Origin of the sequence: Nocardiopsis codii (assembly GCF_036327455.1) — a bacterium.
GTDB classification, from domain to species: domain Bacteria; phylum Actinomycetota; class Actinomycetes; order Streptosporangiales; family Streptosporangiaceae; genus Nocardiopsis; species Nocardiopsis codii.
This window is the reverse complement of sequence record NZ_JAUZMY010000010.1, coordinates 1-57,671: the sequence shown is the minus strand read 5'-3', so window position 1 is coordinate 57,671 and position 57,671 is coordinate 1. Positions and strand designations below refer to the sequence as shown.

General features: G+C 72.7%; 47 protein-coding genes and 1 pseudogene (1 of these 48 running past the window's edge). 30 read left to right on the top strand and 18 right to left on the bottom strand.

The features are described 5' to 3' along the window. A protein-coding gene (locus Q8791_RS12090) for a radical SAM/SPASM domain-containing protein (RefSeq protein ID WP_330091751.1) crosses the window boundary here: on the bottom strand, window positions 1-625 show its 5' portion. Its footprint begins 254 nt before the window's first position; 625 of the gene's 879 nt are visible here — the first part of the coding sequence; the start codon lies at window positions 623-625; the stop codon falls past the left edge of the window. A gap of 598 nt (window positions 626-1,223) precedes the next feature. Between Q8791_RS12090 and mobA the strand changes: the two genes are divergently transcribed. Further along, a complete protein-coding gene (gene mobA, locus Q8791_RS12085; protein WP_330091750.1) occupies window positions 1,224-1,871 on the top strand; it encodes a molybdenum cofactor guanylyltransferase in 648 nt (215 codons plus the stop codon). 575 nt (window positions 1,872-2,446) lie between these two features. Further along, entirely contained in the window at window positions 2,447-6,091 is a 3,645-nt protein-coding gene (locus Q8791_RS12080) for a hypothetical protein (protein ID WP_330091749.1), read from the top strand. A 92-nt stretch (window positions 6,092-6,183) separates the two neighbouring features. Here the strand turns inward: Q8791_RS12080 and Q8791_RS12075 are convergent, their stop codons facing one another. Next, window positions 6,184-6,402: a hypothetical protein gene (locus Q8791_RS12075; protein WP_330091748.1), complete on the bottom strand. Its 219-nt coding sequence runs from the start codon at window positions 6,400-6,402 to the stop codon at window positions 6,184-6,186. Between the two features lie 539 nt (window positions 6,403-6,941). Here Q8791_RS12075 and Q8791_RS12070 point away from each other — a divergent pair. Beyond that, on the top strand, window positions 6,942-7,151 hold the full coding sequence (locus Q8791_RS12070) for a dodecin (RefSeq protein WP_330091747.1): 210 nt from the start codon (window positions 6,942-6,944) through the stop codon (window positions 7,149-7,151). 74 nt (window positions 7,152-7,225) lie between these two features. Here the strand turns inward: Q8791_RS12070 and Q8791_RS12065 are convergent, their stop codons facing one another. The 3 genes from Q8791_RS12065 to Q8791_RS12055 all read right to left on the bottom strand — a co-directional run bounded on the left by Q8791_RS12065 (window position 7,226) and on the right by Q8791_RS12055 (window position 10,735). Continuing rightward, window positions 7,226-8,008 carry a hypothetical protein gene (locus Q8791_RS12065; protein WP_330091746.1) on the bottom strand — a complete coding sequence of 261 codons (783 nt, stop codon included), beginning with the start codon at window positions 8,006-8,008 and terminating at the stop codon, window positions 7,226-7,228. A gap of 158 nt (window positions 8,009-8,166) precedes the next feature. Further along, window positions 8,167-8,895, bottom strand: a complete 729-nt coding sequence (locus Q8791_RS12060) for a cell wall anchor protein (protein WP_330091745.1) — start codon at window positions 8,893-8,895, stop codon at window positions 8,167-8,169. A 304-nt stretch (window positions 8,896-9,199) separates the two neighbouring features. After that, window positions 9,200-10,735, bottom strand: a complete 1,536-nt coding sequence (locus tag Q8791_RS12055) for an LCP family protein (protein ID WP_330091744.1) — start codon at window positions 10,733-10,735, stop codon at window positions 9,200-9,202. 500 nt (window positions 10,736-11,235) lie between these two features. Here Q8791_RS12055 and Q8791_RS12050 point away from each other — a divergent pair, with 500 nt between their 5' ends. Together Q8791_RS12050 and Q8791_RS12045 are read left to right on the top strand one after the other, a co-directional pair. Beyond that, window positions 11,236-12,144 carry an Lrp/AsnC family transcriptional regulator gene (locus Q8791_RS12050; protein ID WP_330091743.1) on the top strand — a complete coding sequence of 303 codons (909 nt, stop codon included), beginning with the start codon at window positions 11,236-11,238 and terminating at the stop codon, window positions 12,142-12,144. Window positions 12,145-12,400: 256 nt separating this feature from the next. Then, complete coding sequence (locus tag Q8791_RS12045) at window positions 12,401-13,168, top strand: RraA family protein (RefSeq protein WP_330091742.1); 768 nt, start codon at window positions 12,401-12,403, stop codon at window positions 13,166-13,168. Window positions 13,169-13,289: 121 nt separating this feature from the next. On the opposite strand, the gene Q8791_RS12040 is transcribed toward Q8791_RS12045, so the two are convergent. After that, complete coding sequence (locus Q8791_RS12040; protein ID WP_330091741.1) at window positions 13,290-13,991, bottom strand: FadR/GntR family transcriptional regulator; 702 nt, start codon at window positions 13,989-13,991, stop codon at window positions 13,290-13,292. A 198-nt stretch (window positions 13,992-14,189) separates the two neighbouring features. Here Q8791_RS12040 and Q8791_RS12035 point away from each other — a divergent pair, with 198 nt between their 5' ends. After that, window positions 14,190-15,446: a CynX/NimT family MFS transporter gene (locus Q8791_RS12035; RefSeq protein ID WP_330091740.1), complete on the top strand. Its 1,257-nt coding sequence runs from the start codon at window positions 14,190-14,192 to the stop codon at window positions 15,444-15,446. On the opposite strand, the gene Q8791_RS12030 is transcribed toward Q8791_RS12035, so the two are convergent. The 3 genes from Q8791_RS12030 to aceA all read right to left on the bottom strand — a co-directional run bounded on the left by Q8791_RS12030 (window position 15,415) and on the right by aceA (window position 18,082). Continuing rightward, a complete protein-coding gene (locus Q8791_RS12030) occupies window positions 15,415-16,233 on the bottom strand; it encodes a CPBP family intramembrane glutamic endopeptidase (protein WP_330091739.1) in 819 nt (272 codons plus the stop codon). The two genes, Q8791_RS12035 and Q8791_RS12030, sit on opposite strands and share 32 nt — an antisense overlap. A gap of 67 nt (window positions 16,234-16,300) precedes the next feature. Then, on the bottom strand, window positions 16,301-16,528 hold the full coding sequence (locus tag Q8791_RS12025; RefSeq protein WP_330091738.1) for a DNA primase: 228 nt from the start codon (window positions 16,526-16,528) through the stop codon (window positions 16,301-16,303). Window positions 16,529-16,783: 255 nt separating this feature from the next. Continuing rightward, entirely contained in the window at window positions 16,784-18,082 is a 1,299-nt protein-coding gene (gene aceA, locus Q8791_RS12020) for an isocitrate lyase (protein WP_330091737.1), read from the bottom strand. Between the two features lie 218 nt (window positions 18,083-18,300). Here aceA and Q8791_RS12015 point away from each other — a divergent pair, with 218 nt between their 5' ends. The 6 genes from Q8791_RS12015 (at window position 18,301) to Q8791_RS11990 (ending at window position 24,324) form a co-directional block, all read left to right on the top strand. Next, window positions 18,301-19,749 carry a helix-turn-helix domain-containing protein gene (locus Q8791_RS12015; RefSeq protein ID WP_330091736.1) on the top strand — a complete coding sequence of 483 codons (1,449 nt, stop codon included), beginning with the start codon at window positions 18,301-18,303 and terminating at the stop codon, window positions 19,747-19,749. 192 nt (window positions 19,750-19,941) lie between these two features. After that, the gene (locus Q8791_RS12010; RefSeq protein ID WP_330091735.1) at window positions 19,942-21,171 is read left to right on the top strand and encodes an acyl-CoA dehydrogenase family protein; all 1,230 of its coding nucleotides are present in this window, start codon (window positions 19,942-19,944) and stop codon (window positions 21,169-21,171) included. Between the two features lie 155 nt (window positions 21,172-21,326). Next, on the top strand, window positions 21,327-22,121 hold the full coding sequence (locus tag Q8791_RS12005) for a hypothetical protein (protein WP_330091734.1): 795 nt from the start codon (window positions 21,327-21,329) through the stop codon (window positions 22,119-22,121). Window positions 22,122-22,177: 56 nt separating this feature from the next. Continuing rightward, the gene (locus Q8791_RS12000; protein WP_330091733.1) at window positions 22,178-22,852 is read left to right on the top strand and encodes a TetR/AcrR family transcriptional regulator; all 675 of its coding nucleotides are present in this window, start codon (window positions 22,178-22,180) and stop codon (window positions 22,850-22,852) included. Window positions 22,853-22,948: 96 nt separating this feature from the next. Next, window positions 22,949-23,347: a MerR family transcriptional regulator gene (locus Q8791_RS11995; RefSeq protein ID WP_330091732.1), complete on the top strand. Its 399-nt coding sequence runs from the start codon at window positions 22,949-22,951 to the stop codon at window positions 23,345-23,347. Further along, the gene (locus Q8791_RS11990) at window positions 23,347-24,324 is read left to right on the top strand and encodes an aldo/keto reductase (RefSeq protein WP_330091731.1); all 978 of its coding nucleotides are present in this window, start codon (window positions 23,347-23,349) and stop codon (window positions 24,322-24,324) included. Before Q8791_RS11995 ends, Q8791_RS11990 begins: the two co-directional genes overlap by 1 nt. A 153-nt stretch (window positions 24,325-24,477) precedes the next feature. Here Q8791_RS11990 and Q8791_RS11985 read toward each other — a convergent pair whose 3' ends face one another. From Q8791_RS11985 to Q8791_RS11975, 3 genes are read right to left on the bottom strand one after another with little or no spacing between them, the layout of a single operon-like run. Beyond that, window positions 24,478-25,314 (bottom strand): hypothetical protein, encoded by an 837-nt coding sequence (locus tag Q8791_RS11985; protein ID WP_330091730.1) that lies wholly within the window; start codon window positions 25,312-25,314, stop codon window positions 24,478-24,480. A 9-nt stretch (window positions 25,315-25,323) separates the two neighbouring features. Beyond that, window positions 25,324-25,869: a hypothetical protein gene (locus Q8791_RS11980; RefSeq protein ID WP_330091729.1), complete on the bottom strand. Its 546-nt coding sequence runs from the start codon at window positions 25,867-25,869 to the stop codon at window positions 25,324-25,326. A 4-nt stretch (window positions 25,870-25,873) separates the two neighbouring features. Next, window positions 25,874-27,571 (bottom strand): CopD family protein, encoded by a 1,698-nt coding sequence (locus Q8791_RS11975; RefSeq protein ID WP_330091728.1) that lies wholly within the window; start codon window positions 27,569-27,571, stop codon window positions 25,874-25,876. An 844-nt stretch (window positions 27,572-28,415) separates the two neighbouring features. On the opposite strand from Q8791_RS11975, the gene Q8791_RS11970 reads away from it, so the two are divergent. From Q8791_RS11970 to Q8791_RS11955, 4 genes are all read left to right on the top strand, one after another. Then, window positions 28,416-31,307 carry a hypothetical protein gene (locus tag Q8791_RS11970; protein ID WP_330091727.1) on the top strand — a complete coding sequence of 964 codons (2,892 nt, stop codon included), beginning with the start codon at window positions 28,416-28,418 and terminating at the stop codon, window positions 31,305-31,307. A gap of 479 nt (window positions 31,308-31,786) precedes the next feature. Next, window positions 31,787-32,203 (top strand): spore-associated protein A, encoded by a 417-nt coding sequence (locus tag Q8791_RS11965; RefSeq protein ID WP_330091726.1) that lies wholly within the window; start codon window positions 31,787-31,789, stop codon window positions 32,201-32,203. Window positions 32,204-32,402: 199 nt separating this feature from the next. Next, window positions 32,403-33,785 carry a DUF5685 family protein gene (locus Q8791_RS11960; RefSeq protein WP_330091725.1) on the top strand — a complete coding sequence of 461 codons (1,383 nt, stop codon included), beginning with the start codon at window positions 32,403-32,405 and terminating at the stop codon, window positions 33,783-33,785. Window positions 33,786-34,075: 290 nt separating this feature from the next. Next, window positions 34,076-35,044, top strand: a complete 969-nt coding sequence (locus Q8791_RS11955) for an SEC-C domain-containing protein (protein ID WP_330091724.1) — start codon at window positions 34,076-34,078, stop codon at window positions 35,042-35,044. 88 nt (window positions 35,045-35,132) lie between these two features. Here the strand turns inward: Q8791_RS11955 and Q8791_RS11950 are convergent. Continuing rightward, window positions 35,133-35,279, bottom strand: a pseudogene (locus Q8791_RS11950) (substrate-binding domain-containing protein); the annotation flags it as partial. Window positions 35,280-35,369: 90 nt separating this feature from the next. After that, window positions 35,370-37,652, bottom strand: coding sequence for a HelD family protein (locus Q8791_RS11945; RefSeq protein WP_330091723.1), 2,283 nt, complete (start codon window positions 37,650-37,652; stop codon window positions 35,370-35,372). A 391-nt stretch (window positions 37,653-38,043) separates the two neighbouring features. Between Q8791_RS11945 and Q8791_RS11940 the strand changes: the two genes are divergently transcribed. The 3 genes from Q8791_RS11940 (at window position 38,044) to thyX (ending at window position 41,608) form a co-directional block, all read left to right on the top strand. Then, the gene (locus Q8791_RS11940; RefSeq protein WP_330091722.1) at window positions 38,044-40,278 is read left to right on the top strand and encodes an anthranilate synthase component I; all 2,235 of its coding nucleotides are present in this window, start codon (window positions 38,044-38,046) and stop codon (window positions 40,276-40,278) included. 138 nt (window positions 40,279-40,416) lie between these two features. Continuing rightward, window positions 40,417-40,557 carry a GPGG-motif small membrane protein gene (locus Q8791_RS11935; RefSeq protein ID WP_330091721.1) on the top strand — a complete coding sequence of 47 codons (141 nt, stop codon included), beginning with the start codon at window positions 40,417-40,419 and terminating at the stop codon, window positions 40,555-40,557. A gap of 253 nt (window positions 40,558-40,810) precedes the next feature. Beyond that, window positions 40,811-41,608: an FAD-dependent thymidylate synthase gene (gene thyX / locus Q8791_RS11930; RefSeq protein ID WP_330091720.1), complete on the top strand. Its 798-nt coding sequence runs from the start codon at window positions 40,811-40,813 to the stop codon at window positions 41,606-41,608. A gap of 176 nt (window positions 41,609-41,784) precedes the next feature. Here the strand turns inward: thyX and Q8791_RS11925 are convergent, their stop codons facing one another. Further along, window positions 41,785-42,660, bottom strand: coding sequence for a helix-turn-helix domain-containing protein (locus Q8791_RS11925; protein WP_330091719.1), 876 nt, complete (start codon window positions 42,658-42,660; stop codon window positions 41,785-41,787). Window positions 42,661-42,842: 182 nt separating this feature from the next. On the opposite strand from Q8791_RS11925, the gene Q8791_RS11920 reads away from it, so the two are divergent. Then, window positions 42,843-42,986 (top strand): hypothetical protein, encoded by a 144-nt coding sequence (locus tag Q8791_RS11920; RefSeq protein ID WP_330091718.1) that lies wholly within the window; start codon window positions 42,843-42,845, stop codon window positions 42,984-42,986. 24 nt (window positions 42,987-43,010) lie between these two features. Then, window positions 43,011-43,991: an aldo/keto reductase gene (locus tag Q8791_RS11915; RefSeq protein ID WP_330091717.1), complete on the top strand. Its 981-nt coding sequence runs from the start codon at window positions 43,011-43,013 to the stop codon at window positions 43,989-43,991. Between the two features lie 108 nt (window positions 43,992-44,099). Here the strand turns inward: Q8791_RS11915 and Q8791_RS11910 are convergent, their stop codons facing one another. Beyond that, window positions 44,100-45,122 carry an AraC family transcriptional regulator gene (locus tag Q8791_RS11910; RefSeq protein ID WP_330091716.1) on the bottom strand — a complete coding sequence of 341 codons (1,023 nt, stop codon included), beginning with the start codon at window positions 45,120-45,122 and terminating at the stop codon, window positions 44,100-44,102. 82 nt (window positions 45,123-45,204) lie between these two features. Here Q8791_RS11910 and Q8791_RS11905 point away from each other — a divergent pair, with 82 nt between their 5' ends. Together Q8791_RS11905 and Q8791_RS11900 are read left to right on the top strand one after the other, a co-directional pair. Then, on the top strand, window positions 45,205-46,047 hold the full coding sequence (locus Q8791_RS11905; RefSeq protein WP_330091715.1) for an NAD(P)H-binding protein: 843 nt from the start codon (window positions 45,205-45,207) through the stop codon (window positions 46,045-46,047). Window positions 46,048-46,150: 103 nt separating this feature from the next. After that, window positions 46,151-46,624 carry an SRPBCC domain-containing protein gene (locus tag Q8791_RS11900; RefSeq protein ID WP_330091714.1) on the top strand — a complete coding sequence of 158 codons (474 nt, stop codon included), beginning with the start codon at window positions 46,151-46,153 and terminating at the stop codon, window positions 46,622-46,624. Between the two features lie 33 nt (window positions 46,625-46,657). On the opposite strand, the gene Q8791_RS11895 is transcribed toward Q8791_RS11900, so the two are convergent. Next, window positions 46,658-46,876 (bottom strand): hypothetical protein, encoded by a 219-nt coding sequence (locus tag Q8791_RS11895; protein WP_330091713.1) that lies wholly within the window; start codon window positions 46,874-46,876, stop codon window positions 46,658-46,660. A gap of 210 nt (window positions 46,877-47,086) precedes the next feature. Between Q8791_RS11895 and Q8791_RS11890 the strand changes: the two genes are divergently transcribed. The 3 genes from Q8791_RS11890 to Q8791_RS11880 all read left to right on the top strand — a co-directional run bounded on the left by Q8791_RS11890 (window position 47,087) and on the right by Q8791_RS11880 (window position 50,437). Continuing rightward, entirely contained in the window at window positions 47,087-48,268 is a 1,182-nt protein-coding gene (locus Q8791_RS11890; protein WP_330091712.1) for an amidohydrolase, read from the top strand. 274 nt (window positions 48,269-48,542) lie between these two features. After that, complete coding sequence (locus Q8791_RS11885; protein ID WP_330091711.1) at window positions 48,543-49,784, top strand: right-handed parallel beta-helix repeat-containing protein; 1,242 nt, start codon at window positions 48,543-48,545, stop codon at window positions 49,782-49,784. 131 nt (window positions 49,785-49,915) lie between these two features. Next, entirely contained in the window at window positions 49,916-50,437 is a 522-nt protein-coding gene (locus Q8791_RS11880) for a DUF6309 family protein (RefSeq protein ID WP_330091710.1), read from the top strand. Here Q8791_RS11880 and Q8791_RS11875 read toward each other — a convergent pair. Beyond that, a complete protein-coding gene (locus Q8791_RS11875; RefSeq protein ID WP_330091709.1) occupies window positions 50,434-51,003 on the bottom strand; it encodes a chorismate mutase in 570 nt (189 codons plus the stop codon). The two genes, Q8791_RS11880 and Q8791_RS11875, sit on opposite strands and share 4 nt — an antisense overlap. Window positions 51,004-51,290: 287 nt before the next feature. On the opposite strand from Q8791_RS11875, the gene Q8791_RS11870 reads away from it, so the two are divergent. The 4 genes from Q8791_RS11870 (at window position 51,291) to Q8791_RS11855 (ending at window position 57,634) form a co-directional block, all read left to right on the top strand. Next, window positions 51,291-52,196 carry a PRC and DUF2382 domain-containing protein gene (locus tag Q8791_RS11870; RefSeq protein ID WP_330091708.1) on the top strand — a complete coding sequence of 302 codons (906 nt, stop codon included), beginning with the start codon at window positions 51,291-51,293 and terminating at the stop codon, window positions 52,194-52,196. Window positions 52,197-52,306: 110 nt separating this feature from the next. Continuing rightward, a complete protein-coding gene (locus Q8791_RS11865) occupies window positions 52,307-53,695 on the top strand; it encodes a flavin monoamine oxidase family protein (protein ID WP_330091707.1) in 1,389 nt (462 codons plus the stop codon). Window positions 53,696-54,169: 474 nt separating this feature from the next. Next, a complete protein-coding gene (locus tag Q8791_RS11860) occupies window positions 54,170-54,925 on the top strand; it encodes a CDP-alcohol phosphatidyltransferase family protein (RefSeq protein ID WP_330091901.1) in 756 nt (251 codons plus the stop codon). A 204-nt stretch (window positions 54,926-55,129) separates the two neighbouring features. Further along, on the top strand, window positions 55,130-57,634 hold the full coding sequence (locus tag Q8791_RS11855; RefSeq protein ID WP_330091900.1) for a mannose-1-phosphate guanyltransferase: 2,505 nt from the start codon (window positions 55,130-55,132) through the stop codon (window positions 57,632-57,634). Window positions 57,635-57,671 lie beyond the last annotated feature (37 nt).

Genomic DNA, 57,671 nt, shown 5'->3' with positions numbered 1-57,671 from the left:
TGTCTCTGCATGCTCCGCACAGCCCGGAGCAGTCCGGTTCGGTGTCTGGGTTGCCGCGCCCGTAGGGGCGGACGTGGTCGACGCTGATCCGCTGCACGCCGAGCTGGTGCAGTTCGGCCCGGGTTTCCTCCACCCCGTCCCCGGTGGTGGTGATGATGCTCGCCCGCGTCGGGATGCCCAGGCTCAGGGCTTTGACGAGGTTGCGGCGGGTGTGCCGGTGGGACGCCGGGCGGCCGGTCATGGCGTTGTGTCGGGCGGGGTCGTGCGAGTAGTACGAGGTCGCGAGGGACATGCCCGGCCGTTGGAGCAGTACCCACCAGGCCGGGGAGAGGTAGACCATGTTGCTGTAGGTCTCGACGTTCAACCCGTGGCCGAGGGCGTGTTCGGCGATGGCCGGTGCGTCGGGGTGCAGGGTGGGTTCTCCGCCGATGAGCTGGAGGTGGCGGACCCCGGTGTCGGCGGCCTGGTCGACGGTGCGCAACCAGTCGGCGCGGGTCATGGTGCCGTGGTCGCCGTCAGGCCCGGATGCGTTGTAGCAGTGGGCGCATTCGAGTTGGCAGGCGCGGGTGAGGTCGAGCCAGATCATGCCGGGGGCGGTGATCGGTCGTTCGGGGGTGATGGTCACGCTGCCTCGTCTCGGTGAGGTGGTGGTTGTTCCATCGGGCCCGGGAGCCCACCACGGACAGTAACCCGCCGTGGTGGGGGAGTCACCGGGTTGGCTGGAACCGGCCACCCCACACAAACGGCCGCCCCCACTCCCACCGCGTCCCCGGCCCCGTCGCCCTGGAGGATCCCGGCGGCGGAGCCCGGGTCGCCCGGTGTGCACATCGGATGCCCGGGCGGTGACCCCGGCGAGCAGCCCGCTTCCTTCGCTCCGTTGGGACTGTTGTCGATGCCGTCCATCAGGGCAACGGTGGTCCTCCGTCGACATGGGCCACAGCGTGGGCGTCGCGGGCGGGCGCCACGCCGCGCCACGGAACCGGTACGGCTCTGCCTCATCGGGGGGTACCTTCTCCGGAGATGTCGAACAGGACAGGGATTCGGTTCCGGCGGCCTGTGACTCCCTCGCCTCCCGCATCACGGACTGCCTCCACGACCCGTTGTTCCGGTTCACGCCATTGAGCTCGCACAGCTTCCGATCGGGCGGAGGCTCGCCCGTACGCTCGCTGTCCACCCGAGGGCCCCTCCGCCCAGGAGGCGCCGCCGTGGTCCATCCTGGTGACATGGACACCCCGAGCACACGGAGAAAGCCTCCCCGCCAGGAGGGCCCCCGGGCCCTGGACGCGGTGATCCTCGCCGGAGGCGGGGGCCGCCGCATGGGCGGCGTCGACAAGCCCGGGCTGGACGTGGCCGGACGCACCCTGCTGGAGCGCGTGGCCGACGCGGTCCGCGCCCACGGCGCCGCCGCGGACGGGCCGGGGACGGACGCGGACGCCCGCGTGATCGTGGTCGGCCCGCGCCGGGAGAGCCCCCGCGCGGTCTACGTCCGCGAGGACCCGCCCGGGGCGGGCCCGGTGCCCGCACTGCGAGCCGGACTCCCGCACGTGCGCTCCCGCTGGTTCGCCCTGCTCGCCGCCGACCTGCCGCACCTGGCCCCGGTCCACCTGGGCGCGCTGGCGGAGACTCCGGCCCCGGGCGACACGGGCGCCGTGTTCGTGGACTCCTCCGGTCGTGAGCAGTGGCTCACCGGTGTGTGGCGCACGGACGCCGTCCGCGACGCCCTCGCCGGATACACGGGCCGGTCCCTGTACGGGCTGCTCGGGCCCCTGGGGCCGCGGCTCGTCCCCGCCGACGACCTCGCCGTCGCCGACTGCGACACCCCCGACGACCTCGCACGGGCCCGCAGCCTCCTGGAACCGCCCACCGCCTAGTTCCGTGCTCCCGCGCGGGTCCACGACCACCGCTCACGCCCCGGTCGCTGACCCGTGCCCGCGAGTCGACCGTGCGCCGCCCAGACCGTGCCCCGAGTCGACCGTGTCTCGCCCGGTCCCGCTCCCCGCCTGTGTCCGTCGCCGTCCACAGGCGCGGACAGGGGCTGGTCCCCGCGGCCGAACGGCGGTTTCCTGCATACAGGGGGCCACCGGTACCGCCCGCACCGGCGCGCCCGCAGAAGGGTTCGAGCCCCGGGCCCTCCGCGGCTCCCCACCCCCATCGCAGCGCTCATCGCCCGCAGCGCCTTCCGCCGCCCCCTGTTCCCGCGTCTCCCACAGGGCTCCCGCCCGTCCCACCTGGCCCCAGAGATCCCTTCCGTCCCACCACTCCCCGCGCCCTCTGCCGCCCCGCCCACCAGCGACGCTTGCCGAACCCGGGCGCCGTGGTCCATCATGAGCGCCATGACGATCAGGAAGGGCGGAATCCGCCCGGGCCTTTGAGCCCCACCGCGCCGACGTACGGGTCGGCCGACCACCTCCTCCGGTCCCTCCGGGACGAATCCCCATCCCGGCGTATGCGCGGCCTCGCGCTCTACGCCCGCGACTACGCCGGCACGCCCCACCTCGCCGGAATCCTCCGGCAGCTCGAATCCGGCGGCCACGGCCGCCTCGCCGTGCACATGGCCACGGCCGCGCGCGACACCACCACCGTCGCCCGCCACCTCGCAGGCCCCGACCACGCACTCCGCCGCGCCGCGCTGCGCGCCGTCCGCGAGTACCCGCTCCCCGACGAGGCCGTCCCGCCCGTGCTGACGGACGCCCCCACGGGTCTGCGGCGTGCCCTCTACCTCACCCTGTTCCACGCCCGGCGCACCACCGTCGCCGACCGGCTCCTGCCCCGCGTCCGCACCGACCACGGCGACGCCGAAGCCGCCGCGCTCCTGCCCGCCTGCTCACCCGGACAGGTCGCCCGCCACCTGCCCGACCTGCGCCACGCGGTCCGCTCCTGGACCCGCCTGGCCCGGCGCCACCCGGACGTCCTCTTGGACCTCCTCGCCGACACCCGCGACCAACTCCGGGAACGAGGCGGTCGCCCGCACAGCCTGTTCCCCGACTGGACACGCGTCTGCCGGGCACTCGACCCCGTCCGCCCCGCCGAACTCGGCGCTCTCGTGAAGGATCTCGACCAGCGCGGCGGGTTCCGGGCCGCGTCCCTCCCGCACACGCTGCGCACACTGCCGCCGGGCCCCGGCCGCCGCTCGTATCCGCAGCGCTTCCCGGCCCTGCCCGACGGCAGCCGCGACATCCGGTCCCTGCACAGGGAGATGCGCTTCCGGCCCGCGACGGCCCTGAAGGTCCTGCGGACCATGCCGCCGTCCATGCGGAGCGAGCACCTCGACCTGTGCCTCGGGGGCCGGGTCGGCCACAGCGGGTTCGGGCTCCTGCCCTTCCTCGGTCTGCTGTCCCCCGGCCGCGCCGAGACGGAGGCGCGCGACCTCCTGGAGCGGCTCACCGCCTTCCATGCCCGCAGCACCCGGTACACCGACCCCGACGACGACCTGGACGCCATCGCCCACCTGCCCTACCGCGAGGCGGTCGGGCCGCTGGAGGAGGCGGCCGGCGCCGGGGACGCCGCCCGCCGGGCCCGCGGTCTGGCCCGGCTGGTGGAGGCCACCGCGCGCACCGGGGACCCGGCCCTCCTCGCACGGGTCCTCACCGAGCGGGTCGCCCGCTGCCACTCAGAACGCGACCCGGTCCGCCGCGCCCTGCTGAGCGCGCTGGCCACCGTCCCACCGCCGATGCTGGCCGGTGGGACCGGTCCTGCCGACACCGACACCGACACCGACACAGCCGACCGCACGGTCACGGCGCTTCCCCCGCTGCGCGGGCTGCTCACCGACACACTCCGGAGCCGCGACACCTCACCCGACACCCGTCGCGCGCTGCGGGACCTGGCCGCCCGCCTGTTGCGCCACCCCCGCACACGCGAGATCCCGGAGGCGGTCGGCTGGGCGCTGGACGCCTACACCGGTCTCGTCGCGCACTTCGGTGCGGAGGGCCTGGCCGCACCCGGGCGTCCCCGGTCCCGCCCGCCGTGGTGGTCCGCCGGCCCGCGTGACCGCGGCCTCCACGACCTCGAACCCTTCCTCGACCAGGTGCTTCCCCCGGGACTGGAACAGGACCTGTACCGCGGGCTCGCACCGGTGCTCGGAGCCGCCCGCGCACGGGGCGACTTCGCCCCCGCCGTCGCCCTCGCCCGTGAACTCGGCCGCCGCACCCGGCTGCTGCCCGAACTCGGGCAGCAGTTGCGGGCCGCGATCCTCTACGACCCGTCCGGCGGTGCCGCAGACGAGGCCGCGGTCCTGTACCTGGCCGGACCTGACTTCCGTGCCGACGCCCTGGGCCTGTTCCGGTCCGACCACGCCACCGCGCTGATCCCCCGGGTCTGGGACGTCCTCGCCCGCCACCACGCGCCGTGGGCCCTCCACGCCGTCCTCGGCGCGGCCGAGGCACGTCGCGCTGCGCCCGACGCCGGGCCGGGGGCGGCGGCGCCCGGCCCGGACACGGGTCCCGACCGGGCGGGCTCGCCCTCCGTCCGCGGGGCCCCTGGGGTTGCGCGAACGGTCCGGGTCCACGTACCCCACGGCACCGACCTCCCCCTGCCCGGAGCCGTCCGCGCGTCCGGAACCGGCACGTTCACGGACCGCGTGCCCGATACCCGTGATGCCTGGGTGCCCCGGATCGACGCCCGGACCGCCCGCGACTGGCCGCAGGACCTTCGGGAGCGGGCCGCCGCGTACCTGGAGGGGATCGTCGACGACCCCTTCCTCGCCTTCGACGAGCGCGAGGCGGCCCTGTCCGGCCTGGGCCGCCTTCCCGGTACGACCGACCGCGTCGCCCGCCACCTGGACGGCCCGGACACGGTTCTCCGGGAGGCGGCCGTCACAGCGCTCGGCGACAGCGACCGCCCCGACCACGCCCTGCGGCTGATCCTGGCCCACGCCGACGGTCCGCGGTCGCGGGCCGCCGCGCCCGCGCTGTCGCGCTGCGCTCTCGCCGTCGCGCCCTCCCTGCTGGGGCCCGCACTGGGCCGGACCCTGGGCGGTCCGGCGAAGGTCACAGTCCGGAGGATGGCGGCGCGGCTGCTGGAGCACCACCGCCCGCCCGGCGCCGTCGCACACCTCGCCCGCGTCCTGAGCACCGACGGGTTGCACCGGGACGTCCGCGCCGCGGTGGCGGGCGCGCTCATGCGCGCCCTCGACCACCCCGCCGCGCTCCCCGCCCTGGCCGCGCACGTCCACGGGTTCACCGAGGTGGAGGTCCAGTTCTCCCTGCTCGGGGTTGCCCCGACGCACTGTCCGCCCGCGAGTAGGGAGGCCGCCGCCGGTGTGGTCCTCGCGCTACCCGAGGCGGACCGCGCCCACTGGCGCATCGACGGGTGGACGAGTCGTTGGGCGCCCTGGGCCGGGCACGACCCGGACGCCGCCGTCGAGGCACTGTGCGATCTGGAGCGCCCGTTCGACAAGGCGTTCCGGGTCTTCCGCGAACTGCTGGCCGCGGGGCGGGGACATGACCGGATCCCGGTGGCGCTGTCCCGGCTCCTGGCCTCGGTCCCCGGCCCCGGGGAGGGTGTGCCCGTGCGAGGGAGGGACGACGCGAACCTCGGCGGGCCCCACCAGCGGGTACTCCGCATGGTGCGCCTCCTCGGCGAGGAGGCGCCGCGGTCCGCAGGGGACGACGGCGTCCTGCGCCGACAGGTGTCCCTGGCGCTCGACCTGCTCACGGACCGGGACGAGTACGGGCCGGAGGCGGTGCAGCTCGTGCGGACGATGATCACCGGGGAGATCGCGCGGGCTGACGGCGACCCCGATCCGCGCAAGATCGGCGACCTGCTCCTACGCGCCGCGAGGATCCAGTCGCGGTACGCACTCCGCTCCGGGAGGGGGGTGGAGGGACTGGTCGACACCGTGGTCCCGCGCTTCGACCGCGGCGAGCTCGCCCGGGAGACGCTGGTCCCGCTGACACGTCACGTATTCGGGGCCGCGGCACGGACGGAGGGCGCGGCCGGGGAGACGATGGGCCTGGTCGGCCTCGGCATCGTGGAGCGTGTCGGCCGTGCCCACGACTGGCCCGCCCCATGGCCCGAACTGCTCTCCCAAGCGGGCGGGCTCGGACACGCGCCGGTGCGACTGGCTGCCTGGCGACTGGCCGTGGACTGAGGTCAGGACGGGGCCGGAGGGCGTGCCTTCCCGCCCGGCGCCCGGGCAGGAGGACGGGGTCGGGCCCCGCCCAACGGCGGTCGGACCCCGTCTCAGCCCTCGAACTCCGCCATGGGCACGGTCTCCCGCAGGAATCCGCGCATGTCCAGGAAGTCGGTCAGGTACTGGCGGTGCTCGTCGCAGGCCAGCCACACCTTGCGGCGGTCGGGGGTGTGCAGCTTGGGGTTGTTCCACACGAGCGCCCACGTCGCGTCGGCGCGGCAGTCGCGCCGGGAACAACGCGTCTGGGCGGCGGAACCGGTATTACCCAATGGTGACCCCCGGGGAGCGAATCGGCTGCCACGGTCAAGCCGTGGCCATGATCGGGTCTGGGCGCCGATCATACGCGGACAAAAGGCGACGCCGGGTGGTTACGGGGGCAAACCACCCGGCGTCGCACGCGATGTTCCAACGGGGGCTCGGAACATCGCTCCCGCGCTTCGACGGGGGACCGAAGCGCTAGGTCCCAATGTACACCGAGGCCCCCCGGTGTACGTCAAGAGTCAGTTACGACGTTGTCTCGGGAGAGTCCCGCCGGGCGTGGGTCTTAAGTCCCAGGTCAGGACTTATCTGACACTTCGCCCACGGAAAAGGCCGCTTTCGGGTCGGGGAATCGAGTCCCTCGGGTCACGTGCGTCCCACTGGGGTGTAAAGCACGCCTTTTCCAGGGGTAAAGCGTCCTGATCGCGCTCCGACCCTGGAGCGGACGCGGCGAGGTGTGTCCCGTGTGGCCCTTGGGGTTTCAGGGGAGGCAGGGAGACGGGGGTCGCGCTGTGCGCGACCGCGCAACCGACTACGCAGGGGGTCCCACATGTCCCACCACACCTACCGCGTCACGGAGATCGTCGGCACCTCTCCGCAGGGAATCGACCAGGCCATCCGCAACGGAGTCGACCGGGCCTCGGCCACGTTGCGCGGGCTCGACTGGTTCGAGGTCACCGAGATCCGCGGGCACATCGAGGAGAGCGGCGTCGCCCACTACCAGGTGGGCCTCAAGGTGGGGTTCCGCCTGGAGGACTGACGCGCAGGGGAGCCCGCGCGGACCGGCTGCCGGGTCCGGACGGCACGGACCGTCCGGGCCCGGCCGCCGGTCCGTCAGCCGCCGTCCGCGCCGTTGCCCCGCTGGACGTCCACGTGCACGTGGTCCAGGTGCCGCAGGATCTCGTTGTCCGGGTCGGCGTCGTAGTCCCGCCAGCCCAGCGACGGGTAGGAGGTGCTCCAGATGCGGTCGTCGAAGATGATCACGTCGATCTCGTAGTCCGGGGCGTGCGCGATCAGCCAGTGCGCCATCAACCAGCCCTCGCGCCGGTTGTCCTCGTCGACCGGCCGGTAGAAGATGTCGATCGCCCGGCCCTCGTAGTGCGCGGACCCCTCGCCGTGCCCGGTGTCGTAGCCGCCCGGGTGGTAGCCGCCGAGACTGAGGTCGGAGAAGTACTCCTCCATGCCGTCCTTGAGCCCCTCGGCCCGCGGTGTCAGGCCGGACGGCTCCAGGTCCTCCTCGACCCCCAGCTCGCGGTTCTTGACGGACCGGCAGGTCAGGGAGGGGCCCGCGTCGTCCTCCGGGCCGTCCTCCAGCACCGCGGTCACGGCGTCGGGGATGTCGTCCGTGTCGGGGGCCTCGATCGGGGCGGAGTCGCCCTGCGCGGAGACGGCGGCGGCCGTGGTCGCCCGCTGCGCCTGGTCGCGGTCCAGGCGGACCTGCTCCTCGCCGGTCCACACCGAGCACTCGGGCCCCCACGGTGTCGACACGGGGAGAACGTCGTTCCTGGCGATCCAGCGGGTACCGATGACCGCGACGACGCCGAGCGCGGCCAGGATCGCCACGGCGACCACCAGCCCGTGCCAGCGGCGTCCGGGCCGTGTGCTTCTGTGTGTCATGCCCTCTGCCTCTCCGCGTTCGTGCCGGGCGGTGTTCGGACGCCGTGGCATGCGTTCAAGAGTGGTCAACCTCCGACGACCCCGTCAGATTTCAGGCACTGGGGACATTTTGCCCACATTGCTCTCGGTCTACCGTCGCGGGGTACGACCGAGGAGGGTCACCGGATCGACCAGAGGACGAACAGACCGCCCAGGACCAGGGTCACCGCCCATATCCGGTCCATGGTCACCCCCTTCCACCGCAGGGCGTGCACCCCCAGGAAGTCGTAGGCGAGCAGAGCCGCGACCCCGGCCGCGCACAGCATCGCCGCCGTGTGCACCCCCGTCGCCGCCAGCCCGGTCAGGGTCGCGTCCCACAGCGTCCACGCGCCGTCGGCCGTCCCCGCACCCGTACCGTCCGCCGCCGCGGACCCGGCGACCGCGCCCTCCGCGGGGACGGCGGGATCCCGACCGCCGTGACCGCCGTGTCCGCCCCCCTCCGCGTGGGAGAGGCGCCCGGCCAGGACCGGCATGAGCATGAGCCCCGCGCCGTGCGCGGACGACATCAGGAACGACCACGCCGCCAGCTGCCACAGGGGGAGCCGCACCTCCCGCCAGTGGAAGTGCCGCCGCGACAGCAGCATCAGCAGCCCGGCGAGAACGATCACGGCGCCCCCCACGACGGGGAACAGCACCGAGGCGGTCACCGAACCGGTGACGGTGATGGCCACGGCGGCCACGGCCACGCTCCCGGCGTGCCCCGCCGCGACGGCGGGAAGGGAGCGCAGGACCTCGGAGCGGCCTCCCTCCTGGAGGCCGCGGGAGACGGCCAACAGCCACCCCATGCCCGGGTGCAGGCCGTGGAAGGCGCCCAGCGCGACGAGGGTCCAAAGCTGCGCGGAGGTCACGGCGCCAGAGTCACACGGCCGGGACGGGTCGGCAACGCCCCCGCCGCAGCTGACCGACTCCGGTCAGGCGCGGTTGCGCGGGGCCGCGGAGGGGCAGCGGGCGAGCCGCCCCGTGGTCCCGCAGCTCCGCCCCGGTCCGGCCCGGTGGCGTGGACGGGTGAGCCGCCGAGCCGTCCCGGGGCGGTGGAGGGGACGGCCGGGCCCACCGCCGCCGAAGCTGTCGGCAGGCCCGCCCGGACGCACCGGAACGACACGGCGCCCGGGGCCCCGCGGGGCCCCGGGCGCCGTCAGGCGTCGGATCGGATCAGGGGCAGAGCGTGTTCAGGTCGGTCGCGTCCGCGCCCACCTGGCGGCCCGGGTCGGCGGGCTCCTCCTCGTCCAGACCGGTGTACTCCTGCCACTCGGTGCGGTCGCCGCCCTCCGCCGCGCTCTCGGAGACCTCGCCCTCGGTCGCCGCCTCGGGTGAGGCGGACGGGGAGGCCTCGTCGGGCAGGTCGTCGGTCTCGTCGCTCGCGGCGACGATCGCCTCGGCGACCAGGGCCCTGACCTCGTCCCAGTCGGGGCTGGCGGTGTTGACCTGCGGCGGTGACAGCTGGAACGTGCTCATCCGCCCGGTGTCGGTGACCAGGTCGGCCAGCTCGATGAACGCGGGCACCTTGGACTGCGGGATGTCCGTGCTCAGCGTCCGCGCGGTCGCGCCGGCGAGTCTGCGGTAGCTGGTCAGGATCGTCCTCGGCTCCACCTGCTCGGTGACGTACTTGATCAGGCAGCCCTGCCGGCCCATCCGGCCGTAGTCGTCGCTGTTGACCCGGGAGCGCCCGTACCAGAGGGCCTCGTGGCCGTCGAGCCTGCGCAGGCCCGGTTCCAGGACCCCTCCGTGCACGCCGTAGGGGATCGGCTCCTCGATGCGCACCTGGACGCCGCCGATGGCGTCGATGAGGTCGCGGAAGCCCATCATGTCGACCATCGCGTAGTAGCCGATGTCCAGGCCGACGTTGTAGCCGATCACCTTCTTGAGGGTGTCGGCGGACGGGTCGCCCACGATCGGGTTGAGCGCCAGCTCGTCGGGCTCCTCGGCGACCGTCTGGTAGACGTCGTTGAGGAGCAGGTCGAAGCCGTACGGCTCGGGGTAGCGCTCCGCGAGGGCGCTGTCCTCCGGGAACAGCACGTTCTCCAGGTTGCGGGGCAGGCCCACCAGGACCGCCTCACCCGTCTCGGGGTCCAAGCTGGCGACCATCATGGTGTCCGTGCGCACCCCGTAGCGGTTGTCCGCCGAGTCCGCGCCGATCAGCAGGACGTTGACCCGCTCCGCCCCGTTCCAGGGGTCGGCCGCGTCATGGGGCGGCGACTCCGGGTCCTCGTCCCCGCCGAACACGTCGGCGAGGGTCTCGTGGGCCGTGTACCCGCCGTGCAGGGCCAGCGCCGACGGCGCCGCGATGGCCAGGCACAGCAGCAGGACCACCGATCCGCTGAGCACCCGCCTCCCCAAGGGCCCTCCCCTGGGCCGCGTGATCGCCCAGGAGTGCAGGACGATCGCCAGCCACAGGACCGCGACCACGAACACCAGGCCCATGGCGCCCAGCAGCCAGCGGCTCTGGACCGCCATTCCGGCGATGAGGGCCATCGGCCCCGACTCGTGTGCTCCGATGCGCCAGGCCCAGACCGCCAGGGCCGCGATCCCGGCCAGGTACAGGCCGAGGATCAGAACTCCCGCGACCCTGCGCCGCATACGCAGATGGGCCAGGCCCGGGAGGGGGACCGACGCCGCGGTCCACAGCAGCGCCCGCCCCGTGCTCAGGCGCGTGAGCGCCTCGTCCCGCTGATCGTCCTCCGCTGCCACCGACGATTCCTCTCCAGCATCGAGGCGGCTGGGTCCGCCCCGTTCCGTTGTCCCCCGCCACCTTCGCCGCGCGATGGTCGCGCCCCGGGGTCCGGGTCCGTGCCCGTGAACCCCTGTCGGGTCAGCGTCCGGCGGAGGCCGCCCGGAACCCTCCCGGGCGGCGTCCGTCTGATCGGACGCTCGATGCGGGTCGTCCCTCGTCCCTCGGGGCGTGTGGGCCCCTCGGGGTGGCTGGTGCGTACCCGCCCGATCAGTCTGTCGCTTTGCGAGAGTTGTGCGCACGACTACTCACTCACGAGGGATGTTCTATACAAGTCTGTTATGTGTTCTCGACGTCATGGATGGGGGATTGGGTGATGCTTTCGGGTCGATCAAAGGGGTGAATCAACCGATTTCTTTCGCGATCAGTAGTGAACGGGCGCCACAGCTGCGATGATCTGGCCGCAGGAGGGGGCGTCGCCCGGGGGAAGGGCGACGACATGGGAACGAAAGGCACCATCGTGCTTGATGCGGTTGACGCCGCGCTTATGCGCGCGTTGCAGGGGGACGGCAGAGCGACGTTCCAGGCGCTGGCTGACGGAGTCGGCCTGTCCCGGACGGCGGTACGCGCCAGAGTGCGCCAGCTCGTTCATTCGGGGGCGATCCGGATCGTGGGGGTGCTGCACGCCGGGGTTGTGGGCATGGAGGTCCTCGGTCATGTGTCGTTCCGTGTCAGCGGTCCCGTGGGGCCGCTGCTGGAGGCACTGGGCGAACGCGAGGCGGTGACGTTCGCGGCGCAGTCGGCCGGGAGGTTCCCGGCCGTCGCGCAGGTGCGGGTGGCCGATGACGCCGCCCTCACCAAGGAACTCACCGATCTGCGCTCGCTGCAGGGGGTGGACGGCGCGGAGGTCTTCCGCGCCAACGCCGTCTTCAAGGACGCCCACAGCAGCGTGAGAGAACTGCGCGACATCGAGTTGGACGCACTTGACTGGCGCTTGGTTCGCCAGTTGCTCAAGGACGGCCGCGCGTCGTACGCGGACCTGGCCCGCCAGGTGGGTCTGTCGCAGGCGGCGGCCCGCTCCCGGGTCGTGCGGCTCCTGAACTCGGGCGTGGTGCACGTGACCGCGCTCGTGGAGCCCTCCGCGGTGGGAGCCAACGAGCAGCTGGGCTTCGGCCTGCGCTGCCGGGGCGACGCCGAGGCGCTGGGCTCCGCGCTGGCGAACATGCCCAGGATCTCCTTCATGGCCAGCGGCTTCGGCCGCTACGACATCATCGGCACCCTCACGGCCCCGGACCGCTGCCAGCTGGTGGAGGCTCTGGAGTCGGTGCGGTCGGCGCCGGGCGTGGGCTACGTGGAGACCTGGGAACACCTGTCGGTGCGCAAGGAGCGCAGGGGCGGGGAGCGGCCTGTGGAGTGGATCACCGGCTGAACGGGACCGTCGGTCCGACCGGCCCCGACCCGACTCCGGTCCGGTCGGGGCCGGTCCCGTGTGTGCCCGGGGAGGGCGCCGCGTTCGCGCCGCCGCTATCTGTAACCACCGGTAACATTTTTACGTGTTTCCGCCACGTATGGCTTGCGTCACGCTTAAGTTACCCGTGAGTATGGAGGGGGTCGGCTGGAACCGGCCGCACCGGGCGCGGGTGTAGTGGGAGGCTGACGTGGCGCTTGCGAATACGTTGACGGCTGTGGGAACGGTGGCCCTGGCCCGCTGCGGCGGCCGGCCGTTCGGTACCCACCTGTTCTCCGTCTGGCCGGGGGCCGCGTTCGCCGCGGCCGCCTTCCCGGTGCGCTGCACCCCGGGGGACAACCTCGCGCTCCACGTGGCGGTGGCGCAGGCGCCGCCCGGGGCCGCCCTCGTCGTGGACGTGGCAGGGGAGTCCGAGTACGGCTACGTCGACGAGATCCTCGCCGTGGCCGCCCGCACCCGCGGGGTGAGCGGCATCGTCCTGGACGGCTGCGTCCGCGACATCGCCGCCATCGCGCGCTGCGAACTCCCCGTCTTCGGCGCCGGCGTCGCGGTCCGCGAGGCGGGCCACGAGGCGGGGGGCTCCGTGGGCCGGGAGATCAGCATGACCGCGAGCGGCCCCGCGCCCCTGCCCGTACGCCGCGGCGACTGGATCGTCGCCGACGACGACGGCGTGGTCTGCCTGCCCAGGGGGCAGGTGAGCGCCATCATCGCCGAGACCATGAGCAGCCTCTCCCGGGAACAGGAGATCATCGACGCCGTGTACGCGGGGGAGAGCACCCTGGACCTGCTCGGCCTGGACCCGTCGCGGGTCTCGGGCTGGGAGGGGCCGGCCGACCGCGGGGCCCGGCCCGTGGGGGGACGGCCACGGGCCCTGGGGGCCGTACGCCGCGACACCGCCGCGCGCGCGGCCGAGGGGCATCCGGGCGCGGGCCGCCCCCGGGTCGCGCCCCGTCCCGCCGTGGGCGAGATACACCGGGGCGACTGAGCCCGGGGCGGCACGCGCGAACGGCCCGGGACGGTCCTGGCGGACGGTCTCGGGCCGTTCGTCCCGCGCGGTGGTGTCGAGGACGCGCGGGAGGAAGCCCCTTCGGGCGCGGTCGGCTGTGTCAGTCCTCGGTGAGGGAGAGCAGCTCGTCGATGTAGCAGGTCGCCTCGCGGGCGGCCGCGGAGGCGTCGGCGGCGCGGATCGCCTCGGTCAGCTTCGAGTGGTCCACCCCGTCGGTCGCGGACGAGGGCTGGTTGGTGGCCCCGTTGTTCTGCTCGTACGCGGTGTGCGCGATGCTCGCGTACACGACCTGCGCGATGTCGTCGTACAGGTCGATGAGCAGGGTGTTGTGGGTGGCGTTGACGACCGAACGGTGGAACGTGAAGTCGGCCTCCACGAACGCGCTCATGTCGTGGTCGCGCCAGGCGGCCTCGCGCAGGGCCATCGCGCGGTCGATGTCCGCCATGTCCTCGTCGCTGTGGCGCAGGGCGGCCAGCCTGGCCGCCTCCACCTCCAGGGCGCGGCGCACCTCCAGGTTCTCCCGCAGGCGGGAGCGCTCCAGACGGCGGCGCAGGGCGCCGCCGAGCTCGCTGGAGGCGCGGACGAAGGTGCCCGCTCCCTGGCGGATCTCCAGCAGGCCCGCGTGGGCGAGGGCGCGAACGGCCTCACGGACGGTGTTGCGGCCCACCTCAAGCTGGTCGGAGAGCTCCGACTCGGTGGGGATACGGTCGCCGACGGCCCATTCACCCGAGTCGATCTGCGCTCGTAACTGACTGATGACCTGGTCTACGAGACCGGTCCGGCGTGTCGAGGCGAGGGGCACGCGTTTACCTCCTAGGGGCGGGTCGCCGGATGACTGGGCCAGCGCACAGGTACGGAACGGTTAAGGCCGGAGCTTAGACCAGTTACCGTCGGGAATTGGCCTCGAACGGCAATGCGTTATCCTCATGAAGTACATCCGGTCATCCCACGAATCTGCGAGCCGCCTTCCATGAGCGCCGGATCAGCGCCCCACACGCCCATGACAAGCGAACTCTCCGCAGGCAGGACCGCCCCGTCCCGCCCCCCGCGGGGCGTCCTCCTTCTCATCGCGGCCGGGATCGCCCTCGCCGCCCTCAACCTGCGCACCGCGATCACCAGTGTCGGCCCCCTGCTCGGCGAGGTCACCGGCGGCCTCGGCATGACCGCGGTCGGCGCGGGCGTGCTCACCACACTCCCCGTCCTGTGCTTCGCCCTGTTCGGCGGGCTCACCCCCGTCCTGGCCCGCCGCCTGGGAGAGCACCACCTGCTCGTCTACGCGCTGACCGCCGTCACCGTGGGCCTCGCCACCCGCGCGCTGGTGTCCGAACCCTGGATGTTCCTCTCCCTGAGCGCCGTGGCACTGTCCGGTGGCGCGATCGGCAATGTCATCCTCCCGGCCCTGGTCAAGCAGCATTTCCCCGAGCGGGTCGGCCTGATGACCACCGTGTACACCACGGCCCTGGCCCTGGGGACCACCATCGCGGCGGCCACCACCGTCCCCCTGGAGCAGTCCACGGGGGAGTGGCGGATCGCCCTGGGCGCCTACGCCCTCTTCGGCGTCGTCGCCGCCGTGCCCTGGCTGCTGGCTCTGCGCCACGAGCCCGCCCCCGGAGACCCCTCCCAGGCCCTGGGCTTCCGCCAGGTGCTGGGCACGGGTATCGGCTGGCAGGCCGTGCTGTACTTCGGCACGCAGTCCTCGGTGGCCTACATCATGTTCGGCTGGTACGCGCAGATGCTGCGCGACCAGGGCATGGACCCCCAGACGGCGGGACTGGCCCTGTCCTACCTCACCGTCCTGGGCATCCCCATGTCGCTGGTGCTGCCCACGCTGCTCACCCGGATCCGCGACCAGCGCCCGTTCGTGGTCATGTTCGCCGTCGCCTACCTGTCGGGCCTCGCTGGGCTGTGGTTCCTCCCGCTCACGGGCGTGTGGGTGTGGACGACCCTCGTCGGGATCGGCATGGGCAGCTTCGTCTTCGCCCTGACCGCGTTCGCGCTGCGCACCCGCACCGGCGCCGGAACGGCGGCCCTGTCGGCGTCCAGCCAGAGCCTGGGTTACCTGATGGGCGGAGCCGGACCCTTCCTGTTCGGTCTGCTGCACGAGACCGTCGGGGGCTGGCACGCCCCCCTGCTCCTCGTGGTGGCCCTGGTCGTGGTCAACCTGGGGGTGGGCCTCCTGCTGGGCAGGCCCGGCCACCTGGAGGACGCCATCAGGGAGCGCGCGGTCAGAAGGGCAGCCAGTCGATCCGGCCGATGAGGTACACGGAGCCGACGAACGCCACGATGTCGATGACGGTGTGCGCCACCACCAGCGGCATCACGCGCCCGTAGCGCAGGTAGAACCAGCCGAAGACCAGCCCCATCACCAGGTTGCCGAAGAACATCCCCACCCCCTGGTAGAGGTGGTAGAAGGCCCGTAGCACCGAGCTGGCCAGCACTGCCTTCCACGGCGCCCAGCCGAGCTGCCCCAGGCGGTGCAGCAGGTAACCGACGACGATGACCTCCTCCAGGACACCGTTCTTGGCGGCCTGGAGCACGAGGACGGGCACGTCCCACCAGTTGCCGTCCAGGGTGCTGGGCACGACCGTCAGCGTCAGCCCCAGGTTCCAGGACACCACGTACACGGCCAGGCCGCCCGCGCCGATCAGCGCGGCCAGGGCGGCGCCGGTGCCGAGGTCGAACCCGGGCCGGCGCACGTCGAAGCCGATCGTGCGGGACGACTCGCCCGACCTGCGCATGAGGTAGGCGACCAGCAGCACCGGGGCCAGGGAGAACGCCAGCGCGTACACCTGGCGGGACAGGTCCAGCCAGGGACGGGCGTCGGCGCGCGGGTTCACCAGGCTCGCGGTCTGCTCGGCGAGCGACCCGGGAGCGGTGAGCACACCCGCGAAGGAGATGATCGCGGAGACCGCGGCCGCGCCGAGGGAGAGCGCGAGGACGCACACGACCTCCCAGCGCAACAGGCCCCTGTCGGGCAGGGCTGTGGGGGAGGGCGGCGTCCCCGCGTCCTCGGCGGCGTGCGGTGCGTGGGTCTTGTCGGTCACGCGTCGCAATCTACGCGCTGTACGGCGGACGCGTGACCGGGGGGTTCAGGGGCGTGGCGTCCGCACGTCAGTCGTCGTCGCCGTCATCACCGTCATCGCCCTGGTCGTCACCGTCGTCACCCTGGTCGCCGTCGTCGTCGCCGCCGTCATCGTCGTCCCCCTGTTCCACGTCCACGTCCGGGAGGACGTCGTCACAGGCGGCGGTGCCCAGGACCACGAACGCGGCCAGGGCGCCCACCGCGAGGAACCGGCGCAGGAAGGACAACGTCGAGAGGAGCGGGGCGAGGAGTTTCACGGGTGCCTCCGGGGCTCGTAACGGGCCGGCGGGCGCCGGCCCCGTGCGGGGGCCAGCCTAGGACCCGTCGGAGCCGACGGCCACCGCCCGGAGCCCCCGAACACGCGGAGGCGCCCGGAACCGGGCGCGAACAGGCCGCCGGCCGTACGCGTGTGACACGGACGCGTACGGCCGACGGCCAGGGGGTGGAGTTCGTCCCGCCCCGCCCCAGCCACGAAAGCGGGGAGGGACGAACTCCTGGGAACGAAGACCAGGTCAGTGAGCCGCTGAGAACTGGTCTTCCTCGGTGGAACCGGTGAGAGCCGTGGTGCTGGCCTCAGGTGAGATGGTTGTGCTGATCGCGTCGAAGTAGCCGGTGCCGACCTCGCGCTGGTGGCGGGTGGCGGTGTAGCCGTCGGCCTCGGACGCGAACTCGGCCTCCTGGAGCTCGACGTACGACGTCATCCCGTTCCGGGCGTAGCCCTTGGCCAGGTTGAACATCGAGTGGTTGAGCGAGTGGAAGCCCGCCAGGGTGATGAACTGGAACTTGTAGCCCATGTGGCCCAGCTCGCGCTGGAACTTCGCGATGGTCGCGTCGTCCAGGTGCCGCTTCCAGTTGAAGGACGGCGAGCAGTTGTAGGCCAGCATCTGGTCCGGGTGCTCCGCCTTGATGCGCTCGGCGAAGTCGCGGGCGACCTCCAGGTCGGGGGTCGCGGTCTCCATCCAGAGCAGGTCGGAGTGCGGGGCGTAGGCCAGGCCGCGGGCGACACAGGCGTCCACGCCGTTGCGGAAGCGGTAGAAGCCCTCGGCGGTGCGCTCGCCGGTGACGAAGGGCTGGTCGCGCTCGTCGATGTCGCTCGTGATCAGGGTCGCGGCCTGGGCGTCGGTCCGCGCGATGACGAGGGAGGGGACACCGGCGACGTCCGCGGCCAGGCGGGCGGCGTTGAGGGTCTTGACGTGCTGGCCGGTCGGGATGAGGACCTTCCCGCCCAGGTGGCCGCACTTCTTCTCGGAGGCCAGCTGGTCCTCCCAGTGCACGCCGGCCGCACCGGAGGCGATCATGCCCTTCATCAGCTCGTAGGCGTTGAGGACACCGCCGAAGCCGGCCTCGGCGTCCGCCACGATCGGGGCGAGCCACTCGGGCGCGGTGTCGTCGCCCTCGGACCAGGTGATCTGGTCGGCGCGCAGCAGCGCGTTGTTGATGCGGCGGACCACGGCCGGGACCGAGTTGGCCGGGTAGAGGCTCTGGTCCGGGTAGGTGCTGCCGGAGAGGTTCGCGTCGGCGGCGACCTGCCATCCGGAGAGGTAGATGGCCTTCAGCCCGGCGCGGACCTGCTGGACCGCCTGGTTGCCGGTGAGGGCGCCGAGGGTGTTGACGTAGTCCTCGGTGTGGAGCAGGTCCCAGAGGCGTTCGGCGCCGCGGCGGGCCAGGGTGTGCTCCTCGGTGACCGAACCGCGGAGCCTGACCACGTCGTCAGCGGAGTAGGTGCGCTCGATACCGGCCCACCGGGAGTCGGTCTCCCAGTCGCGCTGGAGTTCGGCGCTGGCTTCCTGTCGTCGAGCGCTGGTGCTCATGTTCGTTCCCGCCTTACGTGTAGTCCCCAAGGTGTCCGCACCGGTCGAGGGGAGGTCCTGCCAGGGCCAGGGGGTGAGCCCTGGGCGTATGTTCCCCGCCGGTAACTATGATTCTTGGCGAAGATCCAGAGCTTTTCCACGTGAAATCGTGCGAAGATCAGCGATTCTTTCCGTAAGATGAACCCATGGCGTACTTTGGTGCTGAAGAAATACCGTCTTTGACAGGTGACCTAGATCTCGTCACCTTTGGTCAGCGGCTCCGCCACCTGCGGCGCGCACGCGGTCTGACCCTCTCCGACCTGGGAGAACGCGTCGGCAGGGCGCCCTCCCAGCTCTCCCTCCTGGAGAACGGCAAGCGCGAGCCCAAGCTCTCCCTCCTCACCTCGCTGGCGTCCGCGCTCGGCGTCTCCGTCGAGGAACTCCTCTCCAAGCAGCCGCCGAGCCGCCGGGCGCAGCTGGAGATCTCCGTGGAGGAGGCGCAGCGCGACTCCCTCTACCAGGAGCTCAACCTGCCGCACCTCAAGGTCGGCAAGAGGGTCCCCAACGACGTGCTCGAACACATCGTCGGCCTGTACGACGAGCTCAAGAGGCGCCACGCCAAGCCCACGGCCAGCCCCGAGGAGGCCAGGCGGGCCAACGCCGACCTGCGCCGCCAGATGCGCGAGCGCGGCAACTACTTCGAGCAGATCGAGAAGGCGGCCACCGAGACCCTGGACGCCGTCAACTACACCGCGGGCGCCCTCTCCCAGGGGCAGATCCTCGCGATCGCGACGCACCACGGGTTCAGCCTCAGGTACGTGCAGGACCTGCCCCGCTCCGTGCGCTCCCTCACCGACCACGTCAACCGGCGGATCTACCTCAAGCGCGAGACCACGCTGGGTATGCACAGCCCGCGCACGATCCTCCTCCAGACCCTCGGCCACGTCGTCCTCGGCCACGGCCAGCCCCGGGACTTCGGCGACTTCCTGCGCCAGCGGGTCGAGGCCAACTACTTCGCGGCCGCGGTCCTCATCCCCGAGAGCACCGCGGTCACCTACCTCCAGGAGGCCAAGCACGCCCGCGACCTCTCGGTGGAGGACCTGCGCGACGTCTACTCGGTCTCCTACGAGATGGCGGCCCACCGGTTCACCAACCTGGCCCACCGGCACCTGGACCTGGTCTGCCACTTCATCCGCAACGACGAGACCGGCATCATCTACAAGGCCTACGAGAACGACGGCCTGGTCTTCCCCACCGACGAGACCGGGGCCATCGAGGGCCAGCGCATGTGCCGCCAGTGGTCGGGGCGCCAGGTGTTCGCCTCCCCCGACCGCTACTCGATCTACTACCAGTACACCGACAAGCCCAACGGCACCCACTGGTGCGTGGCCCACGTGGACCCGAGCCGCGAGCGCAACTTCGCCATCACCCTGGGCGTGCCCTACAAGGAGTCGCGCTGGTTCCGCGGGCGCGAGACCACCAACCGGACCCAGTCCAACTGCCCGACCGGCGAGTGCTGCGTGCGTCCCCCCGCGGCCCTGGCCGCGCGCTGGGAGGGCAACGTGTGGCCCTCGGCCCGCGCCCACTCGCACGTGCTGTCGGCCCTGCCCTCGGGCACCTTCCCGGGTGTGGACGAGCACGACGTCTACACGTTCCTGGAGAAGCACAGCGGGGACGAGCGGGCCTGACGGCCCCGGAGCGGGAGACGGAGGAAGGTGAGGGGCCGGGGCGGGTGTCCCGGCCCCTCCTCGTCGGTGCGGCCGGGTGGCGGGGGTCGGTGCGCGGTCGGCGATTGTGCCTGACAGATCCTGCTGTTACCGTTGGTAACACGTATTGGCCGTCCCTCCGCCCCCGGAGGGGCCGACGAAGGATGTAAGCGCATGAGTGAGGCCACCGCACCCGCCTTCAGCCTGGAACTGAGCGAGGACGTCCGCGATGTCCGGGACTGGGCGCACGGGTTCGCCGCCGACGTCATCCGCCCCGCCGCCGCCGAGTGGGACGAACGCGAGGAGACCCCCTGGCCGATCATCCAGGAAGCGGCCAAGATCGGCCTGTACTCCCTCGACTTCTTCGCCAACCAGTGGCTGGAACCGAGCGGCCTCGGCATCCCCGTCGCCTTCGAGGAGCTCTACTGGGGCGACCCCGGTATCGCCCTGTCCATCACCGGCACCGGGCTGGCCGCCGTGTCCGTGGCCTCCACCGGCACCCAGGAGCAGCTCTTCGAGTGGGTCCCGCAGATGTTCGGCAGCGCCGACGACGTCAAACTCGGCGCGTTCTGCTCCTCCGAGCCCGACGCCGGTTCCGACGTCTCGGCGATCAGAACACGCGCCGTCTACGACCAGGCCAAGGACGAGTGGGTCCTGAACGGCGTCAAGACATGGGCGACCAACGGCGGCATCGCCGACGTCCACGTCGTCGTCGCCTCCGTCGAGCCTGAGTTCGGCTCCCGCGGGCAGGCCTCCTTCATCGTGCCCCCGAACACCCCCGGCCTCTCCCAGGGCCAGAAGTTCAAGAAGCACGGCATCCGCGCCTCCCACACCGCCGAGGTCGTCCTGGACGACGTCCGGGTCCCCGGTTCGTGCCTGCTGGGAGGCAAGGACAAGCTCGACGAGCGGCTCGCCCGTGCCCGGGAGGGACGCAGCTCCAAGGGCCAGGCCGCCATGAAGACCTTCGAGGCGTCCCGGCCGAGCGTCGGCGTGATGGCGGTCGGCACCGCGCGCGCAGCCTACGAGTACGCCCGCGACTACTCCACCCAGCGCGAGCAGTTCGGCCGCCCGATCGGCGACAACCAGGGCGTGGCCTTCCTCCTCGCGGACATGGCCACCAGGATCGACGCCGCGCGCCTGCTGGTGTGGCGCGCCGCCTGGATGGCCCGCAACGGCAAGGACTTCACGAACGCGGAGGGCTCCATGAGCAAGCTCTACGCCTCGGAGACCGCCACCTTCGTCACCCAGAACGCCCTGCGCATCCTCGGGGGGAACGGCTACACGCGCGACTACCCGGTGGAGCGCTGGCACCGCGACGCCACCATCTTCACGATCTTCGAGGGTGCGAGCGAGATCCAGAAGCTCATCATCGGCCGAGCCGTCACCGGCCTGCCGGTTCGGTGACCCCCGCTGTCCGGGGCCTCCGCCCCGGACGGCCGGCGCCCCCGGGAACCCGCGGACGAGGGGCGGTGGCTCCGGGAGGAGCGGTCCCCGTGCTCGCGGAGCTCCGGCGGGGAGCACCCTGGCGGAGCGAAACATCCGACGTCTACCCTGGCGTCATGAACGCGACCACGGGCAACGGCGCCCCCACCATCACCATCCCCGCGGCCTACAACGGGCCCGACGGATCGGGCAACGGCGGCTACACCGCCGGCCTGCTCGCCACACGGCTCACCGCTGTCGGCGGGCCCGCCGTCCAGGTCACCCTGCGCACTCCTCCGCCCCTGGACCACCCGCTGACGGTGGAGGGCGACCCCGCCACCGGGCTCCGCCTCACCGACCCGGCCACGGGGGAGGCGGAGCGGAGCCACCTGGTCGCCGAGGCCCGGGTCGTCGACCTCCCCGGCGGTCCCGTATCCCCCGTCGTGCCCGGCGGCCCGGTCGGCGTCGCCGAGGCCCGGGAGGCCGAACACCGCTACCCCGGGCTCGCCGACCACCCCTTCCCGCGCTGCTACAGCTGCGGCCCCGAGCGGGCCGAGGGCGACGGCCTCCGCCTGTTCGCCGGCTCCGTGCGCCCGGGCGCCGGCCCCGACGGGGCCGGGAACACCGTCGCCTGCACCTGGACCCCGCTCCCCGGACTGGACGACGGGACCGGCACCGCGCCGCTGCCCCAGGTATGGGCGGCCCTGGACTGCCCCGGCGGCTGGTCCAGCGACGTGGCCGGCCGCCCCGCCGTGCTCGGACGGTTCACGGTTCAGGTCGCCGAGGCGCCACGGATCGGGAGCACCCACGTCGTGATGGGCCACCTGGCGTCGGTCGACGGTCGCAAGATCCACACCACCAGCGCCCTCTTCGACGACACCGGCAGGACCCTCGCCCGCGCCGCCGCCACCTGGATCGCCCTCCAGCCCTGATCCGGGGACCCGCCGATCCGACGCCCCACCTCGCGGAACCGCTACCGTGAACCCTTGTGGCACTCGAACACCCGCGCCCGACCGCGCCGACCGACAGCACCGACGCCCCCGGCACGCCCGCGGAGGCCCCCACGGCGCGCGGGGGGCGCGGAGGGCGGGGACGCGACCCCGAGCGGCGCCGCGCCATCCTGGACGCCGCCGACCGGGTGATCCAGCGCGACGGCCCCGACGCGTCGATGCTGGCCATCGCGGCGGAGGCCGGGATCAGCAAGCCGATCCTCTACCGCCACTTCGGCGACAAGGGCGGCCTGTACCGGGCGCTCGCCCAGCGCCACGTCGACCCGCTCATCGAGCGCATCCGCGAGGAGCTGCACCAGCACACCCGGTTCGAGGTCAGGGCGAGGGCCACCGTCGGCGCGTACCTGTCGATGATCTCCCAGAACCTCAACCTCTACCGGTTCCTCATGGACCGGGCCACGGCCGAGGACTCACGCATGCGCGGCGACCTCGGCATGATGGTGCGCCGTCTGGGTGAGGAACTCGCCGAGCAGCTCCTCACCGAGACGCGGGTCGGCAGCCGGCTGCGCTCCCAGATCGTGGCGCACGCCGTGGTCGGCATGGTGCAGGCCGCCGGGGAGTGGTGGCTGGAGCATCCCGAGGTCGGCGAACAGGAGATCATCGACGACCTCACCGACGCCGTGGTCGGCGCCATCAGGGGCGGGCGGGACTGAGCGCCGCGGGCGGCGGGGTCGCCCGACCGGGAACTTTCCGGCAATCCACCCGAAACCCTTGACCTGGAGCGCACTCCAGGTCCCATGCTTCTCTGCATGAGGGACTACTACACGCCGGGTGAGGTCGCCGAGAGGTTCGAACTGACCCTGGACACGCTGCGCTACTACGAGAAGGCGGGCCTCCTCCGCCGGGTGGAGCGCTCACCCAGCGGGCACCGCCGCTACAGGACCGACGACGTGGAACTCCTCCACCTGGTCAGGTGCCTGCGCGACACGGACATGCCCATCGCCCGCCTGCGCGAATTCGCCGAACTGGTCCGCGCCGGGGACCACACCGTCCCCGACCGCCTGGACGTGCTCCAGAGCCACCAGGGCCGGCTGGACGAGCGCATCGCCGAGCTGCGCGAGCGCCAGTCCGTCATCCAGCACAAGATCGACTACTACCTCGGCGTCTTGGCCGAGCGCACCCCCGAACGGGTCGAGGAGACCATCTGATGCGCCACACCACCATCGGCGACCGCCGTGTCAGCGCCCTCTGCCTGGGCGCGATGAAGTTCGGGAGCCAGACCGACGACGCCACCTCCGCCGCGCTCCTCGACCGCTTCGTCGAGGCCGGGGGCACCTTCGTGGACACCGCCGACTGCTACCAGTTCTGGGTGGAGGGTTTCGAGGGGCACGAGAGCGAGACCTTCCTGGGCAGGTGGCGCAGGGAGCGGGGCATCACCGACGAGGTCGTGATCGCGACCAAGCTCGGGGCGCAGCCCACCGTGCCCGGCACGGGCCTGGAGACGAAGGAGGGGCTGTCGGCCGCGGCCGTCGCCACGGCCGCGGAGCGCAGCCGCGAGCGCCTGGGCGTGGAACGGCTGGACGTGCTCTACGCCCACAATGAGGACCGCACGGTCCCGCTGACCGAGACCCTCGGCGCGTTCGCCAAGCTCGTCGCCGACGGCGCGGTCACCGACCTGGGCCTGTCCAACCACCGGGCCTGGCGGCTGGAGAGGGCCCGCGCCGTCACCGAGGCCAACGGCTGGCCGCGCCCGCGGGTGCTCCAGTACCGGTACAGCTACCTCCAGCCGCGGTTCGACCGGCCCCTCGAATCCACGGGGCACATGCACGTCACGCCCGAACTCCTCGACTTCGTCCGGGAGGAGGCGGCCGAGGGGCGGGAGCACACACTCGTCGCCTACACGTCCCTGCTCTGGGGCGCCTACACGAGGCCGGAGAAGGCCGCCGAGCTGGACCCGGTCTACGACCACCCGGGCACCCCCGCGCGCCTGGCGGTCCTGGACGAGGTCGCCCGGGAGACCGGCGCCACCCGCAACCAGGTCGTTCTGGCCTGGTTGATGGACAGCGACCCGCGCGTCGTGCCGCTGGTCGGGGTGAGCAGCCTGGACCAGCTGAACGAGGCGATCGAGGCGACCGACCTGACGCTCAGCGCGGACCAGTGGGGCCGTCTGGCGGACGCCGGGTAGGCCGCCGCCCCGACCGCCGGCGCCGCCCGGTGCGGCGCCGGGGCACGGCCCGACGCACCGCGTCCCGGAGGCCACGGGCCTCCGGGGCGCGGTGGTCGCTCCGGGCGTGCCCCGTCCGGAAGGCGAGCGACGCCCAGGGGTGGGACGTCCAGGTCAGGGGCAGTCGTATCCGGTCACGCAGAACGAGTCAGCGGCAGTCTGATAGCGCTCCTGGGTGAGCTGCCAGTCGTCGTCCGATCCGGCGGCCAACACCGCGTAGACCTCGCCGTCCCCGCCGAGGAAGGTGCGCGCGTACACGTCTCGGGTGCCGAGCTCGCTGTGGTCGTAGACGTAGTTGAGTTCCACGGCCAGCGACTCCCCGCCCAGGTAGTCCTGCTCGTAGCTGAAGAACCCCGCGTTGCCCCGCACCCCGGATTCCAGGGCGTCCATGGCCTCCTGAGGGGAGTCGTGCGCCCCTTCGAATCCGGCGATCTGGATGAGGTCACGTCGACCGTCCTGGAGATAGAAGACGCCCTCCGGCGGTCCTTCGTCCTCGCGCTGCCATCCCTCGGGGACGTGGAGCTCGAACCCGTTGGAGTCCGTGCGGAGCTCGTACCCGTCGGGCGCCGGGGCCTCTTCCTCCTCAGGGGGCTCCCCCTCCAGGTCCTCCTCCGCCGCCTCCCGGTTCCCGAAGCCCTCCTGGTCCTCCTCGGCGTCGCAGTGACCGCCGACCGAGCCGCTCTCACACCCGCCCCCGGTCGGTTCTCCGGACGGCGCCTCGTCGGAGGGATCCGTGGAACCGGCCCCGTCTGCGGTGGGGGAGCCGTTCTCGGCGGAGGCGCCCACCCGGATGCCGACCGCCACCACAACGAGCAGGACGACCAGGGACACCAGCACCAGGGCCGGTATGTTCGGCTGCGGCGGCGTCCCGAGCCCAGCAGGTCCCGGACGAGCCCCTTCGGCCCAGCGTTGCTGGTCGGCGTCCCAGCGCGCGCCAGTGGAATCGGGCATGGTCCCCCCTCAACCCGTGAGCTGTCGCACCGTCTCGGCCAGGGCGCTCGCCGAGGCCAGCGCACCCAGAGCGGTGTTCGCCTGCTCCAGCCGCTCCCACAGGCTGCGCAGCAGGCCCGGGGCTGCCGCGCCGGTCCGAGTGATCTCCTCCTCCGCCTCGACCAGTTCGGCCTCCACCTCGGTGACCCCTTCCGCGCCGGCGAACAGGGGAAGCTGCTGACGCAGCAGGCGGACCTGCTCCAGCAGGTCCCGGTAGCGCTCGTCCTGTACGGCGTCGTCAGAGGCCTCGAAGCGCGCGGTCCCGTGGTCGCCGGTGGAGATCGCCACTCCCCGGGCGTCGCCGCCGATGGTGACGGAGCCCGGGGCGCGGTTCCCGACCGCTCCCCGGGGGAGTGCGACCGGGGTGGAGGAGCGGGGTTCCTCCCGGAGGCCGGGCTCCGCGGGGGCGGAGGCCTCGGCGGAGCCGCCCGTGCCGGTGGAGACGGCGCCGCCGTGCAGCGAGCCGCCGATGGAGACCGAGCCTGCGGCCGGTGCGGTGTCCTCGTCGTGGGTCATGGTGCTACTTCTTCTCCTTGTCCTTGACCGTCTGATCAGTGACGGTGACGGCCTGCGCACCGGCACCGGTGGCGATCGATCCGTTCATGGAACCGCCGATGAACACGCCTCCGCGGCTGATGTTCACGACCTGCCGTTGGAACTCCTCGGTCCTGTAGCCCGCTTCGGCCAAGGCCTGCTGAGCCCCGGAGGTGATGCGGTCCTGGATGGTCCTGACGTACCGGTTGACGTCCATCTCCTGGAACATCGACCGGGTGTCGCGCGAGCCCAACTCGCGGATGCTGACCCGGGGAGCCTGCGGAGTCTCCCCGCCTGCGAGCCCGCGCCATTCGCACCACCACGCCTTGAGGGTGCTCGCCCCGCAGGCCAGGACGGACACCGTCACCGCGGGCGCGGTCACCAGGGTCGACAGCCGGAAACGGGTCGACTGCTCGGTGAAGGTGTCCACCTCGTGGAAGTTGCTCCGCAGCGGTGGCAGTACGTAGGGCAGCACCTCCAGGATGAGGAGGTCGCCCTGGGTGTGCACCCGCACGAAGACGGTGGTGACCACTTCCTCCTCCCAACCGCCCACCCTGATCCGCAGAAAGTGTCGCCTCTGCTCGGCGCCTTCTCCCGCGGCTTCGTCGAGGTGTGCGCGGACGTTGCCGTCCTCGTAGAGAAGACCGGCGCGTCGTGCACCCGTGGGGAGGCCGGCGGGGAGGAAGACGCACTCCTGCAGCTCCAGGTCCTTGAGGCGGTCCCTGCTGGTCCGGGAGGAGGCTTCGGCGAGTTTCGCCAGCTGCGGGGTGATGAGGTCGAGGACGCGGCGGCCGTCCAGCGGCTCGGCGCCGTCCGCGTCGCCGGAGCGGCGTTCGAGTTCCAGGGCCAGCGACCAGGGCCGGTAGGACTTGCCGGCGCCGAGGAAGGGCTCGTCCTCGTTGTAGAGGACGAGGCGGGAGAACTGCTCCTTGCCGATCGCGGCCAGTGTGCCCGCGCGTCGCTCTGCGAACGGGGCCGGAAGGGGGCCCGGGGTCTTGCCGGTGAAGGAGTGGCGGGCCAGTTCCGTGCACAGGATCCGGGAGAGGGCGAGCAGGTGCCACACACCGATCGCGAGGAGAAGCACCGGTGGGGACAGGACGGCTGTGGCCGCGAGGACGTGGCCGTTCCAGAGAAGCAACCACGCGGGCACGATCCACAGCACGAGCAGTGCCACGTTGAAGAGTCCCAGGGGCAGGGCGAGCAGGCGGTGGGCCCGGCCGACCGGATCGGTGGCGCCCCCGCTGCCCGCCGCCAGGGGTGATTCGCTCTGGCCCCGAAGGGCCTGTCTCCCCCGGGCGAGCAGACCCGCGAGGACGAACAGGCCGAGGGAGGCTAGTGCGTACTGCCCCATCTGCATGGCGGCCGGGTTCTCCCAGGCAGTGATTCCGAGCAGGGCCGCCAGGATCCCGGCCACCAGGACGGCCAGGACCAGGCCTGCGGCTTTCACATCCAGGTCCCTGGCCCGCAGGCAGTGTCGGAGCACGACTGCGGCGTCGAAGCCCAGGGACGGGGGGACCGTGCGTTCGATGAGCTCGGTGATGGCAGTCGCTCGGAAGCCGGTGTCGAGGTAGGCTCCCGCGCACAGTAGGCGGGTGGCCTCGCTGCGGGTGTAGGAGGCGGTGTCGACGGGTGGGACGGAGGACGTTGCTCCCTCGGTGCTGTCGGGGGGAGGCTGTGGGGCCATGCATCGCTCCAGTGGCGGCTGCTCGGGGTGGAGGGGGAATTGATCTTAGATCTCAGGGGTGAGTGGCGCCGGTGTTCTGTGATTTTTGGTCGGGCCTGAGGAGAGTGAATTCGAGAGGGGGTCGAGAAGGCCCGATCGTCCTATCAAGGTGACCGCAAGAATGTCCGTGATCACATTTGCCTGTCCCCAATATGTGGTTTTGTCTAATTTGGTAATTTAGTGGGTGTTTCGATGGTCGCCTGAGGGCGCCGCCACCTGGGTCGAACCCGAAGACTCGACCCGGATTCCGGCCCGGTCCGTCCTCGCCTGCGACCTGACCGTCATTTCTTGGAACACCCAGCCGTAGGCGCCAGTACCGCTGTACGAGGAAGAGACCTGAAGAGAGCTGCCGTGCTCGTTCCGGGCACTCGACTCCACAAGCCACGCACTCCCGGATGTTCAGAACGCACGATCAGTGGCGCATCCTGTCGCCGTGCCCCGATCTCCCGGCGATCCGCCGTACCGGTCCCTCGTCACTGTCTCGGCGTCGCCTCTGGTCGGTTCGTTCTGCCCGCCTTCGAGTACACGTTGTGCCGCAAGCGCCGCACTGTACGGATGTCCTGCCTGGGTGCGACGGTCGAGCCCGTGGCCTCCGGGACGCGGTGGTCGCTCCGGGGCAGGCTGTGCGGTGGTCCGCAGGGGAGGCCGCGGGTGGCCGGGGCCGGACAGGTAGTTCAGGGCAAAGTACGCATAAGTGCCCATAAAACTGTGTCTGCGGTTTTCCCCGAGCTATGACCGGATACCTTCCCTAGTGGCGGCGGGGCGGCCGCGCCGCCTCGGTCCGCGAACCCGTGGGAGGGGCGACTTGCCCGAGAGTACGTACCACCAGATCCACTTCGCCTGGGCCGAACCCACCCTCCTCGGCAGGGTCGGCCCCGGGCCGGCCTCCTCCTCCCTCCCCGAGTCCGAGCAGCCCGTGCTGCGCTCATGGCGCGACCGGCTCGTGCCCGCGCTCACCGCCGACTACCGGTCCGCCCTGCCCGACGCCGACCCCGCCGACTACCCCGAGACCCTGTGGGCGCACGCCTACCCCGACGGTCAGGCCGCCCTGGTCTACCGATGGCCCGGCGACGTCCGCTCCGCCCACGCCTGGGCGATCGTCGGCCCGGGATACGGGCTGACCCTGCCGCGCATCCTGGCACTGCACGAGAACCCCAACACCCGGCCCGCGCAACGCCGCCCGCCGGCCCCCGGCTGGGCCGCCATGGACACCCTTCCCACCCCGGAACCCTGGGAGCGGACCGCCGCCCCCGGAGCCGTGCGCACCCGCGACCGGCACGCGGCCGAAACCGTGGTGGACCGCGAACCCCTCCTGGTCGGAGCGGTCGCCGCAGCCCTGGCAAGACCCGACCTGCCCGTCCACATCGCCCTGGCGCCGGAGCGCGCCGACCTCTGGCAGGCGGTCCAGCTGCGTTTCCTGTGGGGGATGCACCGGGCGCTGCACGACGTGCTCACCCCGCCCCGGGCGATCCCGGCGGCCGGGTGGAGCTGGTCGTTCTCCACCTACGACCCCGTGCTCGGCACCGCAGACGGCCAGCACCTGGCCTTCGGCCCGCCCCCCGCCGAGGGCTCGCCGCCCTTCCTGAACCCGCCGCCCTCCGAGCACCGCAGGACCGCCGAGGGCCTGGTGGCCGTCCTCCGTGACGAGGGGGGAGACGCACTCGCCGCCCACCTGGCCGAGCGGGGGGTCCCCGCCGCGCCCACCTTCGCCGACCGCCGCGACCTGCTCTCGGACTGGCTCGACCCGCGCCCCCGCGCGGCCTCGGCCGGTACCGTCCTCGAGACCGGCGGCGGCCCCGGGGCCGAGCGGAACTCCGGCCTCGACAACGACCCCTGGACCCCCGGGACCGGCATCGACCCCTGGCCCCCCGCTTTCCCCGGGACCGATACCGACCCCTGGCCACCCGCGTTCCCCGGGACCGGAGCGGAGCCTCCTGCCGCAGAGGCGTCCGGCGTCGGCGAGGCCGCCGTGGCACACGGCGAACCGGAGCCCGGGTCCGCACGGACAGGCGGGGTCCGCGACGAGGCGGCGGACGCCGACGGCACGGGCCGACGTCTCGGGAAGGGGGCATTCGACGACACCGCCTTCGATCCGGACTTCGACCCGGCCTTCGACGTGGAGGACGTCCCCGAGGCCGAGGCGCTGCCGGACGCGGACACGGGCCACGGGAGCGGACCGGCCCGGGGAGCGGACCCGAACCCCGACGACCGCCGGAGCCGGGCTCTCGCGTTCGGCACGGACGAGCAGGACCTCCCCGACCTTCCCGAGGCCGAGGCCCCCGGTGAGGAGGAGACCGGGCCCCGCCCGCCCTCCGACCCCAGGCCGCCCCGCGGCCGCCCCGGCGCCGTCCCGCCGCCTCCGGCCGCCCGGCTCGGACAGGGGTCGCTGCGGGGATTCGCAGAGGAGATCTCCCGTGCGTCGGACACGGGGCTCGGGGACGGGCGAGTGCGGCCCTCCGCCGAAGGGACCGACCGCGGGCCTGACAGTGGGACGGACCGGGGGGCGGACACCGCGTCGGCTCACGAGTCGGGCGGCGCAACCCCGCCGGGCCGGTCCAACGAGGCGCTCTGGCCCGTCACCGGTTCGGAGCCTCAACCCCTGCCGGAGGAGCCCGAGCCCGAGGGCAGGGGCGGCGGCGCGACGGACGCACCCTCCGTGTCCCGCAGGCCGCGGATCGCCCCCGCGCACGAGGAACCGGAGTCCCTGGACACCCTCTGGCAGGAGGAGGAAGGACCGGAGTCCCCGGACGGAAGCACACGCGGGCCGAGCATCTTCGACGCCCCGGAGCCCCACGCGCAGCGTGACCTGCAGGGCCTCCTCGACCCACCGGAATGGCACGCGTTCCACGGGGCGGACGAGATCGTCACCGACGACCCGACCCCGGTCGCCGGGCGCCCCCGCATGTTCGGCCGTACCCTGCGCAGGGCCGCCGACCGGGACGCCAGGGCCGCCCGGCGCCGATTGGCGGCCGAGCCCGCCACGGCCCCCGAACCGGTGGAGGAGCCCGAGGTCCCCGATGCTCCGGAGGCCCGGGAGACGCACGAGTGGACGATCGCCGCGTCCCCCGCCGACCGCCGCGACCCCCCGGCCGACGGCCTCCCCGACACCTTCTCCGCTCCCGTGCCCACCCCGGCTCCCGAGACACGCGTCCCGGCCGACGCCCCACCGCTCTGGGGCGCCCCGGCCGACGAGGAGGAACACGGGGCCGACGGCGAGGAACCCCTCGACTACGCGGCCGAGACGGAGCCCGACCACGACGACCCCTACGACGAGGGGGCCTCCGACGACCACTGGCCCACCCAGTACGCCGACCTGCCCCTGGCCCGCCTGGAGCGCTGGCACTCCCGTCGGGGCCCCGAGGGCGCCCGTGTCGACGTGGTCGACGCCCGTGCCGCCGTCCGGGCCGAGCGCGGCGAACTGCGACGGGTACGCGAGGAACGCGACCACTACCACGCGGAGGTCCAGGATCTGCGGCGCGACGTCGCCCGTCTCGACCGCCCCTGGCTGGACTCCGAGGACGAGGAGGACGACGACGCCTTCGGAGCCCCCCGTACCCGACGGTGGCCCTCCCGTGTCCTGGTGCTGGTCCTCCTGGTCGCGTGCCTCGCCACCGGCCTGGAGGCGGGTGCGCGGTTCGACCTGGGCACCCTGGAGCTGCTCGCCCTCCTCGGCGACCGGATCGCCTCCCTGTTCTGACGCCCCCTGCCCGACCGGGGGGACGGCACCCCCGCCACCGCCCCGATCCGCCCGCCCCGCGGCGCGACAGCCGTCACGGGAACGGGCGGAGCGAACGGGACGAGGGCACCGTGGGTCCGGCCGGGTGATCCCGGTGCGGGGTCCCGTTGCGCTGCGATGCTCCGCTGTGCGGCGAGCCTTCGCGGAGCGCCGACCGGCCCGCACGGGCCTCTCGCCACGAAGCGCCCGGGGCGTGCGGGCCCGGGACGGGCGTCGATCCGCCTCGTCCGTCTATGGTCGAAAAATACGTTATTCCTGATATTTGAGTTCTGTCGGAAATTTTCAGGAATGGTAGCCCGAATAGAACGGGGATGGGTATGTCGCCGCGTGTGAAGTCGGTTTCGGAATAGGATGTGAGGGAAAACAAAGGCGCCCATAAGCGAATGGCGGAAGTGTCCCTTCTGGTTCCCGCGTGGGCGCGAACGATGCGAAGGGATGACATGAACGTACTGCGTGCGGTCGGCGCCGTCGCCGCTCTCGGCCTGGCTCTGGCCTCGGGGGCCCTGGCGGCCTCGCCCGCACACGCCGCAGCCGGGGAGTACAACGGTGCCTGCGGAATCGGCTACGAGGTCGTCGATCAGGTGGCGATCGGAAACTCCGGCACCACCTTCCTGGCCCACAACAACCACACCGGCCACCACTGCGCCGTCACGGTGCGCGCCACCCCCGGTGAGCCCGTGGAAACGGTGGTCGGCCTGAAACGGACGCCGGACGACCCGCGTCACGCCGTTTACCACTCCGGCCACCACGCCGCCTACGCGGGACCGGTGTACCTCCACACGGCCGGTACCTGTGTCGACTGGTTCGGCTACATCGGCGGCGACAACGGTCACAGGAACGGGACCGACTGCGGCTGAACGCCGATGCCGCGAGGGGCGCCGTGGGGAGATGCGTCGGGCGCGTGACCGCTCCGGCCGGGGCGTACCGCGCCCGACACGCCTCCCGCACCACAGGAGCACCACCCCGCACGGTTCTTCCGAGAACCCTTCGGCCGCTTCGAGCGTCGAACCCCGTCGTCAACGCGAGATCGTCGCGTACGAGGATGAGGAGCGGTTCGTGTTCGGAATCCTGCGCCCCTGCCGGCACTCCCTGCCGGACGGGCTCGCCGAGGAATGGATGTCCCACATGTGCGGGCTGTGTCTGGCCCTGCGCGACGACCACGGGCAGGCCTCCCGGATCGCCACCAACTACGACGGCCTGGTCGTGTCGGTCCTGACGGCCGCCCAGTCCGAGGCCGAGGCCGACACCCGCGCGGCGGGGCGCTGCCCCCTGCGCGGCATGCGCGGCGCCCGTGCCGCCAACGGCTCCGGCGCTTACCTGGCCGCGGCGGTGTCCCTGATGCTGGCCTCCGCCAAGATCACCGACCACATCGAGGACGCCGACGGCCTCTACGGCCGTCGCGGCGTCCGCTCGATCGCGGGACGGGTGGCCGCGCGCTGGCGGAACGGGGCCACGGAGGCGGGTGACCGGCTCGGCTTCGACGGCGCCGGGCTCGTCGCGGTGATCGACCGGCAGCGCGAGGTCGAACTCGCCGCCGGGGAGGGCACCGACGTCCTCACGGTCACCGCCCCGACCGAGGAGGCCACCGCCGAGGCGTTCGCTCACACCGCGCTCCTCGCCGACCGCCCCGCCAACGCGGCCCCGCTGCGCGAGGCGGGCCGCCTCTTCGGCCGCATCGCCCACCTGCTGGACGCGGTCGAGGACCGGGAGGAGGATGGTGTGCGCGGCGCCTGGAACCCGCTCACCGCGACCGGAACCGGCCTCGACCGCGCCCGCGAACTGTGCGACGGGGCCGTCCTGGGCGTCCGTCTGGCCCTGGACGAGGCGGAGTTCACCGACGACCGGCTGGTCCGCGCCCTCCTGGTGCGCGAACTCGGCCGCTCCGTCGACCGCGTCTTCGCCCAGGCGGGACACCGCACCCCGGGTCCGGGCCACGCCCACCACCCGCACGGCCCCCACCAGCCCCAGGGCCCGCACTACCCGCAGGGGCCGCACCAGCCCCAGGGGCCCCACTACCCCCAAGGACCGCACCAGCCCTACGGCCCCCAGAACCCGCAGAACCCGCAGGGTCCCCACCACCCCCAGCCTCCCTACTCCCACGGCCCGCACGACGCCTACGGCGTGGAAACCCCCGGGCACAGGGGAGACCACCACCACGGCGACCACGACCACGGCTCGGGCTCGGGTGGAAACGGGGGCGGCAAGGGCGGGTGCTGCGACTCCTGCTCCTGCGACACCCCTTCGTTCGGCAACCCGCCCAAGACACGCGGGTTCTTCTCCGGGTGCGCGGTGGCGCTGTTCATGTGCGGCACGTGCCAGTTCTGCTGCCGCGACCCCCACCCCGGTCCCTGGTCCGGGAAGGAGCGCCGCTCCTGGTGCGACTACTGCGAGTGCTGCAGCGTCTGCCAGTGCTGCCAGTGCTGCGCCTGCTGCGAATGACACTGCCCTGAGGCGCCTCCGACCACGCCCGCCGCACCGCGCGGAGGTCGCGGGTCGGAGGCCGCCCCTCCCCGGTCGCCCGCCCGCCCCGGCGGCGAGCAGTGGGAGGACCACGCCTTCGGGCCGGTGCAGCGCGAGTCGGCCCCCCGGTAACCGCGGCGCACCGTCACGGAACCCGGATCCGGCGCCCCTCCCGGCCGCCGCGCATAGGGAGGGCCCCGCCACTCCGGGGAGCGAAACGGGGCAGGCAGCCGGTCTGGGCACATCCCGGGCGCTCCTAACCTGGGGTCATGACCGACAGCGCACCCCCGTCCCCACTCCCTCCGGAACTGGTGGGGGCCCTCTTCGAGCTGGACCTGCCCCAGCGGTACCTGGACGACCTGGCGGCGGCCCCCGACGAGGCGGGGGAGATCCTCCTGAACACGGCGCAGGAACTGGGTTCCACGAGCCCTCAGGCGGCGCGGGACCTGTTGGAGGTCCTGCGGTCACTCGCGCCCCACCCCGACCACCGCCAGTACGCGACCCACATGCTGGCGGAGTCGCTCCGGGCCGAGGGACGGACGGGCGAGGCCGAGCGGCTGATCACCGAGCTCATGCGCCCCGGGGTGCTCGGCCGCGCCACGGCCGTCGTGCTCGCGGACGAGTTCGCCGGCGAGGGAGACCTCGACAAGGCCCTGTACTGCTACAACGTCGCCTGCCGCGCCATCCTCGCCCAGCCGGCGCAGATCATCTCCCAACTGGACCCGTACGGGCTCCTGCCGCTGGTCGGCCGCGCCGCGGTCCGCGAAGGGCTCGGACTCGCACCGGACGACCACGACCGGGCGGCGCTGGCGGCGGACGGGGCGTCGCCCTCGCTGGAGTCGGCCCTGGGTCTGGGGGACGGCGACGCCCCCGGCCGCGCCGTCGCCGTCCACGCGGCCTTCTCCCGGGACTCCCTCCCCAGGGCCCGTGACCTCGGCCTCGCCACCGGAGACGGTGGCGAGGCCGACCACCACCACGGCGTCGAGCGGTCCCTGCGCGCGGAGTCCCACCCCGGCGCGCTCCTGGCCACGGTCCTCACCACACCGGAGGAACTGGTCGCCTTCGCCGAGGCGGACGGGCTCGACGCGGCCGACCCCGCATCCCTGCGGAGCTGGGCCGAGACGCTGTCCCCGGACTCCGGGCGGCTGAACCCCTGGCCTCCCGAACGCAACCACCCCTGCTGGTGCGGGTCGGGCCGCAAGTACAAGAAGTGCTGCGGATCCCCGTCCGTGCGCTGAGTCCCCCCGTCCGGCACCCCGGCTCCCCGCCCCGGGCCTCTGCTCCGCTCCCGGGGCGCCGCCCCCGCCCGTCCCGCGCGGGAGGCCCTCAGGCCGACCCGCGCTCGACCAGGGCGGTGGGCAGGATCATCCCGGCGGGGGAGTCCCCGTCGATCATCGCGAGCAGCAGGCGTACCATCTCCCTGCTGATCCGCGACAGGGGCTGGCGGATGGTGGTGAGAGGCGGGCGGCAGCGGCCCGCGACGGCGGAGCGCCGACCGCCGCCCGACCGCGGCCCCGAGTCGTGCCGTCCGGCCCGGACCCGCGGTCGGCGCCCCGTCGCCTCTCACCCCTCCAGGCGCTTGAGGACCCCGGGCAGGTCGGCGGTGTGCGCGACCGTCAGCCGGCGCGTGGCGCGTGTGACCGCCACGTACAGGTCGTTGGCGCCGCGCGGCTGTGCGAGCAGCGCGTCCGGTTCCACGACCACCACCGAGTCGAACTCCAGGCCCTTGGACTCGGTCGCGGTCAGCACCACCACCGACTCCTCCAGCGCGTCCCCGGCCGTCCCGGGACGCGCGGCCCGCGGCAGGGCCTCCACGACCTCCGCCAGGTGGCGGTCGGATGTGACGACCGCGACGCGGCCCTCGCCGATCGCCGCGACCTCCTCGGCCACGACACCGGGCAGCCCGTCGGGAAGCGACGACAGCCGCACGCCGCGCGGGGCGTCGCCCTCCTCACGCACGGAATCAGGCACCTCCTCGCCGGGCGCCGCCTCGCGCAGCACGTCGGCGGCCACCGCCATGATCGGCGCGGGTGTCCGGTAGTTCACCAGAAGCCGCTCCACGTGCACCTTGCCGGGGGCGTACGGCTCCAGCGCGTCCGTCCACGACCGGGTCCCGGCCGCGCTCCCGGTCTGCGCCACGTCGCCCACGACGGTCAACGACCGGGTCGGCACCCTCCGCATCACCGTGCGCCAGGCCATCGGGGACAACTCCTGGGCCTCGTCCACGATCACGTGCCCGTAGGCCCACTCCCGGTCCTCGCCCGCGCGTTCGGCGGTGGTGCGGCGCGGACCCTCGTCGCGGTGCCGGTCGGCCAGGGCCTCGGCGTTCATCATCTCGTCCTCGGCCAGACCGGTGAACTCCAGCACCCCCTGCGCGAACCGCACCTCCTCGGCGCGGTTCTCCTCGGCACGGCGCTCCCGGGCCCGTTCGTCGCTGTCGTCGCGCCCCAGCACGTCGGCGGCCTCGTCCAGGAGGGGCACGTCCTCGACCGTCCACGGCAGGGCGGGGTCGCGCACCAGCGCGGCCCGGGACTCCGCGTCCAGCCCGACCAGCTCGCCGACGCGCTCCAGGGCCTCCGGGTCGGAGAAGAGGTCGCGGATCAGCCGCTGCGGGGACAGGTCCGGCCACAGCGCGTCCAGTGCCCGGCGGACCGGGGCCTCGTGCCAGAGCCGCTCGCCGACGAACGGCAGGTCGTCGTCCTGGACGGGGCGCGCCAGCAGCGTGGACTCGGCCCGGGCCAGCTCGCTCAGCAGGCTCCGGACCACGTACTTGCGGGCGGTGTTGTGCGCGAGGGGGAGCTTGCGCGCCGTGTCCAGGACCCGGCGGCAGGCCGCCTCGGGAACCGTGATCGCCCCGGCGTCGACCTCCACCACCAGGTCGCCCGACCCGAACGCCTCACGCGGCGTGCGCTGGCGGTCGACCACGGCCGCCGCGACCAGGTCGGCCATGAGCGGCGAGCCCTTGACCGCGGCGGTGGCGTGCGGGTCGTGGCCCGTCGCCTCCACCCCCGGGAACAGTTCGCCGAGTGTGCGCATCACCACGTCGGTCTCCCCGAGGGAGGGCAGCACGTCGCTGACGTAGCGCAGGAACGCCGTGTTGGGCCCGACCACCAGTGCACCGCGCCGTTCCAGCACGTTGCGGTGGGTGTAGAGCAGGTAGGCGGCGCGGTGCAGCGCCGCGACGGTCTTGCCGGTGCCCGGACCGCCCTGGACGACGAGCACACCGGCGAGCCGGGCGCGGATGACCCGGTCCTGTTCGGACTGGATGGTGGCGACGATGTCGGCCATCCGCCCCGTCCGCCCCCGGTGCAGGGACTCCAGCAGGGCCGCCTCTCCGACCAGCTGGCGGCGGTCGCCCTCGGAGAGGCCCTCGGAGTCGAACACCTCGTCGTCGAGCCCGGTCACCCTGCGCCGCCTCACCCGCAGGTGGCGGCGGCGGGTGAGGCCCAGGGGGTCACTGGGCGTGGCGGCGTAGAACGGCCGGGCGGCCGGGGCCCGCCAGTCCACGAGGATGGTCTCGTGCTCGGTGTCGCGCAGGCCGATCCGGCCGACGTAGCGCGCCTCGGGGCCGTCGTCGTAGGAGAGGTCGATCCGGCCGAAGCACAGGCCCTCCTCGACCGCGCTGAGCTGGGCGCGGCGCCGGGCGTGCTCATAGGCGCGGGTCTCGCGCTCCACGAGCGCGGCGTAGCCGGTGTGCGTCTGGAGCTGGACCTCGGCGAGCTGGTCGGCGGTGTGGGCGCGCAGGACGTCGAGTCGCTCGTACATCGTGCCGATCCGGGCCTGTTCCGCTGCCAGAGCGGCCCGCTCCGGTGACGCCTCCCCGGCATCCTCTTGACAGAACTGCATCTGCTTGTTATCCTACCTGTTGCAGGTATTTATGTGATCGCTCGAAAACGTCACAATGGGTTCCGAAGCTTAGCACGGCACCGCGGACGTCTGCCAGTGCGGTCGACGCACCCGAGCCCCCTCCTCCGCGACCCGTGGTCGACGTCGAGGACCCCGCCTCCCGCCGGACACGGCCGCCGATTTCCGCGTAGGGCTCCCCGCGGTCCCGCGCACCCGCTACACTCTGCCCCATGCGAAACTCCTCCACCCACGCCCAGTGGTGGCGCCGCCCGTAGGCGGTGCTCCGATCTCGCATACCCCAGCGACCGCCCCGGACCGGCGGTCGTTCGTGTTTCCACGGCCCCGTCCGGTGCGGCCCACCCGACCGCACACAGCGCCAAAAGGACCGGCCGTGAACCCCAGCGACGCACAGACCACCACGTACCGCACCTCGGGCGGCGTGACCGTCCACCGCAGCGCCACGCCCTGCGACCCCGAGGTCCTCACCGACCTCGTCCAGTCGGTCGAGCACCGGCGCGGCGGCGTCCTCTCCTCCGGGATGGAGTATCCGGGCCGGTACGACCGCTGGCACCTGGGGTACGTGGACCCGTGCCTGGAGATCACCACGCGCGGGCGCCGCGTCACCGCCACCGCCCTCAACGCCCGCGGCCGCGTCCTGCTGCCGGTCCTCGCCCAGGCCCTGGCCACCGTCGGCGCCACCGACGGCCGCGACCGCGACCAGGTCTGCGTCGTCGTCCCCGAGCCCGATCCGGACGCGTTCTTCACCGAAGAGGAGCGCAGCCGCCGCCCCAGCGTCTTCACCGCGCTGCGCGCCGTCGTCGCCTCCCTGCGCAGTCCCGAGGACTCCAACCTGGGCCTGTACGGCGCGTTCGGCTACGACCTGTCCTTCCAGTTCGAGCCGATCGAACAGCACATCGAGCGCGACCCGGACGACCGCGACATGGTCCTGCACCTGCCCGACGCCGTCATCGTCCGCGACCGCAAGCGCGAGACCTGCGTGCGCTACTCCTACGAGTTCACCGTCCCCGCCGACGGCGACCGCGCCCGGGCCACGACCGAGGGCCTGCCGCGCGAGACCGCGCCGACGCCCCCGGTGGTCGCCACCGAGGTCCCCGAGGGTCCCGAACCGGGCTCCTACGCCGGTGTCGTGGCCCGCGCCAAGGAGAAGTTCCGCCGGGGCGACCTGTTCGAGGTCGTCCCCGGCCACCGCACCTACGCCCGCTGCTCCTCGCCCGCCCGCTTCTACGAGCTGCTGCGCGAGCGCAACCCGGCTCCGTACGAGTTCTTCTTCAACCTCGGCGAGGGCGAGTACCTGGTCGGCGCCTCCCCGGAGATGTTCGTGCGGGTCACGGGCGAGCCGGGGACCGGCCAGCGCGTGGAGACCTGCCCGATCTCCGGCACCATCCGGCGCGGGGACGACGCCCTGGGCGACGCCGAGAACATCCAGGAGCTGCTCTCCTCCGTCAAGGAGAAGTCCGAGCTCACCATGTGCACCGACGTGGACCGCAACGACAAGTCGCGCGTGTGCGAGCCCGGCAGCGTCCGGGTGATCGGCCGCCGGCAGATCGAGATGTACTCCCGCCTCATCCACACCGTGGACCACATCGAGGGCACCCTGCGCCGCGACTTCGACGCACTGGACGCCTTCCTCACCCACATGTGGGCGGTCACCGTCACCGGCGCCCCCAAGACCTGGGCCATGCGGTTCATCGAGCAGAACGAGACCAGCCCCCGCCGCTGGTACGGCGGCGCCGTCGGCGTCATCAACTTCGACGGCTCCATGAACACCGGCCTCACACTGCGCACCGCGCACATCCGTGACGGCGTGGCCGCCGTGCGCGTGGGCGCCACGCTGCTCTACGACTCCGACCCCGAGGCGGAGGAGCGCGAGACCTTCCTCAAGGCGCGCGCCCTGCTGGAGACCCTCGCCCAGGGGGAGGAGGCCGCGCACCACGAGGCACTCGCCGCGGAGGGTGCGGTCCCCGAGCCCGTCGGGACGGAGGCCCCCGCGGCCGACCTCCCCGGGGAGGGGATGCGGGTCCTGCTCGTCGACCACGAGGACTCCTTCGTCAACACCCTCGCCGACTACGTGCGCAGGCACGGGGCCGAAGTGACCACCGTCCGGTACGGGTTCGACCCGTCTTTCTTGGACCGGTTCGCCCCCGACCTGGTGGTGATCTCGCCGGGGCCGGGTCTTCCCGCGGACTTCGCGATGTCCGCCCTGCTGGACGAGCTCGCCGACCGGAACCTGCCGGTGTTCGGGGTCTGCCTGGGCCTCCAGGGGATGGTGGAGCACGCCGGGGGAGAGCTGCGGACCCTGGCCGAACCGGTGCACGGCAAGCCCGGCCGGGTCAGCGTGTCCGGAGGGCGGCTCCTCAGCGGACTGAACGAGGAGGACGCCTTCCCCGCGGCCCGCTACCACTCCACCTACACGGTTCCGCGGCTGGTGAAGGGGTTCGAGGTCACCGCCGTCCTGGACGGAGGGGCGGACGGGGAGGACGTCGTGATGGCGATCGAGGACCCGCGGGCGCGCTGGTACGGCGTGCAGTTCCACCCCGAGTCGATCCTGACCGCGAGCGTCGGCGAGGGGATCGTGGCCCGAGCGCTGCGGCTGGCACGGCGCTGACGCCGACCGGGGGCCGAGGAACCCCGCCCGCACGTGGCCTGTGCCACGTGCGGGCCGTCCCACCTGCACCGGGACGGCTCAGGCAAAACATTTCACGCTGCCTTGTTTGATCAATTCGTTATCGGACAGTGGTTGTGTATGGGTATTTTGCTAACGATCCTCGGAATCATCCTCATCGTGGCCGGCGTTCTCGGAGTGCTGCGAGGGCAGCTCCTCTGGGGCATCGTCTCCATCGTCGTCGGGCTGGTTCTGGCCCCCGGTACCTTCTACGGCCTCTAGCCCGTGAGGTACGGCCCGCCGCCCGGCGGGAAACCACCATCAAGGCAGACATCCCGATACCGGTCAGAGGGCCGGGTGTCCGCCCGGGCGCATCGCCCGGAGCGGACACCCGGCCCTCTCCCGTCCCCGGACGTGTACCCTCGGGTGAGGCTATTCGGCCCCGCCCCCACACACGTCCCCGTGCCCCCGGAACCCCTGGTCACGGTGTTCAAGCGTGCCCGGAGGCGGGGCCCACCGAACGGGAGGCAGTGCTGTGAAGAGGGTCGAGCCGCAGGTTCGTCTGGTCGCGCGTCCGCAGGTCGACTACGACGCGATCACCGACTACCTCAAGGAGGTCGGCGGTGAGGCGTGGATCGAGCGGTTCGACCGCGGCGAGCTCGACGCGCACCTCAACGATCCGCAGAACCTCGCCGAGTTCGCCGGGCGCCTGTGCTACCGCTCCTGGGAGCCCGGCCTCAACCCGAACGTCACCCGGGTGCGCACCGACCAGGACCAGTACCTCGGCAACATCCTGGCCAGCCTGCACGGCTCCGTCCTGGAGCACGTGAGCTTCAGCTTCGTCCTGCACAACGTGTCCCGGGTGCTCACCCACGAGCTGATCCGGCACCGCCCCGGCGTCGCCGTCTCCCAGGAGTCGCTCCGCTTCGTGCGCCTGAGCGACCTGCCGTTCTGGTTCCCGGACTGGGCGGAGGAGGACCCGGAGCTGATGGAGCGGGCCACCGCGATGCTCCAGCAGATGGAGGAGTTCCAGCTCTGGATGGCCGACCACTTCGGCCTGGACGACGAGGGCGTGAAGTTCGCCGAGAAGAAGCACAAGACCTCGTTCATGCGCCGCTTCGCCCCCGAGGGCGTCGCCACCGGCCTGGTGTGGACCGCGAACGTGCGCACCCTGCGCCACACGCTGGAGGCCCGTACCGCCCCGGGCGCGGAGGAGGAGATCCGCCTGCTCTTCCACCGGATCGGCGAGACCCTCCAGAAGGAGGCCCCCGCCCTCTTCGGCGACTACACGGTCGAGGACGGCGCCTGGGTGCCGCAGTGGCGCAAGGTCTGACCCCGCCGCGCGCGACCCGTCCCCCAGGTGGGGGACCCCTCCTGCGCCGCTGACACACGGCCCGTCCGCCCCGGATCGACCCGGGGCGGACGGGCCGTTCGCGTGGGGCGACCGTACGACGGTGCCCGGGGGCGAGGAGGATGACCGCGGGAGCCGGAAAGGCCCCTGCGCCCGGCTCAGGCGCCCTGCGGCCGGGCGCGCGGTTCGGGTGGAGCGGTGCCCGGCCAGCTCGCGAGAACCGCCAGGGCCTCCGCGGAAGCGGAGCCGGGCTCGGCGGTGTAGACGACCAGTACCTGCTCGGAGTCGCCCTCGACGGTCAGGGACTCGTAGCCCAGCGCGAGGTCGCCCACGAGCGGGTGGTGCAGGCGCTTGGTGCCGGTGGAGTGGGCCACGACGTCGTGGTCGGCCCACAGGCGGCGAAACGCGTCGCTGCGCAGGGACAGGTCCCCGACCAGCTCGGTGAGCTGCGGGTCCTGGGGGTGGCGTCCGGCGTACAGGCGCAGCATGGCCACACTGTCGGCCGCGACGCGGTCCCAGTCGGCGTAGAGCGCCCGGGCCGCCTCGTCGAGGAAGACGAACCGTGCGAAGTTGCGCTCGCGGTGGGGCCTGGCCCCGAAGTCGGCGAACAGAGCGTAGCCCAGCCGGTTGGCGGCCAGCACGTCCAGGCGCCGCCCCTGGACGACGGCGGGGGCGCCGAGGAGGTCCAGGACCCGGTACAGGGTGGGGCGGACCCTCTGGGGGCTGAGCGGCCGTGTGCGGCGGGTGCGCGCCGCCGTGGGCCTGGCCAGGTCGAACAGGTGGGTGCGTTCGGCCCCGTCCAGTTGCAGGACCCGGGCCAGGGCCGACAGAACGGTGGCGGAGACGCCCTTGGCCTGCCCCCGCTCCAGGCGGATGTAGTAGTCGACGCTGACCCCGGCGAGCCGGGCGACCTCTTCGCGGCGCAGCCCCGGAACCCGGCGGGTGCCCTGATCCGGTTCGAGACCGGCCTGTTCGGGTGTGATCCGGCCCCGCCGGGTGCGCAGGAACTCGCGGATCTCGGTGCTGCGGTCCATGGGTCCACCGTAGGTCGCCCACCCCCTGCCGCGGGGACCGTAAAGGGGTACTGGCAGACCCTTGGAACAACGGTGCCCCCTACGGGCCCCCGCGTGACCACGGCGGATGGTTGCCTGGACGAAGGGCTTTCCGCCCGGTCAGGAAACCACTCCCCACGTCCGCGGAACGAGGTCGGCTCTCCATGCCCGAGGTCGTCCTCGTCACCGGTGCAGTTCGCGGCCCGGGCACCGGCATAGAAGCACGCGTGCGGGGCCGCCGGGTCGTCGCGACCGGCCGCCGCCCCGAGGAGGAGCCGGGCGGCCACCTGGACGAGACCACCGCCTGACCGCCACGACGACAAGGAAACGCAATGAAGCACGTATCGCTGGGCGGCCTGGACGTCTCCCGCATCGGCCTGGGCGCCATGACCATGGCCGGCACCTACACCACGGGCGCGGCGCTCGACGACGCCGAGTCCGTCCGCACCATCCACCGGGCCCTGGACCTGGGGGTCACCCATATCGACACCGCCGAGATCTACGGTCCCTTCCACAGCGAGGAGATCGTCGGCAAGGCCATCAGGGGACGCCGCGACGAGGTCGTGGTGGCCACCAAGTTCGGACTGGTCTCCCACTCCGGGGGCGGCCCCGGAGTGGTCGACGGCAGCGCCGACAACGTCAGGGCCGCGGTCGAAGGCTCCCTGCGGCGCCTGGGCACCGACCACATCGACCTCTACTACCAGCACCGCGTCGACCCCGACACGCCCGTCGAGGAGACCGTGGGCGCCCTGGCCGAGCTGGTCGAGCAGGGCAAGGTGCGCCACATCGGGCTCTCCGAGGCCGGTGCCCGGACGATCCGCCGCGCGCACGCCGTGCACCCGGTGTCCGCGTTGCAGACGGAGTACTCCCTGTGGACCCGCGACGTCGAAGAGGAGATCCTTCCGCTGCTGCGCGAGCTCGGTATCGGGTTCGTGCCCTACTCGCCGCTCGGGCACGGCCTTCTGACCGGGCGGATCCGCACGGTCGAGGACTTCGCCGACGATGACTGGCGCAAGACCAACCCGCGGTTCATCGGCGAGAACTTCGACCGCAACCTGCGCATCGTCGACGAGGTGCAGGCCATCGGAGCCGAGATCGGAGCGACCCCCGCCCAGACCGCGCTGGCGTGGCTACTGACCCGCGGCAGCGACATCGCCCCCATCCCGGGGACCCGGCGGGTCTCCCGGGTGGAGGAGAACACGGCCGCCGACGGCATCGAACTCAGCGCGGACCAGCTGGAGCGCCTGGACAACCTCACCCCGGCCTCGGGTGCGCGCCACAACGAGGAGAACATGGCCCGCATCGAGCACTGACCGCTGTCGCCGCCCGACGGGGCCGCCGCCCACCGCACGTGTGGGCGGCGGCCCCGTCCGCCAGGCTGGTTCGCGTCGTCGGGCGCCACGGCCTCCGGCCGGTGGAGCCTACGACCGCACCGGTCGGCGTCCCGGGGGCCGCCCCCGACCCCCCGCGTGGGAGGTGGCGCCCTCGGTTGGGGTCCCCACCGCCCGGTGTTCGCTCGGGCTGATGCCGCGCATCCTCGTGAACGCGGCGCTCAGGGCGAAGGCGCTGGAGAAGCCGACCCGTCCCGCGACCGCTCCGAGCGTCGCCTCGGGATCGCGCAGCAGGTCTGCGGCCAAGGTGATCCGCTGTTCGCGCAGGTAGGTCATCGGGGGCCGGCCGACCAGCGAGGTGAAGCGGCGGGCCAGGGCCGCACGCGACACACCGACCTCGGCGGCCAGAGCCCCGACCGTCCACGGGCGGGCCGGATCCTCGCCCATCAGCCGCAGGGCAGGGCCGACGACGGTATCGCCGTGGGCCCGGTACCAGGCGGGGACGGGGGCTCCGGGACGGGTGAACCAGCTGCGCAACGCGGTGATCAGCATCAGGTCCAGCATCCGGTCCAACAGCGCCTGCCGTCCCGCGGCGGGTCGGGAGAGGTCCTCCAGCGCCGTCGGCCCGACAGGGCAGGTTCCCTGGTCGGCGGGGACGACGGCGAGCGGGGGCAGCGCCGCGAGCAGCCGCCGGGGCTCACCGGACCGGACCGAGTACATGCCGCTGACCAGTACCGGGTCCCCGGGACCGGGGGCACCGAGAGTGCTCGGGCCCCGCGTGGTGCTGTGCTCACCGCCGTCCAGGGTGGTGCAACGCCCCCCGGGACGGACGGTCACGCCCGGTTCGGTGTCGATGGCGAGGGCCACCACGTACGGGGAGCCTCCGCTCAGCACCGCGACGTCCTGCGGGCCCAGGTGGACCGGCTCACCGTCGCGGGGCCTGACCCAGACGGAGCCGTTCAGCGGGACCGCCAGCGCGAGCGGTGAGGCGTCCTCGAAGCGCACCGCCCAGGGCCCTTCCAGCAAGGAGCGGTGGAAGAGCGCACCTGTGGTCCGTACACCGTTCAGCAGGTCCGTCAAGGGGTCCGCCGCCGTCCACGCCTGGGAGTCCATGCGGGTCAGCGTAGACGAACGCGTATGGGACAGAGCGTGCTCGCCATGGCCTCCACCTGCGCGGACTGGTTCGCTGGAGGCCATGAACGACGAGATGATCCTGGTGACCGGGGCCACGGGCAAGACCGGCCGTCGCGTGGCACGCCGACTCCACGAACAGGGCGTGCCGGTGCGCGCGGCCTCCCCCTCCAGCCCGGTGCGCCTGGACTGGAACGACCGCGGTACGTGGGACTCCGCCCTGGCGGGGGTGACGGGGGTCCACCTGGTCGTCCCCGACCTGGGCAGCGTGCGGGCGGCCGAGAACCTCACGGCCTTCACCGAGCGGGCCGCCACGGCCGGGGTACGGCGCGCGGTGCTGGTCTCCTTCCCACCGTCCGGCATCCCGGGGCTGGAACCCGAGCACGTTGCGGCGGCCGAGCAGGCGCCGGCCCGTGCCGGACTGGAGACGACGGTGCTCCGCCCGCGGTGGTTCTTCCAGAACTTCAGCGAGGACTTCCTGCGCGACACGGTGCTGTCCGGTGACGTGCGCCTGCCGGCCGGGGACGGCAAGGAGGCGTTCGTGGACGCCGACGACATCGCCGACGTCGCGGTCACCGCCCTGACCCGGGACGGGCACGCCCGGCGGTCCTACGAGCTGAGCGGACCGCGGCTGATGTCCTTCGCCGAAGCCGTCGCCGACATCGCCCGTGCCACCGGCCGCCCCATCGGCTACACCCCGTTGAGCGCGCGGGACTACGCCGCCGAGCAGCGTGCTCACGGGGTGCCCGGGGAATGGGTGCGGTTGACCGTCGGCCTGTACTCCCATGTCCGTTCCGGTGCGCTGGGATCGGTCACCGGGGACGTGGAACGGGTGCTGGGACGGCCGCCCCGGGACTTCGCCGACTACGCGCGCCACGCCGCCGCGCAGGGTGCCTGGAGCACCTGAGGCCGGCGCGACCGGCCCGGACACCGTGCGGCCGGGGGCACACCGCCGGGGGCGCGTGCGCTAGGTTCGGAAGTCCGGAGCACCGAGTGTGAGGACAGCGCACATGGCCGACGAGGAACCGCGTGTCGACAGGGGGAGCAGGACCGTCCGCGCGTCCGCCCCTGCGGTCTACCGGGCGATGACCGAGCCGGGCGCACTGGAAGCCTGGCTGCCGCCGGAGGGCATGACCGGCCGTATCGATCGCTTCGAGCCCTGGTCCGGCGGCGGGTTCCGCATGGTGCTGACCTACCTCGACCCCGCGACCGCGCAGGGCAAGACCTCGGAGTCCAGCGACGTCACCGAGGTCGAGTTCGTCGAGCTGGTCCCCGACGAGCGGATCGTGCAGCGCGTCGTCTTCGAGTCCGGGGATCCCGCGTTCGCCGGGACGATGACGATGATCTGGCGGCTCACCGGGACGGGGGAGGGCACCGAGGTGTCCGTCGAGGCGACCGGCGTGCCCACGGGCATCTCCCGGGCCGACCACCAGGTGGGCCTGGCCTCGTCCCTGGCCAACCTCGCGGCCCACGTCGAACCCTGATCCGCGATCCCTGGGGTCGCCTGCGCGGGGACGTCAACCCCCGAGGCGGCCCAGGCGTGCCTCGATCCCTCCCGCACGCGGGTCGCCGTGGTCGCGCAGGTACTCCAGGGCCGTAGCCAGCGCCTCCCGCGCGCCCTCGATGTCACCGAGGACGGCCAGGGCCTCCCCGAGGGAAACGGAACCGCCGTGGGACCGAGGCGCCGCCCCTCCGGGGGCGGACCGCGGATGCATCCCCTCCCAAGTCAAGCGCATACGGAACCTCCTGCACCGAACCTTCGCGCACCTCCGCGCACCCGCGCAGGTGCGGAGCCTGCCGGCACTGCGCCCTCGCGCCCGCCCGGGGAGGGCCGGCAGGTGGGGCCACCTGCGGGGTGACACGGCCGGGGGCGTAGCATTCCCCGCGCGCCCGCCGGCCCGACCGGCTCGGACGCGTGCACCGGTACCCGTGTGGAGAGGCCCGCCATGGCTGAACAGTCCCGTACGACGGTCTTCCGCGACCTGCGTCCCCTGGGCGGCGATCCCATCGACCTGGTCGTGGTCGACGGAACCGTGGCGGCCGATCCCGGGGGGCAGGCGACCGTCGTCGACTGCGGCGGGCGGATCGCCCTGCCGACCCTGGTCGACGCCCACATCCACCCCGACAAGACGACCTGGGGCGAGCCCTGGCACTCCCGCCGCCCCGCCCAGGGCATCGCCGGTTTCGGGGCCCAGGACGCCGAGCTCTTCCGGGCGTCACCCACTCCGGTGGGCGTCCGCGCCGAGCGGCTCATGGCCCACGCCGTCACGCGGGGCACGCGCGCCATGCGCGCGCACGCCGACGTCGCGCCCGTCTACGGGCTCTCGGGTCTGGAGGGCATCCGCGCGGCGGCGGGGAACCTGGCGCACGCCCTCGACGTCCAGACCGTGGCCTTCCCCCAGCACGGCGTCCGCCGCTCGCCCGGAACCGACCGCCTGCTGGACGAGGCCGTCCGGACGGGGCTCGCCGACCTGGTCGGCGGCATCGACCCGGAGGGCTTCGACGGCGACCCCGACGGGCAGCTCGACCTGGTCTTCGGCATCGCGGACCGCCACGGTGTCGGCGTCGACATCCACCTGCACGACGGCGGCGCCCCGGGCGTGCGCACCATGGAGGCGATCATCGAGCGCACGCGCGCACTGGACATGGGCGGCTCGGTCACCGTCAGCCACGCCTTCTGCGTCGCCCAGGCGGGCGACGACCTCGACCGGCTGGCCGCCCGGATCGGCGCCGCCGGGATCTCCCTGACCACGGTCGCCTCCGACGCGGCGCGGGTCCTGCCGGCCGCGCGCCTGCGTGAGCACGGGGTGCGCGTGGGCGTCGGCTCGGACGGGGTCCGCGACTCCTGGAGCCCCTTCGGTAACGCCGACATGGTCCACCGCGCCCACATGATGGCCAAGGCACTGCGCTCACGCCTCGACGAGGAGCTGTCCTTCGCCTACCTCACCGCCGCGCACTCCGGCGCCGAGGTGGTCGGGCTGCCCGCCGCCGACCTGGCCCTGGGTTCTCCCGCCGACTTCCTGCTGGTGGACGGCGAGTGCCTGCCGCAGGTCGTGGTGGACCTCCCCGAACGCTGGGCCGTCGTGCGCGCCGGGCGGGTGGTCGCCCGCGAGGGCCGCATGGTCTGACCCGGCGGCGTCCGGCCCGCGCCGCCTCCAGCGCGGGATCCCGGAGGGGATGTCTCCCGGCGGCCGACGCGGCACGGCCCTCCGGTCGTCGAGCCCGGGGCAGGTTCTGCCGGACGGCCTGTCGCCGCGGACAGACTCGTGTCCATGCGTAGTTGCACCGCTACCGGGAATGCGCTTTCCGTGTTAGGTTCCGGATGCCTGGGAGCGCTCCCTGTCCCCCCGCTCACCCCTCCCGGGGCACAGCTGCCCCGGGGTTCGCACAGGAGAAGCACCGATGACACGTACCCCCGACGGGCGCGGCCGGACCCGCGCCTCCGGCCGACGGCGACGCACGCGCCGCCTCCTGCTGAACGCCGCGTTGGCGACCGGACTGGTCCTCGGCACGGCCGCCGCGACCGCCCCGGGCGCCCCCTCGCCCCACGACACCGGGAACACCGCCGGCGAGCAGAGAGCGCGGGCCGCCGCGTGCGGCGACAACGGCTTCGACGCCGAGGCCTACCTCCTCGGATCCACCTGGGTCGCGCGCAACGACGGCACCGTCCTCTACGAGGGCGGTGACATGCTCACCGCCATGCGCACGGCCGTCGGCAGCCTCACCCCGGGCCGCTCCTCGCAGGAGCGCGTGGTCGTCTGGCAGTCCGGCACCGTCCCGGGCAACGCCTCCCTCGACCTGCCGAGCCACACCTCCCTGGAGGTCTGCGGCACCCTCCACGTCTCCGGAGCCGTCGCCGCCGACCACGCCCCGGTGCGGGTGCGCAACGCCCAGAACGTCTCCGTGCCCCACCTGTCGGTCACCGGGGCGCCCTACTTCGGCGTGTTCGTGCGGGGCTCCCAGCAGGTGCACCTGGGCCAGATCGACCTGCGCCTGTCCTCCGGCCTGGGCATACGCGTCGACAGCCGGGGCAGCGACGCCGCGCGCACCACCCGCGACATCACCATCGACGACGTGTACGTCTCCGGGACGAACAACCACGGCGTGGAGACCTACAGCGTCGACGGGCTCACCATCGGTACCGTGACCGCCCGCGACACCGGCTACTCCGGGCTGCTGCTCAACAACACCGTCAACGCCGACGTCGGCCTGGTCGACGCGGTGGACGCCGGGACCGGCACCGGCTACGCCGCCTTCCGCATGGCCAACCGGAACGGGCGGATCGGTAACGGCTACCCGGACAACGTCCGCGTCGGCGAGGTGCGCGCCCGGGGTGGCGGCCGGGGGATCTTCTGCGTCTCCGAGAGCGGCGGTGCGGTGATCGGGCGCGTCGACATCGCGCAGACCGGGAACAACGCCGTCCTGGTCGAGAACTGCCACAACGTCACCATCGCCGAGGACGGCGGGACGATCGCCGGGCCCGGCGACATCCGGATCGCCGCCCGGACGGAGTTCGCCAACACGTCGGGCATCACGTTCGAGAACCTGAGGCTGGTCAACACGGCGATCAACGAGAACCCGTGCGCGATCGGCACGGTCGTCCGCAACATCACCTGGGACAACAGCCGGGACAACACCTGCTGATCCCGCGCGGCGCCACCGCCGGGGCCCGGCCGGACCGTTCCGGACGGGCTCCCGGCCCCGGGACCCGTCTATCCTTCGACGCAGTCGACGTCCGGCCCCGGCCCGGACGCGGAACGGAGGAAGCCGATCCCGTGCAGACCATCGCGACCGTCACCCCCGACGACGTCCTCCGGCGCTTCCGCGCCACCCATCCCGTGAACGACGAGGTCTCCCGGCGCACCAACGAGTACGCCGAGGGGGTCCTGGACCTGGCCTCCCGCCAGCTGGGCGGCACGTGGCACCGGGTCGCCCTGGACCGTGAGGACGTCCTGGCCACGGTCCTGCCCTGGCACACGGGGGAGAGCGGGGAGCGTGTGCTGGTCGACCCGGCCGGGAGGACCGTCGCCGACGCCGTGGCGACCCTCTCCTCGTGGGACGGGCAGTACACCGCGAGCAACCCGGTGTGCTGGGGGAAGATGGTCTGGCACGCCGAGGCCGACCCCACCCCCCTCTTCCTGAGCACCACGGCCCTCGACCACCCCTACTACGAGAGGCTGGAGCGCAGGGACTCCCTCACCCACCTGGACGGCCTGCACCGCATGCTCGCCTGGGCGCTCTGGGGCCGGCTGCCCGACGGGCCCGGTCTGGAGGCCTACGTGGCCGGCCCTCTCTAGGGGCCCGCCGCGGGGCGGGAGCACACCGAGGCCAGGGCTCGGGTCAGGGCCGCGGCGTGCGTCCGGTCCAGGCGCCGCGCCCCGGCGACGTCCCGGGCGCTCCGTGCCAGGTCCGCCTCGCAGCGGGGGGAGCGCAGCACGGGGCCGGCACCGTCCAGCGCCCGCACCAGCGCCGGGGTGAGCCGGTCCAGCTCGGCCCTGACCCGGGACAGGTCCGGTGCCGACGCCGGGCTCCGGCCGGGGTCCGCGTGCCAGCGGGCGTGCAGGCTCCGCTGGACCACCTTGTTCGCCTCGATCTGGTCGCGGGCCATCGCGGTGACGGCGGTCGGCTCCATCCCGAGCGCGGACGCGTGGCGCCCGGCGTCCGCCAGTACCTGCGCCTCGCGCTCCGGGGCGTCGACCGGGTCGCCGCTGTGCCACTTGGCCGCCGCCACCGGCGATGCGGTGGCGAGCCGGTCGGCGGAGAGCTCCACGACCGCGTCCAGCCCGCCGGCACGGGCGGACGCGGAGGCGGTGGTGCAGGACAGGAACAGGACTGCCAGCGGGACTGCCACGGCTGTGCGCACGGAGGGTTCCTTCGACCGGGGCGGGAGGGGACCCCTGGAGTGTAGCCGTGCGTGTTCGCGTGACTCCCGAAAGTCGCTTCCCGTCGGTGAATCCCCATGGCGGACAAGGGAACTCCTCGCGCGCGTCAAGGGGGAGCGCCGGGGAAAAACATCTTCTCAACTCTCGGCCTCGCCCAGTTAGCGGCTCGGTTCCGCAGCTGTTCCCACAGGCCACGGCGGGTAGGGGGATGTTCGGACCAGGTCGGGGCCAGGCGTCCCGGCGGGGAGTGAAGAGCAGGGGAGGGACCATGGCACGTGACCGCGCACCCGGAGACTTCATCGGGCACCACGTTCTGGACGAGGAGGGCCACAGCGTAGGCAAGATCAAGCAGGTCTACCTGGACGACGAGACGAACGAGCCGAGCTGGGTGTCGGTGGAGACCGGCCTCTTCGGCCGCAACGAGACCCTCGTTCCCCTCCAGGGCTCGCAGCCCAAGGAGGAGGACATCCAGGTCCCCTTCGACAAGGCCACGGTGAAGGACGCCCCGAACGTCGACGCGGACAGGCACATCTCCCCGGAGGAGGAGAGGCTGGTCCGCGACTACTACGCCCGCCACGGCAGCGTGGACGCCTCCGGCAGGCACGAGCACGGCACGGCGGAGCCCGGGAGCGCAGGTGAGGCCTCCGAGGGGGTCGGCACAGGGGGCCGATCCGCTATGGACGGCACCGCCGGAACGGCCGCGGCCGCGGGCACCGCGGGGATGGCGGGGACCTCGGGTGACACGGAGATGGCCGGTACCGGGGCGGACGCCGACATGGGCGGGATGCCCGACCCGGACGACGTCTCGATGATCCGCTCCGAGGAGCGCGTGGACATCGGCGTGGAGCGCCACGAGGCCGGTCACGCCAGACTGCACAAGTACGTGGAGACCGAGCAGTTCGACGAGGCCGTCCCGCTGCACCACGACGAGCTCCAGATGGAGCGCCGTCCGGTGACCGACGCGTCCGGGGTCGACGAGACCGGGGATATGCGGGAGGAGGAGGAGACCTTCACGCTCTACGAGGAGCGGCCGGTCGTCTCCAAGGAGCGCGTGCCCGTCGAGGAGGTCCACGTCCGCAAGCGCGACGTCACGCGTGAGGAGCACGTCCAGGGCGAGCGCCGCCGGGAGAGGATCGAACTGGAGGACGACGACGGTGAGCCCTCCGGCTCCTGAGCAGCCGGCCGGGGCGTAGGTGTTCCAGCCGAGGGCGGGGTGTCGTCCCCGGGCGCGGCCCGGGGACCACCTACAGTCGCACCTGTCGGTCGGCACGGAGGGGGAGCGCTATGACTGACCCGGGTGACGCCAACGGGGAGAACACGCAGGAGGAGACGGGCGGGGAGGCGGAGCGCGAGCGGGTCGAACCGCGCGGGCGCGAGGCGGGCCCCGGCCGCGGCCACACCATCGTGGTGGGCGCGGGCATGGCCGGCCTCGCAGCCGCCGACCGTCTGGCGGACGAGGGCGAGCGCGTCACCGTCGTCGAGGGCCGGGACCGCGTCGGCGGGCGCATCCACTCCGTACCCGGGTGGGGCGGCTCCGCGACCCTGGACGTGGGCGCGTCCTGGATGCGCGGGGAGGAGAACAACCCCCTCGCCGACCTGGTCCACGAGATCGGGGTGCGCACCGCCGTGTTCAACCGGTCCACCGAGACCGCCTACGACCCCAAGGGGCGGCGGCTGCTCTTCGACCGGCACCGGCGCAACATGGAGGACGTCCACCTCCTCCAGGAGCACATGTACTGGGCGACCGTGGGCGCCAACCCCCAGGAGTCGATGGAGGAGGGCATCAACCAGGCCCTCTACGACGCCAACCTGGTCCGCGCCCGGGCCCGGGACGCCAACGAGATCGTGCACCGCATCGCCGAGGCCGACCACGGCGCGGACGCGGAGGAGGTCGCCTTCTCCGCGGTCGCCGCCCTGCACGAGTTCAGCGGCGACGACGTGGTCTTCCCCGACGGGATGGGCCAGGTCACCGACCACCTGGCGCGCGGGCTGGACGTGAGGCTGGAGCACGTCGTGCTGGAGGTCCTCCACGGCGACGACGGGGTCGGTGTCCGGGTCGACACCCCCGACGGGGAGGAGGCCCTGACCGCCGACCGGGTCCTGGTCACCCTGCCGCTGGGCGTGCTCAAGGCCGGGCAGGTCGGGTTCGCCCCTCCGCTGTCGGACGAGAAGCGGGATGCCGTGGAGCGCCTGGGCAACGGCAGTCTGGAGAAGGTGTTCCTCCGCTTCGACGAGGTGTTCTGGGGCGACGCGCAGGTCATCGTCAACCTCGGGACCGAGGAGGGCGCCTGGTTCCACTGGTACGCGGGCCAGCGGGTGCTCGGGGCGCCGATCCTGGTCAGCCGCAACGGCGGCAGGGCCGCCCGGTTCCTCGAGGGGAGGGACGACGGCGAGGTGGTCGAGCACGCGATGGCCGCTCTGCGCGGCATGTTCCGCAAGGCGCCGGACCCGGTGGACCACCTCGTGACCCACTGGGCGGACGACCCGTTCTCCCGGGGGGCCTTCTCGTACACGGCCGTGGGCTCGGGCGACGGCGACCGCGTGGCGCTCGGGGACCCGGTCGGGGACCGTCTGTTCTTCGCGGGGGAGGCGACCGAGATCGAGCACACCGCCACCGTGCACGGCGCCCTGCTGTCGGGCCGCCGCGAGGCCGACCGCATCCTCACGCTCTAGGCCGCGTTCGGCGGATCATTCCGGGCTCGCGTCCCCCGGGCTGCCTCTCGCTGCGCCGACTGCGCTTGGACAGCCAAACCCGGGCTGACCTGCGCTACTCGTCTTGCGAGAGATGGCCTGGAAGCCGCTCGCGTCGATCGGCGCAAGCGCCGAGTCAACCGAAAGCATCCACAGAACACGCCCTAGCCGGTCCGCGGGGCGCCCGCACGGCCGGGAACCCGGCAGGGGGCCCCTTCGTTGTTCCGGTGAGGCGGTCGGCGCGCCGCGGCCGGGGACGAGGACACACGCCGCGTGAAACGGACACTGCGCTGGTAAAAGGCCCAAAACGTACACGGTACGATTGGCGGGCGATCGTCCTTCGGGCCACGTCGGGGCCGTCTGACCCCGTGTTGGCGGGAAACGACCCACCCGCCCGTTATCGTGGGCGCCATGGGGCGATCCGCGGAAGATGGCAGACTCGAGGCGGGGGGCGATGTGGCCAGCCCGGCGGTCAGTGACCGCATCTGGACGGTTCCCAACCTACTGAGCATGCTCCGGCTGGTGGGCGTGCCGCTGTTCCTCTGGCTCATCCTGGTGCCCCAGGCCGACTGGTGGGCACTGCTCGTGCTCGGCTTCGCCGGGCTCAGCGACTGGCTCGACGGCAAGATCGCGCGCGCCTGGAACCAGACCTCGCGACTGGGCACCGTCCTCGACCCGCTCGCCGACCGGCTCTACATCTTCGCCGCGCTGCTCGGACTGGTGATCCGGGACATCGTCCCCTGGTGGCTGATGGCCATCCTCGTCCTGCGCGACGTCCTCATCCTGGGCGCGCTGCCGCTTCTGCGCCACTTCGGCTACGGGCCCCTGCCGGTCAACTTCGCCGGGAAGGCCGCCACGCTGTGCCTTCTCTACTCGTTCCCGCTGCTGTTCATCGCGGGCTACGCGTCCATCATGGCGGATGTGGCAAGGATTATAGGTTGGGCCTTCGCACTCTGGGGAACTGCTCTGTACTGGTGGGCCGGACTGCTCTACGCCGTACAGGGACTGCGCCTGATGGCCCAGACCCGCCGCGACGAACGCGCTGATCACACCGGAGACCTACCGGTCACCGGAGACAGCGACGTCGAGCGCGGCCACGACACGGATCAGTTCGATCCAGCCACACCGGCCGCCGCTGACGGCGATCCTGGAGCGGCATCCGAGGGCTCGGACCGGCCGAGCCGTCCGGATCAGGGACGGAACAACCCCTGATCCACCGGAGGACCGGCTCACCGCGAGTCCTGTCGGATCGAAAGGGAGTGTCATCTCCGTCATGACATCACGTCCCACCGCGCGCGACGGCGCGCGCTCCGAACACCGTTCCCCCAACGCGTCCTCCCATGGCACCGCCCTACGGAGGGACCAACGATGAGCACCCACGAGGAAACCCCGGACGGCGCCGTTCAGGCGCCCCCGATGAAGGCGGTCGTCATGGCCGGCGGTGAGGGCACCCGCCTGCGCCCCATGACCGCCAACCAGCCCAAACCCCTGCTGCCGGTGGTCAACAAGCCCATCATGGAGCATGTGCTCCGCCTGCTGCGCAAGCACGGTTTCACCGAGACCGTGGTCACCGTCCAGTTCCTGGCCACCCTGATCCGCAACTACTTCGGGGACGGCGAGGAGCTCGGAATGAAGCTCCACTACGTCGCCGAGGAGGTCCCGCTCGGCACCGCGGGCAGCGTCAAGAACGCGGAGGAGCACCTGCGCGGGGAGCCGTTCATCGTCATCTCCGGCGACGCGCTCACCGACATCGACCTCACCGACATGGTGCGCTTCCACAAGGAGAGCGGCGCCAAGGTCACCATCGCCCTCAAGCGGGTCCCGAACCCGCTGGAGTTCGGCATCATCATCGTCGACGAGCAGGGCCGCATCCAGCGCTTCCTGGAGAAGCCGACCTGGGGACAGGTCTTCTCCGACACCGTCAACACCGGCATCTACATCATGGAGCCGGACGTCCTGGACCGCGTCGCCGAGGGCGAGGTGGTCGACTGGTCGGGCGACGTCTTCCCCGAGCTCCTGGAGGAGGGCGAGCCCCTCTACGGCTACATCGCCGAGGGCTACTGGGAGGACGTGGGCACCCACGAGAGCTACCTGAGCGCCCAGGCCGACGTCCTGTCCGGCAAGGTGGACGTCGACATCGACGGCTTCGAGGTGTCGCCGGGCGTGTGGGTCGGCGAGGGCTCGGAGGTCGACCCCCGCGCGGTCCTCAAGGGACCGCTCTACATCGGCGACTACGCCAAGGTCGAGGCGGGCGCGGAGCTGCGCGAGTTCACCGTGGTCGGCAGCAACACCGTCGTGCGGTCGGAGGCCTTCTGCCACCGCACCGTCCTGCACGACAACGTGTTCATCGGCAGGGGCGCCAACCTGCGCGGCTGCGTCATCGGCAAGAACACCGACATCATGGCCGCCGCCCGCGTCGAGGAGGGGGCGATCGTCGGCGAGGACTGCGTCATCGAGTCCGAGGCCTACGTCAATGCCGACGTCAAGGTCTACCCCTTCAAGACCATCGAGGCCGGGGCGGTCGTCAGCACCAACGTCATCTGGGAGTCGCGCGGGCAGCGCTCGCTGTTCGGCCCCCGAGGCGTGTCCGGGCTGATCAACGTCGAGATCACCCCCGAACTGGCGGTGCGGCTGGCCAACGCCTACGCCACCACGCTCAAGAAGGGCGCGCTCGTCACCACGTCCCGCGACGTGTCCAGGGCAGCCCGTACGCTCAAGCGCGCGGTGATCAGCGCGCTCACGGCCGCCGCCATCGACGTGCGCGACCTGGAGGTGGTGCCGCTGCCCGTGGCGCGCTTCCACACCTCGCAGAGCGGGGTCAGCGGCGGCATCACGCTGCGCACCACCCCGGGCGACCCGGAGTCGGTGGACATCCTCTTCCTCGACGGGAGCGGAGCCGACCTGTCGCCGGCGGCCCAGCGCAAACTCGACCGGGTCTTCTCCCGCGCCGAGTACCGCAGGGCCTTCCCCGGGGAGATCGGGGAGCTGACCTTCCCCTCGCGCGGGGTCGAGAACTACTCGCACGACCTGCTGCGCTCGGTGGACACCTCCGGGGTGGCCGAGGCGGGGCTGAAGGTGGTCGTGGACTGCGCGGGAGGCAGCGGCTCGCTCATCCTGCCGTCCCTGCTGGGGCGGATCGGCGTGGACGTCCTCACGGTCAACAACCGGCTCGACGAGGCCTCTCCCACCGATACGGCCGCCAAGCAGAACCGCGACCTCGAACGCCTGGGCGAGCTGGTCTCCGGGTCGGGAGCCGACTTCGGGGTGCGGTTCGACCCCGTGGCCGAACGGCTGGCCATCGTGGACGGGAACGGGGAGCTGGTCGACAACGACCGCGCCCTGCTGGTCGTCCTGGAGCTGGTCTGCGCCGAGCGCGCGGGCGGCACGGTGGCACTGCCCGTCACCACCACGCGGGTCGCCGAGACGGTCGCGGCCGCGCACGGGGTCAAGGTCCACTGGACCGCGACCGCCACGGACGAACTCACCAAGGCGGTCCAGGGCGGGGGCGACGACGTCGTGCTCGCGGGTGACGGCAGGGGCGGGTTCGTCGTCCCCGAGTTCAGCCCGACCAGTGACGGCATCGCCGCGTTCGTCCGGCTGCTGGGGCTTGTGGCCAGGGACCGCCGGTCGCTGAGCCAGATCGACTGGGTGATCCCCCAGGCGCACCTCCTGCGCCGTTCGGTGCCCACCCCCTGGGCGGTCAAGGGGAGCGTCATGCGCGCCGTCGTGGAGGCGGCTGGCGACCGCCAGCTGGACACCACGGACGGTGTCAGGGTCCTCGAGTCCGACGGCAGCTGGGCCCTGGTCCTCCCGGACACGGCCGAGGCCGTGACCCATCTTTGGGCCGAAGGTCCTGACTCGGACACCGCGCATCGCCTGCTGGACGAGTGGGCGGCCGTGGTCGAACGGGCCGAGGGCTGACCTGTGCGTCGCGGGGGGGCGGTACGGCCCGTGCTGC

Bases quoted from the DNA above. Each gene is read 5' to 3' on its own strand.
- mobA (WP_330091750.1), top strand. From the start codon at position 1,224: ATGGACACCCCGAGCACACGGAGAAAGCCTCCCCGCCAGGAGGGCCCC.
- Q8791_RS12080 (WP_330091749.1), top strand. From the start codon at position 2,447: ATGCGCGGCCTCGCGCTCTACGCCCGCGACTACGCCGGCACGCCCCAC.
- Q8791_RS12070 (WP_330091747.1), top strand. From the start codon at position 6,942: ATGTCCCACCACACCTACCGCGTCACGGAGATCGTCGGCACCTCTCCG.
- Q8791_RS12065 (WP_330091746.1), bottom strand. From the start codon at position 8,008: ATGACACACAGAAGCACACGGCCCGGACGCCGCTGGCACGGGCTGGTG.
- Q8791_RS12035 (WP_330091740.1), top strand. From the start codon at position 14,190: ATGACAAGCGAACTCTCCGCAGGCAGGACCGCCCCGTCCCGCCCCCCG.
- aceA (WP_330091737.1), bottom strand. From the start codon at position 18,082: ATGAGCACCAGCGCTCGACGACAGGAAGCCAGCGCCGAACTCCAGCGC.
- Q8791_RS12010 (WP_330091735.1), top strand. From the start codon at position 19,942: ATGAGTGAGGCCACCGCACCCGCCTTCAGCCTGGAACTGAGCGAGGAC.
- Q8791_RS12005 (WP_330091734.1), top strand. From the start codon at position 21,327: ATGAACGCGACCACGGGCAACGGCGCCCCCACCATCACCATCCCCGCG.
- Q8791_RS11995 (WP_330091732.1), top strand. From the start codon at position 22,949: ATGAGGGACTACTACACGCCGGGTGAGGTCGCCGAGAGGTTCGAACTG.
- Q8791_RS11990 (WP_330091731.1), top strand. From the start codon at position 23,347: ATGCGCCACACCACCATCGGCGACCGCCGTGTCAGCGCCCTCTGCCTG.
- Q8791_RS11985 (WP_330091730.1), bottom strand. From the start codon at position 25,314: ATGCCCGATTCCACTGGCGCGCGCTGGGACGCCGACCAGCAACGCTGG.
- Q8791_RS11980 (WP_330091729.1), bottom strand. From the start codon at position 25,869: ATGACCCACGACGAGGACACCGCACCGGCCGCAGGCTCGGTCTCCATC.
- Q8791_RS11975 (WP_330091728.1), bottom strand. From the start codon at position 27,571: ATGGCCCCACAGCCTCCCCCCGACAGCACCGAGGGAGCAACGTCCTCC.
- Q8791_RS11965 (WP_330091726.1), top strand. From the start codon at position 31,787: ATGAACGTACTGCGTGCGGTCGGCGCCGTCGCCGCTCTCGGCCTGGCT.
- Q8791_RS11955 (WP_330091724.1), top strand. From the start codon at position 34,076: ATGACCGACAGCGCACCCCCGTCCCCACTCCCTCCGGAACTGGTGGGG.
- Q8791_RS11945 (WP_330091723.1), bottom strand. From the start codon at position 37,652: ATGCAGTTCTGTCAAGAGGATGCCGGGGAGGCGTCACCGGAGCGGGCC.
- Q8791_RS11935 (WP_330091721.1), top strand. From the start codon at position 40,417: ATGGGTATTTTGCTAACGATCCTCGGAATCATCCTCATCGTGGCCGGC.
- Q8791_RS11925 (WP_330091719.1), bottom strand. From the start codon at position 42,660: ATGGACCGCAGCACCGAGATCCGCGAGTTCCTGCGCACCCGGCGGGGC.
- Q8791_RS11920 (WP_330091718.1), top strand. From the start codon at position 42,843: ATGCCCGAGGTCGTCCTCGTCACCGGTGCAGTTCGCGGCCCGGGCACC.
- Q8791_RS11915 (WP_330091717.1), top strand. From the start codon at position 43,011: ATGAAGCACGTATCGCTGGGCGGCCTGGACGTCTCCCGCATCGGCCTG.
- Q8791_RS11910 (WP_330091716.1), bottom strand. From the start codon at position 45,122: ATGGACTCCCAGGCGTGGACGGCGGCGGACCCCTTGACGGACCTGCTG.
- Q8791_RS11905 (WP_330091715.1), top strand. From the start codon at position 45,205: ATGAACGACGAGATGATCCTGGTGACCGGGGCCACGGGCAAGACCGGC.
- Q8791_RS11900 (WP_330091714.1), top strand. From the start codon at position 46,151: ATGGCCGACGAGGAACCGCGTGTCGACAGGGGGAGCAGGACCGTCCGC.
- Q8791_RS11895 (WP_330091713.1), bottom strand. From the start codon at position 46,876: ATGCGCTTGACTTGGGAGGGGATGCATCCGCGGTCCGCCCCCGGAGGG.
- Q8791_RS11890 (WP_330091712.1), top strand. From the start codon at position 47,087: ATGGCTGAACAGTCCCGTACGACGGTCTTCCGCGACCTGCGTCCCCTG.
- Q8791_RS11885 (WP_330091711.1), top strand. From the start codon at position 48,543: ATGACACGTACCCCCGACGGGCGCGGCCGGACCCGCGCCTCCGGCCGA.
- Q8791_RS11870 (WP_330091708.1), top strand. From the start codon at position 51,291: ATGGCACGTGACCGCGCACCCGGAGACTTCATCGGGCACCACGTTCTG.
- Q8791_RS11865 (WP_330091707.1), top strand. From the start codon at position 52,307: ATGACTGACCCGGGTGACGCCAACGGGGAGAACACGCAGGAGGAGACG.
- Q8791_RS11855 (WP_330091900.1), top strand. From the start codon at position 55,130: ATGAAGGCGGTCGTCATGGCCGGCGGTGAGGGCACCCGCCTGCGCCCC.